Below are 57,671 nucleotides of genomic sequence, written 5' to 3' on the forward strand. Positions count from 1 at the left end.
CGAATAGTTGACGAACGTGATCACCCCCTCCCGATCGAGGGTGAGCAGGCCCGAGGTGATCGAAGCGATCACGTTCTCGTTGAGCGCACGAAGTCGCGCGAGGTCGGCGCGTCTCGCATTGAGCTCGGCGGCAGCGCGCCTCAGCTGCTCGGACAGCCACGAGGTGAGAAGGGCGGCTGCGTAAAAGCCGCCGAAGACGGTCGCGAGGTTGACGTACATCCGGGCTGGAGACCATTGAACGGGGGTGAAGAGGCCGGCGCTTGGAAGCGGGAGAAAGCCGAGATACATCAGATCGACCAGCCCCCCATAGAAGATGACGCTGGCCGATGCGACGAGCAGCGCTCCCCGTCTGAAGAGCATCGTTGCAGCAGTGACGATCGAGATCAGATAGAGGAAGGAAAACGGAGAGTCGAGTCCGCCGGTGAAATAGACGATCATCGTCTCGAGAACCAGATCCCCGAGCATCTGCAGCAGGATGTGCAGTTCGCGGGAGCGGACGACTCGGGCGAGCAACACCCAGACGATCGTGAGGGCGTAGGTGAGCCCCGTCACGAAGTAGAGGTAGTTGATCGGAAGGATGATGTCGGTCGTCGACTGAATGATCAGAGCCGCCAGCAGTAGAGAGCTGATGGCGACGATCCGGATGACGAGAAGCATCCGGACGTCCTGGCGGTCGATGACCCCACCCACCTGCTCGCGACCCCTGTCGAGGGGCACCCGCGCTCCTTCCGTCAGCCGATCTGGCCGATCAGGGCGAACATCGGCATGTACATCGCGATGACGATGAAACCGATCGAGACTCCGAGAAATGCGATCAGAACGGGCTCGAGAAGTTTCATGAGACCGGCGACGGCCGTGTCGACCTCGTCCTCGTAGAAGTCCGCGATTTTCGAGAGCATCGAATCGAGAGCTCCCGTCTGTTCACCGACGGCGATCATCTGAACGACCATCGAGGGAAAGACGCCGGTGTCCGCGAGAGGTTCCGAAATCGTCTTCCCTTCCTCCACCTGTTTCTTGACGCTCATGATTGCGTCCTCGAGTACCGCGTTTCCGGAGGTCTTGGCCGTGATCTCGAGTCCGTCGAGAATGGGGACGCCGGAAGCGGTCAACGTTGCCAGCGTCCTGCAGAAACGGGCCACGGCGATCTTCCTCAGCAGCATGCCGAGAATGGGCGTCTTGAGAAGCAGTCCGTCGAGGACGCGTCGCCCCTTGTAAGTCTTGTAGTAGCGCCGGAGAAAGAAGACGAATGCCGCGATCAGGAGTCCGACGAGCCACCACCATTGAGCGATGAAATCCGACATCGCAATGACTACCTTCGTGGGCAACGGAAGCTCGGCACCGAGCGAGGCGAAAAGGGAGGCGAAGACCGGAATGACCTTCCAGAGGATGACGATGATGACGATGACCGCGATTCCGATGACGGCGACCGGGTAGATCATCGCGGACTTGACCTGCGCGTTCAGTTTCACGGATTTCTCGATGTAAACCGCCAGACGCTGAAGAATCGTGTCGAGAATACCGCCGGCCTCTCCCGCGGCGATCATGTTGGTGAACAGATCATTGAAGGTCCTGGGATGCCTGCGCATCGCATCCGCCAGATTCGAGCCGGTCTCGACGTCCTGCCGGACCTGGGTGAGGACGCGCTGGAAGCCCTTGTGGTCCTGTTGATTTGCAAGGATCTCGAGACACTGGACCAGCGGCAGTCCGGCATCGATCATCACGGAGAACTGACGGGTGAAGATCGCGATGTTTTTTGCTGGAACCTTTCCGCCGATCTTGGGAAGCGCGACTTCCTTCCCCTTTTCCTTGACGATCGAGGGGACGATCTGCTGCCGGCGAAGAATGGCTTCGGCTGCTTTCTTCGAGTCCGCGACCAGAACTCCGGCCCTGTCCTCTCCTCCCCTTGCTCTCCCCTTCCACTCGAAATTCGGCATTTGCTACCTCCAGAAAGTCAAAAACAGCGATCAGGCCCGTCTCATTGCCGCCGCACCGCCCGGAGGCTGCTGGATGGTTCCGGCGCCGCGGGAGATCATCTCCTGCAGCTCGTCCGGGTTGGACGAACGGCTCAGGGCGACCTGAAGCGAGATTTGACGCTTGAAGTACAGCGTCGCGAGCGACTGATTGAAGGTCTGCATCCCGTACTTCGCCTGGCCCGTCTGCATCATCGAATAGATCTGATGAACCTTGTCCTCGCGGATGAGGTTCCGGATGGCCGAATTGGGAACGAGAATCTCCATCGCCATCACCCGGCCCTTGCCGTTGGCGCGCGGCAGCAGCGTCTGACAGAGAATGCCTTCGAGAACGAAAGAGAGCTGGGCGCGGATCTGAGGCTGCTGGTGAGCGGGGAAGACATCGACGATCCGGTTGATCGTCTGAGCCGCCGAGTTCGTGTGGAGCGTTCCGAAGGTCAGGTGACCCGTTTCCGCGATTCTCAAAGCCGACTCGATCGTCTCGAGATCGCGCATCTCACCGATGAGAACCACGTCGGGATCCTGACGCAGAGCCGACTTCAGCGCGGCCGTGAATGAGTGCGTGTCGGCGTGCAGCTCCCGCTGATTGACGACGCAGGACTTGTGCGAGTGGAGAAATTCGACCGGATCCTCGATCGTGATGATGTGCTCGTGCCGCTCCCGATTGATCTTGTCGATCATCGCGGCGAGAGTGGTCGACTTGCCCGAGCCCGTCGGTCCGGTGACGAGGACGAGGCCGCGCGGCTTCGCGCAGATCTCCTCGACCACGGTCGGGAGGCCCAGATCCCGGAAGCCCTTGATCTCGTAGGGAATCTGTCGGTATACGGCGGCGACCGCTCCTCGCTGATTGAAGATGTTTCCGCGGAAGCGCGCGAGTCCCTTGATGCCGAACGAAAGATCGAGCTCGAGCGATTCTTCGAACCGATGTTTCTGGGCGTCGGTCAGGACCGAGTAGGCGAGAGTCTTGGTCTCGGGCGCCGTCAATGGAGGAAGATCCAGGGCGGTCAGCTTGCCGTCCACACGAATCTGCGGCGCCGAGTTGGTCGTGACGTGAAGATCGGAACCTCCACGTTCGACCATGGTCTTGAGAAGCTGGTGAAGCGTGACTTGAGTCATGTCGATCCCTTCGCGATCAGAGAACCGTTTCCCGGACGACTTCCTCGACGGTCGTGACGCCGCTCATGATTTTAACCAATCCGGAGCGCCGTAGTGAAATCATTCCAGTTTCGATGGCCGTCCGCTTCAGCTCGATGGCGGTCGCCCCCGAGAGAATCATGTCCCGGAGCTCCTCCCCGATGGCCATCACTTCGATCAGGCCTACACGGCCCTTGTAGCCGGTGTTGTTGCACCTCTCGCAGCCTCGTCCTTTGAAGACGGTGAACGTCCCGACCTCCTCCTTCTTGAAGCCGAGCTTGAGGAGCCCCGCCTCCGGGATCTCGACCTCTTCCTTGCAATTGCTGCAGATCCGGCGAACGAGCCGCTGGGCGGCGATCAGATGAACCGAGGTCGCGACCAGGAACGGTTCGATCCCCATGTTCATCAGCCGGTTCACGGTCGAGGGGGCGTCGTTGGTGTGGAGCGTGGAGAGGACGAGGTGGCCCGTCAGCGCGGCCTTGATCGCGATCTCCGCCGTTTCGAAGTCCCGGATCTCGCCGACCAGAACGATGTTCGGATCCTGGCGGAGGAACGATCTGAGGGTGGCCGCGAAGTTCAGGCCGATCTGTTCCTTCATCTGAACCTGGTTGATCCCCGGGAGGTTGAACTCCACCGGATCTTCCGCGGTCATGATGTTGACCTCGGGGGCGTTGATCTTCGAGAGCGCCGAATAGAGCGTGTTCGTCTTGCCGGACCCCGTCGGGCCCGTGACCAGCACCATTCCCCAAGGCTTGAAGATCGCCTCTTCGAACTGTGCCAGCGACTCCGGCTCGAAGCCGAGCTTGGCGAGGTCGAGCATCAGATTGTCTTTATCGAGAAGACGAAGAACGACCTTCTCCCCGAAGAGAGTCGGCAGCACCGAGACGCGGAAGTCGAGCTCCTTGTTCTTCTCGTTGAGCTTCATCTTCAGCTTGATCCGGCCGTCCTGCGGAAGCCGCTTTTCGGAGATGTCGAGTTTGGCGAGAATCTTGACCCGGGACGTGATCGCGTCCCTCAGCTTCAAGGGCGGATTCATGATCTCGTAGAGGATTCCGTCGATCCGGAACCGGACCCGGTACTCCTTCTCGTACGGCTCGATGTGAATGTCGGAAGCTCCTCGCTTGATCGCGTCGGTGAGGATGAGGTTGACCAGCTTGACCACCGGCGCCTCTTCCGATTCCGCCGCGAGCGAGTCGACGTCGAGATCCTCTTCCTCCTCGAGCACCTCCAGATCGCTTGCTTCCTCGGTCTCGAGATCGTCCATGACGCGCTTGAGCTCGATCGCGTGCGTCGCGCCGTAGTACTTCTCGACGGCTCTCTTAATCCCGAGCTCCGACGCGACCACCGGCTCGACGTTGTATCCGGTCATGAACTTGATGTCGTCCATCGCGAAAACGTTGGTGGGATCCGCCATGGCGATCGTGACCGTCGCGCCGGTCTTGTTGACGGGAATGATGTTGTACTTGCGGGCGACTTCCGACGGAATCAGCTTGATCACGGCATCGTCGATGTCGAAATGGTCGAGGCTGATCGAAGGAACACCGAACTGCTGCGACAGACACTCGGTGATGTCCTCCTCTGAGACATACCCGAGATTGATGATCGTTTCACCGAGCTTCGCGCCGGTCTCGCGCTGCCGGTCGAGAGACTCCTTCAGCTGGTCCTGAGTCATCAGGCCAGCTTTGACGAGTAGCTCTCCGAGTCTAATGCTCATAACTTGCCTTTCTCGGGCGCCAGGCGCCGAGTCTTCAGACGACCATCGGACTACGAAACATAACACGGCGCCGCCGGGCGACAAATGCTTTCCTCGTTGATCTTAAGTCGAAAAGCCGGAAAGGAGTCGATCGATCGACTCGATGACCGAACTGGTTGAAATCGAGCCCATCGCCCGGTCCGCGCCCCAGGTGCTGACGACCGCCACCTTCCGGCCCCACGGGCCGTTGCGGCCGGGATCGGTCGGGCCGTACAACCCGACGACCGGCCTTCCCATCGCGGCGGCCATGTGCAGCGGTCCCGTGTCGCCCCCGACCACCAGGAGCGCCGCGGCGAGCAGGCCGCCGAGCTCCCGAAGGTCCGTCGGCGGCGCCAACCGGGCGCCGGAACCCTCCGCCACCTCTCCGGCGAGCTCCTCCTCGCCCCGCCCCCACACGACGAGCACGTCCGCTCCTCGGGAGATCAGGTGCCGGCCGAGCTGCGCGAAACTCTCCGGACTCCAGTTCTTCTCCGCTCTCCCGGTTCCCGGTATCAGAACGATCGGCCCCGTCGTCTCCGGCTTCCGGACACCGAGGAAGCGGGAGAAGTCGAGCTCCGGAATCGGAAGGGGAGCTCCGGCGATCGCAGAAGCGAGCGCCATGTTCTGCTCGATGACGTGGAGCGACGGATCGACCTCGATCCTCCGATTGATCAGCAGCAGAGCAGCCTTTTCCCGTATCGAGCTCGCGCCGAAGCCCCATCGGGTGCCTGCTCCGGCGACGAGTCCCCAGATCGCGCTCTTTAGAAGGCCCTGGAAGTCGACCGCACACTCGCCCCGGGCGAAGTCCCGCACGGCGCTGCGGGCCGCGCGAAACTGCCGGATGGCCTCAGGCGAGAACGGAGCGTGTCCCCACCGCTTCATCGTCACCGGAATCACTTCGACGTTCGAGATCTCCCGCGCGAGCTCCTGATACGCCCCTTCGACTGCCCAGGCCATCTTCGAACCGGCGAGTGCACGCGAGAGCGCGACCACCGCCGGAGCGGTATGGAGGACGTCACCCAAGGCGGAGAGGCGGATGACGAGCAGCCTGCTGCAATCCGGCCCGGGCGATTCGGAGCTCATCTGCCGGTTCGACCGAGGATCTCGGTCGTCGAATGGTCCTTCGGATCCCCGACGATCGCGACCCGCCCGCCATAGCTTCGCACCAGCGCCCCCTCCGGGACCGATGACTCCGTGTAATCAGTTCCTTTGCACTGGACGTCCGGACGCAGCCTCTCGATCAGGCCCGCGGGGGAGGAATCGTCGAAAATGACGACGTAGTCGGGCCAGAGGGTCGATGCGATCATCTCGGCGCGCTCCTCCGCAGGCATCACCGGCCGCCCGGAACCTTTGATCTCCCGGACCGAACGGTCTCCATTGACCGCGACGACGAGAATGTCCGCCTCCCGGGAGGCCCCCTCGAGATAGCGGAGATGACCGACGTGAAGGATGTCGAAACAACCGTTGGCCAGAGCGACGGTTCGACCCTCCTGGCGCCGGACCTTCAATTCGCGCTCGAGCTCGTCCGTATCGAGAATCGGTGCGGGACTCCGTCTCATCGCTTCAGCATCGGGATGTCGACGCCCCTCTCCCCGGCCACGTCGATCGCCCTCTCATATCCGGCATCCACGTGGCGCATGACGCCGGTGCCGGGGTCGGTCGTGAGAACGCGCTCGATCCGGGTCGCTGCCGCCTCGGTGCCGTCGGCGACCACGACCATACCTGCATGGAGCGAGTAGCCGATTCCGACTCCGCCGCCGTGATGGAACGATACCCATGTGGCGCCGGCCACGGCATTGAGGAGCACGTTGAGAATCGGCCAGTCCGCGATTGCATCGGAACCGTCTTTCATCCCCTCGGTTTCCCTGTTCGGAGATGCGACCGACCCGGAGTCGAGGTGGTCGCGCCCGATGACGATCGGCGCCCGGACTGCTCCCGAACGGACGAGCTCGTTGAACGCCAGTCCGGCCCGGTCCCGCTCCCCGTAACCGAGCCAGCAGATTCTCGCTGGAAGGCCCTGAAATTCGACCCGCTCCTGCGCCATACGGATCCAGCGGTGGAGCGCGACGTCGTCGGGAAAGAGCTCGAGTATCTTTTCGTCGGTCACCCGGATGTCCTCGGGATCTCCGGAGAGAGCCGCCCACCGGAACGGTCCCTTCCCCTCGCAGAATAGCGGCCGGATGAAGAGGGGGACGAACCCTTCGATCGCGAACGGATTCTCGACGCCCGCTTTGAGGGCCTGGCCGCGAAGATTGTTGCCGTAGTCGAACGTCACCGCGCCGGCGTCCTGGAGCGCGATCATGGCGCGGACGTGGCGAGCCATCGATTCGTATGAGCGTCGGACGTATTCGTCGGGATCGCGACGGCGGAGCTCGAGCGCCGCATCGAAGCTCAGGCCCGTCGGGACGTAGCCGTTCAACTCGTCGTGCGCGGAGGTCTGGTCGGTCAGGACATCGGGGATGATCGAGCGCTCGAGGAGGCGCTCGAGAAGATCGACGGCGTTGGCGACGACTCCGATCGAGACGGCCTCTCCGGCGTTTTTCGCCTCGAGAGATCGATCGATCGCCTGATCGAGATCATCGATTCGTTCGTCGAGGTATCGCTTTTCGAGTCGTCGCTCGATTCTGCTCGGGTCGATCTCCGCGATCAGACAGGTCGCTTCGTTCATCGTTGCGGCGAGTGGCTGGGCTCCTCCCATCCCTCCGAGCCCGCCGCTCACGACGAGCCGCTTCCGGAGCGAGTCTCCGAAATGCCGGCGTGCGACGGCGGCGAAACACTCGAAGGTCCCCTGGAGGATCCCCTGGGTTCCGATGTAGATCCACGATCCCGCGGTCATCTGTCCATACATGGTCAAACCGAGGTCTTCGAGTCGCCGGAACTCCTCGGAGGTTGCCCAGTGGGGAACCAGGTTGGAGTTCGCGATCAGGACGCGGGGTGCGTCGGCATGTGTGCGGAAAACGCCGACCGGCTTGCCCGACTGGACCAGAAGGGTCTCGTCGTTCTCGAGGCGTCGCAGCGCGCTGACGATCGCATGGAACGCCTCTTCGTTTCGTGCTGCCTTGCCACGCCCCCCGTAGACGATGAGGTCTTCGGGGCGCTCGGCGACCTCCGGGTCGAGATTGTTCATCAGCATCCGGAGCGCCGCCTCCTGCTGCCATCCTCGGCAGCTCAGCGTCGATCCGCGTGGTGCTCGAATTGTCTTCATATCGTTTCGAAGAACTATTCTATGCGGCCCACGAGTGGAAGAAGAGTGAAGAGTGAAGAGTGAAGAGTGAAAGAAGAGAAGCCGCGAAGGTAACCACTCGATACACTCACCCTTCGTTCACGAGCCTGCCGCCAGATTCTTCGCCCGCGCTCCGCCGGGCTCAGAATGACGAGTGTTGTGTTTGTGCGACGTGACGATCATGCACGAATGTTTGTTCTCGCGAAAACCCTCCCCTCGTCATCCTGAGCAATTGACCGGCGCGTTTGCGACGGTGAAGCGGAAATGACCCTGTGGAGTGCAGAAACAACCGCACTCGCATACTCAAACCGACGTCGTCCCGAGCGGGCGGTCGGGCGGGCAAGCGAGGGACCTTGTAGGGTCGGACATCAGGCCAAGCGAAGCGCTGCAAAAGGTCGAAGTCCACGCAATTTCGTGGTCGTTTCATTAGAGCCGCCGAAGGACGGCGAAGGATCTGGGCGCGGGATCGTGAGCCAACGTTGCACCTCCAACCTCCAACCGAACACCGCGTTGGATAGAATTCGCCCGTGCCGGTCGAAGAATCGATGCGGGATCGGAGTCGAAAGATCTACAGACGGCTCGTCCGGATGTATCCGGATGCCGAGTGCAGTCTCGACTTCGAGAACGCCTGGCAGCTGCTCGTCGCGACGATTCTCTCCGCCCAGAGCACCGATGCGAACGTCAACGAGGTGACGCCGCGGCTCTTCGAGCGCTTTGCCGGTCCGGAAGATCTGGCGAATGCGAAGCGGAACGAGATCGAAGAACTGATTCACTCGACCGGTTTTTTCCGTCAGAAGGCGAAGGCGATCCAGACGACGGCGCTGGCGGTCGTCAGGGAGCACGGTGGTGTGGTGCCCGACACGATGGAAGAGCTGGTCGAGCTCCAGGGTGTCGGGCGGAAGACGGCGAACGTCGTGCTCGGAAACGCGATGGGACGGCCGGCTGGCGTGGTCGTCGACACTCACGTCCGTCGGGTCTCGTCGAGGCTCGGCTTCACCGCGCACGACGATCCGGTGAAGATCGAGCGCGATCTGATGGAGCTTTTCTCGAAGAGAACGTGGGTTCGCCTGAGCCACCTCCTGATCGCGCACGGCCGGGCGATCTGTCAGGCGCGTAGACCGCTTTGCGAACAGTGCCGGCTTTCGGATCTCTGCCCCTCGTCCCGAGTGTGAGAGGATGAGTGCCCGAAGCAGGACCTCGCACGGCTCTTGCTGCGGGATGACCCGTGGACCGTTCCCTCGGAGAGATCATCAAGGGGCTGATGGCCGACATCTCGACCCTGATCCGGAGCGAGATCGCGCTCGCCAAGCTGGAAGTCCGCCATTCCGTCACGAAGCTCGGCGTCGGAGGAATCTTCTTCCTCGTTGCGGGCATCTTCGCCCTGACGGGAGTCATTCTCCTGATCGTCATGCTGATCCTCATCCTGGCGATCTGGCTCCAGACCTGGGCAGCCACGCTGATCGTTGCACTGCTGCTGTTCGCGCTGGCTTTCGTGGCCGTGATCATGGGTAAGAAGAAGCTCTCGAGCCTCGAGATCGTTCCGAAGGCGAGCGTCGAGAGTGTTCGAACCGACATCAATGCGATCAGAAACAGGGGGACTCAGTGAGCGACCGGGAACATGAGCGCGCGCATATCGAGCTGGCGATCGAGAGGGCACGGGATCGTGTCGGAACTTCGATCGATGAGCTGGATGAACGGGTCAAGAGCAAAATCGATTTCGGTCGAATGGCCAGAGAACACACCCCTCAGTTGCTTGCGGTCGGAGGAGTGATCGGACTCGTCATGGGTCTCGGAATCCCGAAGGCGTTCATCCGGATGGTCCAGATCGGCATCCCCGTCGGGATCGCTCTCGAGATCGCACGGCGCTCCCGGCCGAGCGACGAGAACCAGGAGCAGGCGGAGTCGGAAGCGAAGATCTTCAGCTGATCCGAACGTAGGCGGCGCCCGGAAGCGCTTTGACGAGTCCTCGGGTTTCGAGCTCGAAAAGCGCGGTGCCCAGCCGGCTGACCGGCGTCCTGCTCCGCTCGGCGATCGCATCGACGTGCAGGGGCTCATCCGGCTTCAGCGTCTTCAGGATCGTCGCCAGACCCTCCGGAAGATCGGGTTCGGCTTCGCGAGCGAGCTCCGGACCGACATCGATCCCGATCTCTTCGAGAATGTCGGAAACGTCGTGCACCAGCTTGGCTCCGTACTGGATCAGCCGGTGCGGCCCCTCGGTTCCCTCGTGAAAGATCGAGCCCGGAACGGCGAAGACTTCACGGTTCTGCTCGGCAGCCAGGCGGGCGGTGATCAGGGAGCCGCTTCTCGCCGAAGCCTCGACGATCACCGCGCCGGCCGACAGACCGGAGATGATCCGGTTCCGGACCGGGAAATTCGACTTGTGAGGCGGCCGTCCGGGCGGCAGCTCCGTGATGAGCGTGCCGCCGGTAGCGACGATTCGCTCGGCGAGCTTCTCGTGCGAGCGGGGGTAAATCACGTCGATACCCGTCGCCATGACGGCAATCGTCGTTCCTCCGGCCGTGACGGCGGCTTCGTGAGCCGCCGAGTCGATCCCTCGTGCGAGACCGGAGACCACGACGACCCCGTGTCTGGCGAGCTCGCGAGCGAGACGGGTCGCGGCTGCGAGGCCGTAGTGCGTGGCCTTTCTGCTCCCGACGACGGCGACCGATCGCCGCGAGAGAGCATCCCGGCTTCCCCGCACCCAGAGCGCCGAAGGGGGATCGTGAATCTCGGCGAGAAGCGGGGGATAGCCGGGGTCGAGAAGGGTGATCACATGGTCGCGCCAGCGTTCGACCTGATTTGCAAATTCAGGCAGTTGTAACGGATCTCTGACCAGCCGGGCGCGCGGTTCGGATAGATTCAGAAGCGACGCGAGCGCCCGAACCGGAGTCTGGGCGACCTCGGTCAATGGATCGAACGTCTGCCGGAGCACGCGCATGCGTGCGGGGTTGAGAAAATGGATGAAAGAATACGCGAGATGAAGATCGCGGAGTTTGTCAGATGGCATCGTGGGGTACCGATGCCGGGCGGAGATGCGGGTAAGCCTCTCGAGCGGGACGCGGAGATTATAATCGGAAACTCTCCGGCTGTCGCCGGTCCGGGCTCACGATGAAACGCCTCCTGCCCATTTTCCTCACCACATTGGTTGCCGTACCGATCGGATGCCGGAGCCACGACCTGTCCACCGAGCAGGGGCAGGCGCGCTTCGGGGTCGAGGCTGCCGAGATGAATCTGTGGAGAGAGGCGAGGTTCCGTTTCGAGAAGACCGTGCAGATGAATCCCGACGACGCCCGGAACTGGAGCAACCTGGCCGTCGCTTACGAGGGTACCGGAGAGTACGACCTCGCTCGGGACGCCTATCTCCGCGCGCTTCAGCTCGATCGGGCCAACGAGTTCGTCCAGAGGAACTACTCCCGGTTTCTCGAGCACTACGGAACACCCGAGGCGGAAGACGCGAAGGAAGAGTCGCCGGAAGAAGCGGAAAAGCCGACTGAGGATGCGGAAGCGTCGCCGGAAGAATCGGACGAGACAACGGAAGAAGTGGAAGAGTCGGAGGATGCCGAAGAGTCGGAGGAGACCGAAGAGTCGGAAGATCCGAACGAGGATCTCCCGGATGGCTCGGTGCCGCCCGCAGCGCCGATCGATCCGGACCCGGGAGACTCCGAGATGCCCGAGGACGAGAGTGAGGACTCAAATTGAAAAGAAGCTGGCTCATGGCAGCTCTTCTACTCGGTTCATGGGGCGCTGGCTCGATCGACGCCAAGGTCGTCGAAGCGAAGCTCACGCTTCCGGTCGAGCCGAAGCTCGCATTGGCGAGGGACGATCGGGTCGCCATCGCTCCTTTCGTGATCGCGACCTCGGCTGAAGAGGATCAACCGAATCGCCGGGAAGCACGGGTGGACGTGCTGCGCGAGTTTCAACGCTACCTCGCCAAGAACATCGCGAGAGAAGCGCGCGCGGAAGTCACGATCATCGATGACGTCCAGCTCACCGGGGGAAGCGTCAACGAACTGGTGGCGGATCAGGGCTTCTGGCGCGGCATCGGTCGTCGCTACGGAGCCGACATCGTCATCTCGGGGATCATCGACTTCGACATCGAGGACAAGGTCGGTTATCGATCCGAGGAGTACGTCTCTCCGCTCGATGGCCGGACGTACTACCGGCAGGTTCTGGTCGAGACGACGGGATTCGTTTTCGACATCGTCGTGCTGATCTTCGATGGCGAAACGGGAGAGAAGCTCGTGGAGGAAAACTTCCGCGATTTCAAGGAACTGCGAGGAAGGAACTTCGATGAAGTTCTGGGACTGTTCCAGAACCTTCGAGCACTGGAAACGAAAATCATCGGGCTTTTCGTGAAGCAGGAGGTTGCTTCGACCCGTTACCTCTTCACCCGGTAACCATGGAGGGAGCACAGTGAAACGTATTGCAGCGGCAGTTTCGACGATCCTGCTAGTTTCGGCGTTCGCCCAGGAGGCTTCCGGCTTCGGCAAGAACAAGATCACGTATGACGAGTTCGACTGGAAGATCTACACGTCGACCCACTTCGACGTTTATTTCTATGAAGAGGAGAGGGAGTCGCTGCAGAAGATCGTCAACTATGCAGAGAGTGCATACGACGAGCTTTCGAGAAGATTCGATCATCAGATCGAGAAGCGGATCCCGCTGATCTACTACGCCACGCACTCGGCGTTCGAGCAGAACAACATCATCCTGAACTTCATACCGGAGGGGGTGGGTGCGTTCGCGGAGCCGGTCCGGAATCGGATGGTTCTGCCGATCGACATGCCGGACGAGGCGGTCTACGCCCTGATCAAGCATGAGCTCACGCACGTCTTCGAGTACGAGATTTTCTTTCAGGGGAGGCTGGGGCGGCGAATCAGGGCGAATCCTCCGACATGGCTGATGGAAGGCCTCGCTTCCTACATGGCCCAGGACGAGGACACGGCGGATCGAATGGTCCTCCGGGACGCGGTCGTCAACGACAACCTTCCATCGATCTCCCAACCCGTCGGCGGTTTTTTCGGATACCGGTTCGGTCACGCCGTTTTCGAGTTCATGGAAACGAACTGGGGAATCGAAGGCTTGCGGGACTTCATCTACGAGTACCGCAACGCGCTCGGTTCGGACGTGGAGCGGCCGATCCGTCGCGCATTCGACCTTTCGATCAATGAGTTCGACTCGATGTTTCGGACCTGGCTCCGGAAGCGCTACCTCCCCGCGCTCATCTCGAAGGGGGAGCCGCTCGAGTATGGCGAGCCGTTCCGGCTCGGCGAGAACGTCTACAGCCAGGAGACGTCACCGGTTCCGGCGCCATCGGGCGATCTGATGGCCGCGATCGCGACCTATAAACAGGACGTCGACGTGGCGCTTTTCACCGTCCCCGATCGGAAACTCTTCAAGAATATCTCGCGCGGCTTTCCGGACCACTACGAGTATGTGATCGCCCAGTTTCTGACGACGGCCCCCGCGATGGGGAGAGACATCGGCTTTTCGCCCGATGGCGACCGGATCGCGATGTTCGTGAAAAAGGAGCGTGGCCGCCAGCTGATGATCGTCAATGCACTTTACGGGAACATCGAGAGAATCATCCCGATGCCGGACGTCGAGCAGCAGCTCAGCCCTTCCTGGTCGCCCGACGGCAACCGGATCGTTTTTCACGGATTCAGCGGAAACAGAGCCGACATTTTCGAGTACGACCTTCGCGCCGACACGGTTCGCAACCTGACCGACGACGCTCATTACGACGCCGCGCCCGTCTATTCGCCAGACGGGGAGAGCGTCATCTACTCGTCGGTGATGGATCAGTATGCGAAGCTCGTCAGGATCGACCTCCGAAACACCTCGGACCGCTATGTGCTCACCACCGGTGAGTGGAACGATCGCGATGCCTGGTTCAGCCCGGATGGTGGCCGGATCTTTTTCGCTTCGGATCGCCCGACCGCGCGCGACAAGGCCGTGCTCGAATCCGAGCTGCTCGAGATCGCAGCGACGTGGGCCGGTGATGATGCCGCCGCTCCGACACCCGACGCGGCGAGCTTCTCCGCCTTCAACATCTATTCGCTCGACCTCTCCACTGGCGAGGTCCTCCAATACACCGACGTGATCGGCGGCAGCTTCACCCCGGTCGTCTTCGAGGGTAAAGATTCCGAGGAGAAATTCGTCTTCGCCAGCTACTACAAGGGAGCCTGGACGCTTTTCGTCGGGAACACCGCCGATCACATCGGAGTGGCCGAGAACATCGATATCCCGGTCGATCCGATGATCGAGGAAGAACGTCCGCAGTTTCTCGCCCCCGTCGAGGTCAACCTCGATCCCGACCAGGAACAGGACGAAGGACGTTTTCGCCTCTTCATCGAAGACGTCCAGGTCAATGCCGGTGTGACGTCGGATCAGACGTTCGTATCCCGTTCGGTCCTCTACATGAGCGACATGCTCGGAGGACGAAGATTCATCGCCGCGTTCGATTCGGTATCCACATTCTCGAATTTCGACTTCATCTACCTCGACATGCGCCGCCGATGGAACTGGGGAGCCCGGATCTTCGATGATCGAACCTACTATCTGCAGGATCAGCTCGGCGAGGACGTCAGACTCGAACGAGAGGAGCTCTACCGGGAGACCGGCGCGCTCGGATTCATCAGCTATCCCTTCGATCGCTATCGGCGGCTCGATCTCGGGATCGGATACCTCTTCCGGGAGATCACGCTTCCGACTTTCGTGGCGGAACAGCTCGGTACGTCCAGCTTCGAGGACGACTTCCCCTACGTGAGCGCGACCCTCACGGGCGACAGCGCGGTCTTCCGATCGTTCGGCCCCATCTCCGGCCGCCGCTACGAACTCACGCTCCAGCACCAGACCGATCTCGACGAGGGAGGAGCGCTCAGCAACAACGTCGTCCTCGACTTCCGCCAGTACTTCCAGATGACCGCCAGGACGCTTCTCGCGGCGAGGGTGTTCGCCGGCTATTCCGAAGGCTCCCGCCCCGGCTTCTATTACTTTGGCGGTCTGAACACCCTGCGCGGATACCGGTTCCGCTCGATCGTCGGAAATCGCGCCTTTTACGGGAACTTCGAGGTGCGCTTTCCGCTGGTGGACGTCATTGCGACTCCGGTCATGACGTTTCGCGAGATACGAGGCTCGCTGTTCTTCGACGTCGGCGCCGCATGGTTCAACGGGCAGGATTACACCTTCTACGAGGATGGTGCGCTCCAGGACGGGCTTGCTTCGGTGGGCTACGGAATCTCGTTCAATTTATTCGGCCTCCAGCTCAACTGGGACTTCGCGAAACGTACGGATCTGGACTCGTTCGATGGTGATCTGGAAACCTCGTTCTGGATCGGCCCGACGTTCTAGAGGGGAGGGTGCGGGACCCCCATGAAGGCGGTTCCGGCTCCGGGCCGGGGGCATCACGCCCGGCGGGCCGTCATGTTTCGAAATGTCCCGACGACCCGATTAGTGCGACATCCGGCCGCCGAGCTCCATCTCCGGGCGAGCTGGACAAAATACCGGAAGTAACTGACGACGAACACCTTGAACCACGAACTCCGTCGTTGCTGCTCCGCTGCTACTGGACAAAACTCGTCCGCTTTGCCCGTTTTCATTAGGTCCACTAATATGGAGTTAGGCGGCTTCGACGCGAGCGGTTCCGCCGATAAAGGACAACAGAACGTGCCGAACGGTAAAGCCGGCGATAACCCTTTGAGCGATCTCACGATCCATGGCGCTCATTGCTTCGCGCCTGAGGTTGAGGAAATGCTGTTGGAGATCGATCGCGTGGGGCGACGAGCCGGACGATGGCCGCTTGGAGAAAACTGGCCATTCTCGCCGCGTGAGTTCGATTGGGCGCAAGGCAAAGATCTCGATACTGCACGCAGGCTTCTGACACACCTGCTGACAATGCTGAAAGCGGGGCGTGGAGACGAGGTTCTGGTCGATCCGAGCACGGGTAAGCCCTTCATTCATAAATAACTCTAACCAGCAGGTTCGCCGCCTAACTTGCGCTTGCAGCCGACGCGGCCCGCTCGCTGCTACATCTATAACTTGATAGACTTCCGCGTCGCGGGCCGCGCGGCTGAAGCGACGGTCCGTTAGCCGGCGGATCGCATTGCGATGGATCTTGACCCCGAGCTGATTGAGGCGATGTTCGCGAAGCATGGTGTGTCCGGGCCATGGGAGTCCCTGACTTCGACAGGTGTCGCGAACCGCATCTTTGGGACCGAAGATGTCGTGCTCCGCGTGGCCACCGATCATCCAGACGGCCTGGTCGATGCGCGGACGGAATCGGTGGCAGCACCGGTCGCTCGCGCGGCAGGGGTCCTGACACCGCGTTTGCTCGCGTTCGATGACACGCGAACGCTGGTGAACAGGCCCTTCCCGCTCTGGGAGCGCGTGCACGGGGAAACCCTCGGGTCGACGCGCCTGCCGCCCAGTTCGTTAGCCCGTGTGTGGCAGGGCGTAGGGCGGGAGCTCGCCAAGCTTCACGTACGGGTCAGCGACTGTGCCGATCCGCAACGATATCTCGACGACCCTGCGCGCGACCAGGATGTGAACGCAGCCATCAGACGCCTGGTGGAGGCGAAGCGGCTCGATACCCTCGCCGCAGACCAGCTGCGACGCCTCGTTGAAGAACTCCGCCCGCACATCGCGACGGGTATCCAGACGCGCTTCATCCATGACGACATCCATCCGATGAATGTCATGTGCTCGTCCGAAGGTGAAGTCCTGGCCATCATCGATTGGGGTGACGCGGGCTGGGGCGATCCGACACTCGACTTCGTCGCCATGCCGGATGCCGCGATCCGTCCGGCGCTGGAGGGGTACGAAGCGGTAGCACCTGGATCGCTGGGGGAGTTCCCGAGAGCCCGGATCGCCTGGAACAGGCTGATTGACGCCTTGGAGGATTGTTGGGAGACGCCGGGGCAATCCGTGGATCTGGCGGCCACCCGAGCCTTCTTGCGATCCGCACTGATCCAGATTCGAAGCGCGGGCTAACTCGGCGTTGCACCAGACGCGGCCAGCAGGCTTCATTCCTGTAGAATCGTGAAGTTGGGGTCGCACCTTGAAACATAACTTACCGGACGCGGCGCTCCGAGGTACGATCAAGCTCCACTCGGTCACCGGGCAACGATTTGGCCTTCATCCGGCGCTCGCTTGTCCCGCCGAGCCCGCAGTCTTGAGATGACCCAGAAGTGCGCTCGAGCGGAGCTACCGTAGGTTCCGCCGGTCGATCGAGGCGATCCGGTCCGCGTTAAGTTGAGATTCGAGGTTTGACCCCAACTTAAGATGACTGGGCCACCGGGACGTGAAAACGACCATGATTTACACCCATGTGGCAGTTCCGGCTCCGGGCAGAGGGATCACGAGCCCGGCCGATCGTCTCGGGAGCGTGACGGAATGTCCGGGGGACCGAATTCGTGCGACATCCGGGGGCCGAGGTCCCTCCAAGGGCAATCGGGACAAAGCAATGGAAAACAACTGATGCCGAAGATGTTGAAGCCGGAATCCGGATGTCCCCGCTTCGCCGTTACTAGACAAAACTCGTCCGCTTTGGCCGTTTTCGTTAGGTCCTGTAATATAGAGTTGGACGGCGGAGGATCACGCCCTTGTCGACTTTGGTGGTCCTAAATGGTACATCGAGCTCTGGAAAGACCACTATCGCTCGTGCATTTCAAGACGCTGCTCCTACGATCTATCTCAACTTTTCAGTCGACAGCATTCTGTCTGGCCTTCCTCCCTCCGTCTTGGCGCGAATGATCGGCGGCTTACCAGTCACGGGTCTACGGTTAGCGGAGTTGATCCGTTCGTTCTACGCCTGCACACGTGAACTCCTGCGGACGGGGCATGATCTTGTGATCGACCACGCAGTCACCGCCCGCTACCATGCCGAGGAATTGCTCGCTGCCTGCGAAGGACACGAGACGCTCATCGTCGGAATTGAATGCCCCGTTCCGGTTACGCGTGAGCGTGAGGCGGCTCGAGGAGACCGCCGCGTCGGGCTCGCTGGTCAGCAGTTCGCTAGCATTCACGTATGGCTCGAGTACGATTTGGTGGTCGACACCTCGAAGCAGTCACCATCTGAGGCGGCTGCATCAATCCTCGCTGCTCTCGCATCAGGCGGTGGAGAAGCGATCGGAAGGACACGTCGGAAACTGCAACACGCCTGAGGCCGCCGTCCAACTCTGCGCTGCACCGGACGTTGAACTGCGCCGCGTTAGCTCCCAGTGCGTTACCCTGTTGCGTGCGGTTCAACGCCGGTGAGCGCTGATCCGTTAGACCGCCTGAAGGAGAGGACCACAAATGCGCCTGCTCATGATTACGTTGTGCGTTGGTCTCGTCGGTTGCACGACCACCGGAAGTCAACGAACGGCTCAATCCACGCCTCCCGGGGCTGGCGCTGGATCGAGGGTGGTGGGATTCGTCCTACAGCCCCAGCAAGGCAAGAAGCTCTTTTTCTGTGACGCGCCAGGACTCAACGCTACCGTCAAGTCCAACAGCGCGCAGATGGGTGGCATCGGTGTAGCGGTCGGAACCGCCGAGATCACGCACGGGTCAAACTTCGGCGTTCACAAGGACGAAGACGAGATCGTATTTATCCACAGTGGTAAGGGAAACGTCGTTCTGGGCGACAAAACAATAGCAGCTGCGCCGGGAACGATCATGTACGTGCCTCGTGGAGTTAGGCATGGATTCGTCAATACAGGAGAGGCGCCGTTCACTTTTTTCTGGGTTGTCGCGCCTCCTGGGCTGGCAGATCGCTTTTTGGAAGCTGGTACAGCGTCGTTGACCGATTGTCCGGCACAATAAGCAGCAGCTACCCGGGCGGCGGTCTAACTAGCGCATGCAGCCGACGCGACTCGCAGCATCATTCTCTCAGTTGAGTTACGATCTCCCGTGCGGGTCGCGCGGCTGATGCGCGGTTTGTTATGCGCCTTCTTCTATCACTACTAATTCTGTCCGGGATCGGGTGCCAAGAGCGTACCCACGAGTGGCAGACAATAGGGCCGGATCCAGGCCCGGGCAGGTGACCGCCGATGAAGTTGGGGTCGCACCTTGAAACATAACTTACCGGACGCGGCGCTCCGAGGTACGATCGAGCTCCACTCGGTCACCGGGCAACGATTTGGCCTTCATCCGGCGCTCGCTTGTCCCGCCGAGCCCGCAGTCTTGAGATGACCCAGAAGTGCGCTCGAGCGGAGCTACCGTAGGTTCCGCCGGTCGATCGAGGCGATCCGGTCCGCGTTAAGTTGAGATTCGAGGTTTGACCCCAACTTAACCTACTGGTATCAAGCTGACGACGTGATTTACATGCTGCTCGCGTATTCGAAAGGCGAGCGTGATGATCTCTCGGCGAAGGAGAAGCGCGCTCTTTGCCAGTTGGTCGAGGAGGAGTTCCGATGAAGAAAGAGATGTTCGATGAGCTCACCGCGAGCGTGAAGGAGGCGGGAAAGATCCATCGTGGAAAGGCAAAGGCCTCACGTGAGTTTGTCTTCGATCCCGAAGATGTTCGAACGATCCGGGCGAAACTCAAGAAGTCGCAGGCAGAGTTTGCCCGCATGATCGGCGTGAGCGTCGCAACTCTTCAGAACTGGGAGCAGGGCCGCCGTCAACCAGAAGGGCCCGCGCGCGCTCTGCTCGTCGTTGCATCCCATGCGCCGAAGGTTGTCGAGAAGGCGCTGGCATCAGCCGTTCGCCGCGGCGCATGACAAACGCGCTCGATCGGACTGCCGGCTCGCGTTCTGCTACGCTACAATTGATGTCGAGAATCCAGTGGATCATAGCGATCGCCATTCTTTCTGCCGCAGCGGTAGTCGAGGCGGAAACTCGTGGTCGCGGCGTGTCCAGACCACCTCAGCCAGAGGCGCTCGAGCGGGTCCTGATGCCGTTCGTAGGAGAGGCGCAGGTCGGCGGGCAGTACTGGACGAGCCAGTTTCGAGCGAGGAATGGCAGCGACGGCCCAATCACGATGTTTTTCCCCTTCCCTTGTCAGATCGGGACCGGTTGACCGCCGAATCAGCCCTTCACACTCGAACCGGGTCAGCTCCTGGTCAATCCCACCTACGCCGGAAGCCGCGGCGTATTTCTTCACGTCGAAAAAAACGGACTGCGGAAACTCCACTACACACTGCGGGTCGAAGATATCGCGGGCATGATCGTCGTTGGTAGAGTCTTTCTGGGAACCGAACTGCCTCTGGTGAAAGAAGAACAGTTCTCGACCGAAGTGACTCTGCTCAACGTTCCTGCGAGAGGCTGGGAGGAAACATTCTTACGCATTTACGCCTCCAGCAGCGCAGCGACTCCGGTGACCATTGAGATCTATTCATCAGTATTCGAAAAGGAACTGCTATTGATGACAGAGCAGGTCATTCTCGAAGCTGGTGAGAAAATAGATGGTTTTGAAGCGCATCCAGCATTTGCGATGGTTGACCTCACGAGCGTCCTGGCTTCGATTGCAGATCAGGCCGAACAGGGCAGATTGAGCGTCAAGGTAATCTCTGACTCAGATGCGGAGCTATGGGCATTCCTTGCCGTGACGGAACGGGGAGATCGATCGTTTACCGCAATCACCCCTGGACGCTGATGGGCCCAACCTACGGGTCGAAGAAGACCAGCGCACGCTCGACCATTACTCAAGCTTGCAACGCGGCAGGTGACCGCCGGACCGTTATGCGACTTTCGATACCCGAGGTAAGATCTCACTGATGGAAACCGCAAAGGAACAGGTGAAGCGGATCCTCGATACTCTGCCTGACGATGCGAGCTACGAGGATATCCAGTACCACATCTACGTTCGGCAGCGGATCGAACAGGGTCTTGCTGACGTGGAGGCCGGCAGAGTGATCCCGCACGAGGAAGTGGTCCGCCGACTCGCGAAATGGCGAGACGCATAGTCTGGGCAGAGTCCGCCGTTACCGCGCTGATCGAAGCCGCCGAATACATCGCTCAGGATTCAGTTGTGTACGCAGCGGCTTTGGTGAACGGCGCAGAGAAGGCAGCGGAGTCGCTGGTCTCGTTCCCACTCAGGGGCCGGGTCGTTCCGGAGTTTGGCGATCCCGAGCTACGGGACCTTTTCGTCGGCAGCTATCGACTGATGTTTCGTGTAACGGACGAGAGTTCGCATCGTCTCCTTCGTTCACGGCGCTCGAAATCTTGCTGACCTGTCTCCCGATTGATGACGAGTCGCATAACCCGGCGTTGCAGCGGTGCACCTCACCCATCTCTTCGGTAGAATGCCGGGCGGTGAACGAGGACGAGGAAAGGGAGCTCATCGTTGCAGCGCGTGAGGGGCGGGACTACGCGATCGCGCCCTACTCCGGCTTCCGGGTCGGTGCGGCGCTCCGCAGCTCCGGCGGCGAGACCTTTCGCGGCTGCAACGTGGAGAACGCGAGCTACGGTCTGACGATGTGCGCCGAGCGGGTGGCGCTCTACAGCGCTCTCGCGAAGGGCGTTCGCGATTTCGACGCGGTTGCCGTAGTCACCGAGGCCGACCCACCATCGAGCCCCTGCGGACCGTGCCGCCAGCTCCTGTGGGAGTATTGCGGCGACATCGAGGTCGTCATGGCGAGCGTCCAAAGCAAAGAGACCGTTCGCCAGCGACTCTCCGAGCTTCTGCCGAATCCATTCGAACTAAAGGGGGAGGAGACTTCATGAAGTTCACTTCGATCGCCATGCCGCTCATCCTGCTGTTGTCGGGGTGTGCGAGCGCGCCGGGCCCCGCCGTTTCCGACGATCGGGCCCGGGCCGACATTCTCATCCTCGACGGAACGATCGTCCCGGTGACCTCCGAGCCGTTCGTCGGGTCGCTGGCGATCGACGATGGCGTGATCGTGGCGCTCGGTCCGACCTCCGGAATTGTCGATCGATACTCGGCGGATGAGACGATCGACGCGAGCGGTGCAGCGGTCCTCCCAGGATTCGTCAACGCGCATACGCATGCGCCGATGACCCTTTTCCGCGGTATCGCGGACGACCTGCCGCTGATGGAGTGGCTGACCGGTTTCATCTTCCCGGCCGAAGCCGAAAACGTCGACCGGGACTTCGTCCGGGCCGGTACGCGGCTGGCCGCGGCGGAGATGATCCGATCGGGAACCACGACGTTCGCCGACATGTACTACTACGAGTCGGACATCGCCGAGGAGACTCGCCGTACCGGGCTTCGCGCGGTCCTCGGAGAGACGATGATCGACTTTCCCGCGCCGGACAACCCGACCTGGGACGCTGCTGTGGCCTACGTCCGCCGGTTCGTTGCGAGATGGAAGGGCGACGAGCTGATCACGCCCGCGATCGCTCCGCACGCCCCCTTCACCGTTTCCCCCGAGCATCTTCAGGAGGTTCGCGCGCTCGCAACCGAGCTCGGTGTTCCGATCCTGATCCACCTCGCCGAGACCACCGACGAGGTTTCGCAGATCGAGACCCGTCATCAGACGAGCCCGACCCGGTTGCTCGCGAACCTCGGGTTTCTGGCCGATGACGTCGTCGGTGCTCACGGCATCCATCTCGACGACGAAGACATCCGGCTCCTCCGGCGTTACGAGACCGGGATCGTCCACTGCCCGGAGAGCAACATGATGCTCGCGAGCGGGGTGGCACGGGTAGGGGACCTCCTCGCCGCGGGAGTCGAGCTCGGTCTCGGAACCGATGGTCCGGCGGGATCGAACAACAATCTCGACATGATCGAGGAGATGGCGAGCGCGGCCCGGCTTCAGAAGATCCACTCGATGGATTCCTCCGCGATCTCGTCGCGCGTGGTTCTGGAGATGGCGACCATGGGGGGCGCCAGGGTGCTCGGTCTCGACGATCTCATCGGCTCGCTCGAAGTCGGCAAGCGGGCGGACGTGATCGTCATCGATCTCGAGGATCCGGGAATCCAGCCCGTTTACTCGGTCGAGTCCGCGATCGTCTACGCGGCCAACGGTGCGGACGTCGAGGCGACCATCGTCGACGGAAAGATGCTGATGAGGAATCGACGTCTGCTGACCCTCGATGAGGATGAGGTCATGCGGGATGCTCAGGTGATCCGCGACCGCGTCGTCGCGAGTCTCGCCGCGGAATGAGAAGGCGCCTCCTGGCGCGTCGTAGCCACGCCGATCGGTTGATGCTGACCGGGAATCAAAATCGGGCATCATTCCGGAAAGCGTTTCGAGACCGTAGCCGGAACCGGAGGCTACGCCGAGCGATCTGTTTTTTTGTTGCAGATTTCCGGCTGAGATCGGAGTACCATCTGAGGCGTTTTCGGAGGAGGAGAAAATCATGGCTGATCAGAACGACAACGGATTGATTGACAAAGCGAAGGATGCGGGAGAGAGAGTCGTCGACGCTCTCGAGAGGGCGGGACACATCGCTGCTTCCGGAGCGAAGTCCGCATATGAAACCGTCGAGAGCACCGCTCGCACCGTGAAGGATAAGGTCACGGGCGAAGGGAGCTCGAGCAAAAAACCCGCGCGAAGAAAATCGAAGAAATCGACGCGCAAGAGCCCGGCGAAGAGATCTGCTAAAAAGTCGACAAGAAAGAGCCCGGCGCGTAAGTCCGCGACGAAGTCAGCGGCCCGCAAATCCGCGAAGAAGTCCGCCGCCCGCAAGTCCGCGAAGAAGTCAGGCGCCCGCAAGTCCGCGAAGAAGTCAGGCGCCCGCAAGTCCGCGAAGAAGAAGTCGGCCCGGAAACCGGCGAAGAAGTCCGCCGCCAGGAAGTCCGCGAAGAAGTCCTCGAAAAAGAGCGCGCGGCAACCAGCGAAGAAATCCGGCAGAAAATCAGCGACCCGGAAAGCGACCAAAAAGCGATCGACGAAAAAGACCGCACGGAAGAGTCCGGCGCGCAAGTCCGCAAAGAGCACTCGCGCTCGAAGAAGGTGAGAGGGTTGCAGGTTTGAGGTCGGAGGTTGGAGGGGCGCTGCGCAGTCGCCGCCGATGCAGGCTGCCCTGAGCGGCACCGGTGACTCACGAGCCCCCGCCCAGATTCTTCGCCCGCGCTTCGCCGGGCTCAGAATGACGAATGTTGTGTTTGTGAAGCGACGATCCTCGACGAACGTTTGCTCTCGCGAAACCCACCCCGCCTCGTCATCCTGAGCCGCCGAAGGACGGCGAAGGATCTGGCGGCAGGCTCGTGACTGAATGACGCGGAAGTCATCACGTCGATTCACGACCACCCCGCCCGGATTCTTCGCCCGCGCTTCGCCTCAGAATGACGAGTGGTGTGTGTTGCGCGATCTGAGCGGCGATGCCGAATCCGTTTGCAGAAAGTTAACAATTCGGAGGCTTGACATTTTCCGGAATTGATCCTAGCTTAGAGCTGACATCGACAGCTGCACAAAAAGCCGGGGGCGTAAGCCCCTTTTTTTGTCTGGCTGGAGCGCAAAAAGGCGGACCTCGGCGTACCGCCTTTTTTGTTATCAGGACGATCTTTGGAATTCGAGGCGGGGGATGTCGTGGTCGCCCACGTTAGTGGTCGATGACACGACCTTCCAGGCCTCGAAGCTCATCGTGGTGCAGTAGGGTTGGGTGGAGAACGGGGGTGGCGGCGCATTCCGGGTGAGGGGCGCCGCCACCGCTCGTTGTTTTTTCAGTTTCGATGGGAAGCGATCTCCTGCAGCGGGCGGAGCGTGAGTCGTTTCGCCTGTTTTTCCCGAATCCCCTCGACGCATGCGATCGCTGCCGAAAGGGTGGTGATGCACGGGATCGACCTCTGAAGCGCGATCTTCCGAATGTAAGTGTCGTCGTAGTGAGCGTGACGGCCGAGCGGAGTATTGATGATCAGATCGATCTCTCCATTGATCATCCGGTCGACCACGTTCGGGCGTCCCTCGTGAACCTTCAGGACGAGATCCGCGGCGACTCCGACCGACGCGAGATGGTCGCGGGTTCCTCCTGTGGCGATCAGTTTGAACCCGAGCTCGACGAGATCGGCCGCGACCCGTCCGATCTGCTGCTGGTCGGGATCGTTGACCGAAATGAACGCTCTGCCGCTGGTCGGCAGCTCGGTTCCCGCACCGAGCAACGCTTTCGCGTAGGCCTCTCCGAACGTCGACGACACGCCCATGACCTCGCCGGTCGACTTCATCTCGGGTCCGAGCACGGTGTCTTCGTGAGGAAATTTGGCGAAGGGGAAAACCGGCGCCTTGACGAAGTAGTCGTCGAGCGCGACCTCCGAGGTGAGCCCCAGCTCCTCGAGCGTCTCTCCGGCCATCACCCGGGCGGCGAGCCGCGCGAATGACACGCCGGTCGCCTTCGATACGTACGGGATCGTCCGGGAAGCACGTGGATTGACCTCGAGCACGTAGATCTCGCCCGCGTGAATTGCGAACTGAACGTTGACCAGCCCGACGACGTCGAGTCGTTTCGCGAGCTCGACGGTGTGGCGTCTGATTCGTTCCTGGTCTTCGGGGCTCAGTTTCCAGGGGGGAATGACCGTGGTCGAGTCACCGGAGTGAATCCCCGCTTCCTCGATGTGCTGCATGATGCCGGCGAGCACGACGGTCTTGCCGTCGGAGATGGCGTCGACGTCGACCTCGATCGCATTCTCGAGAAAGCGATCAATGAGCACTGGCCGGTCGGGGGATGCCTCGACCGCTTCGGCCATGTATTGCTCGAGGGTTTCGTCGTCGTAGACGATCGCCATCGCCCGCCCTCCGAGAACGTAAGAGGGGCGGACGAGAACGGGATATCCGATCTCATGAGCAACTGTGCGGGCCTGCTCGATGTCGGTGGCGATCCCGTACTTCGGAACCGGAATGCCGGCTTCGTCGACGAGCCTGCCGAAACGCTCACGGTCTTCTGCGAGATCGATCGAATCCGTGGGCGTTCCCCACAGTGTCACCCCCGCCTTTTCGAGACCCGCGGCGAGCCCGAGAGGAGTCTGTCCCCCGAGCTGCACGATGACCCCATCCGGCTTTTCGCGGTGAACGATCTCGAGGACGTCCTCGAGCGTGAGGGGCTCGAAGTAGAGTCGATCCGATGTGTCATAGTCGGTCGACACCGTTTCGGGATTGCAATTGACCATGATGGTCTCGACGCCGGCCTCGCGCAGAGCGAGCGCGGCCTGGACGCAGCAGCAGTCGAACTCGATTCCCTGGCCGATCCGGTTCGGCCCCGACCCGAGGATCATGACCTTTCTCCGGTCGGTCGGATCGGACTCGTCGAACTGCTCGTAGGTCGAGTACATGTAGGGGGTCGATGCTTCGAATTCGCCGGCGCAGGTGTCGACTCTTTTGTAGACCGGCCGGACGCCGAGCTCGTGGCGCAGAGCGCGGACGTCGGACTCCTCCTCGTCCCGGAGGCGCGCGATTCGCTTGTCCGAAAAGCCGAACCGTTTCCACCGCCGCAGCTCGGCAGCAGCGGGCCTGCTCGAAGCCGACCGCTCGATTTCCGATTCGACCTCGATGATGCTCGCGAGCTGTCGAAGAAACCAGCGGTCGATCTTCGAGGACTCGTAGATCTTCTCGAGATCGATCTTCTGACGAATTGCGTCCCCGACGGCGTAGATCCGCCAGGGAGTGGCTACGCCGACCTTTTTGAGGAGCTCCTCTTCGGTCAGGTCCTGAAACCGGTATCGAGGGTCGAGCCCGGCCGACTTCGTTTCCAGCGACCGCAGGCCTTTCTGTAGTGCCTCGGGGAACGTCCTGCCGATCGCCATCACCTCACCGACCGACTGCATCGAGAGCCCGAGGCGCGGCTGGGTGTGGCGGAACTTCTCGAACGCAAACCTGGGAATCTTCACGACGACGTAGTCGAGCGCGGGCTCGAAACAGGCGGGCGTCTTCTCCGTGATGTCGTTCGGGATCTCGGCGAGCGTGTAACCGACGGCAAGTCGGGCGGCGATCTTCGCGATCGGGAAACCGGTCGCTTTGGATGCGAGAGCCGAGGAGCGGGATACGCGGGGATTCATTTCGATGACGACCCGGCGCCCGGTTTCGGGATCGACGGCGAACTGAATGTTCGAGCCTCCGGTCTCGACTCCGATCGCGCGAATCACCTGAATTGCCTCGTCCCGCATCGCCTGGTATTCGAGATCGGAGAGAGTCATCTGTGGCGCCACGGTGATCGAGTCGCCCGTATGGACCCCCATCGGATCGAGGTTTTCGATCGAGCAGACGATGATGACGTCATCGTTTGCGTCGCGCATCAGCTCGAGCTCGAACTCCTTCCATCCGAGCACCGACTCTTCGATGAGGACCTTGTGTACGGGAGAGAGTCGGAGGCCCCGCTCGACGATCTCGCGAAGCTCTTCGACGTTGTACGCGATGCCACCACCGCTGCCTCCGAGCGTGAACGAGGGGCGGACGACGAGCGGATAGCCGATCTCGACCGCGAGCGTCACCGCTTCGTCGATCGATCCGACGTGCCCGGAGCGGGGCACCGCAATCCCCTCAGCCTCCATCGTCTCCTTGAACAGCTGCCGGTCTTCGGCGCGTCGAATCGTGTCGTAGCTGGCTCCGATCAGCTCGGCTCCGGTCTCCTCGAGTACGCCCATCTCATGGAGCGCGATCGCGAGGTTCATCCCGGTCTGTCCACCCACCGTCGGAAGGATCGCGTCGGGCCTTTCCATCCGGACGATCTCGGCGACGACCTCGGGCGTCAGCGGCTCGATGTAGGTCCGGTCGGCGAGACGCGGGTCGGTCATGATCGTCGCAGGGTTGGAGTTGACCAGAATCACGCGGTAGCCTTCTTCGCGAAGAGCCTTGCATGCCTGCGTGCCGCTGTAGTCGAACTCGCACGCCTGACCGATCACGATGGGTCCACTTCCAAGGATCAGGATCGATTCAATGTCGTTTCGTCTCGGCATCTCGGCGCGGGGATCATAGCAGGGTGCCCCGGGAGCCATTCTTGCTTCGGAGCAGACGCGTGACCGACAGGCTCGTCAACTGGGAAGCGCTGGAGCTCACCGTCGACGGAGCGAAGCTCGAGCGGATCGCCCAGCGGCGGATCAAAGCCTCCGGAGCGCCCATCGAAAAGCTGCGACTCACCTTCGCCGATTCCCTGTTGCGGGTCAACGGTTCGTACCGGAAAGTGATCGCGATTCCCTTCGAGGTCCGGATCGAGCGGCTCGAGACCAGAGGAAAGGAGCTGGTCGTCCCGATCGGTTCGATTTCCGCGGGAGGTCTTCCGGTACCGAAGATCCTTTCCTCGTTGATCGAGGCAGCGGTTGCCGATGGCGCAATCCGATACGATGGGAAGAGGGTGGTGATCCGACTGGACCGATTCTTGCCAGATTTCGTAGATGTCGAGATCGCCGAGGCTCGGATCATCAGAAGCGGTCTGTTCATTCGGACAGCGAGTGGTGGAGCCGACCCGCCGGAACCCGGAGGAATGAATGTCTGACGACCCTGAAATCATCGAGCCGGAAGTAGAGACGTCGATTCGTGCCGACCTGGACGAAAGCCGTGCGAACCGCTTCTACGATCGGATCAGAAAGAGGATCCTCCGCACGGTCGAAATGCGCGGCACGAAGCTCGGCCGGAAGGGTGATTTTCTTCTGCTCGCCCCCGATGTTTTCATCCTTCTTTTCCGACTGTTCAACGACGATCGCGTCTCGGCAAAGAACAAGGCACTCCTCGGTTCGGGTCTCGCCTACTTCATCTTTCCGCTCGACGTCGTTCCGGAGGCCATCTTTGGTCCCATCGGCTTTCTCGATGATCTCGTTTTCGGCGTCTACATTCTGAACAAGATGCTCACCGACACCGACGAGGAGATTCTCAGACAGCACTGGAGTGGCGACGTCGACCTGCTGGCGATGATCCGGAAGGTGCTGATGTCGGCCGAGAAACTGGTCAGCCGGCAGTTCGTCGATCGGATCAGGAAAATCGTCGGCTGATCATCCCCGGAGACGAAGCGCCAGAGTCGCGAGGCCGAGAAACGAGAAGAAGCCAGCCACGTCGGTCAGCGTCAAAACGAAGATCGACGAAGAGACCGCCGGATCGAAGTCGAAGCGCTCCAGGATCAGCGGGATCAGACTCCCGAGCGTGCTCGCGATCGTCATTGCAGCCGTCATCGCGATCATGATCAGGCCCGCGAGCAACGGGTCCCTCGTCCAGATCAGAACGATCACCGCCGCGAGCAGACCGTTCGCCAGCCCGTTCATCAGTCCGACCAGCAGTTCCTTCCACACCACCCCCAGCCCGGTCCTCCACTGAACCTCCCCGAGTGCGAGCGCCCGGACGAACACCGTGAGGCTCTGCATTCCGGCATTGCCGCCGAGACCGCCCACGATCGGCATCAGCGCTGCCAGGATCGCCCAGCGCCCGATGGTACCTTCGAATAGAGAGATGACGGCCGCGGTAAGGAATGTCATGACGAGATTCACGACGAGCCACGGGAAGCGCGAACGGAAAGCGGATCGCGCGTTGCTCGTGATCCGTTCGCTCACGGCGACGCCGCTCAGATGGAGCAGGTCTTCCTCGGCCTGTTCCTGAATGACGTCGATGATGTCATCGACCGTGACGACACCGAGCAGCCGGTTCTGCGAGTCGACGACCGGGATCGAGAGGAGGTCGTACTTGGCAACCAGACGTGCGACCTCTTCCTCCGACGCGTCCACCGATGCGCGTACGACACTTTGCAGCCGTACCTCGGAGAGCGTCGTTTCGGGATCCGCCAGGATGAGGGTTCGCAGCGACAGAACGCCGTTCAGATGATTCTCCGCGTCGACGGTGTACGCGTAAAAGAAAGTGTCCTTTCTCGGATAGGAACGAAGCTGGTCGATTGCCTGCCCGACGGTCATCCCTTCGTCGAGGGCCAGGAAGTCGGTCGTCATCAGCGAACCGGCAGTGTCCTTTTCGCCGGCGAGAAGTGCCTCGAGACTCGCGCCTCGTGATGTTCCGAGACGCTCGAGGATCGCCGCGAGCCGTTCCTCGTCGAGCAGGTCGAGCAGGTCGGCAGCATCGTCGGGCGCGGAGGTGCCACAGACCGAGGCGAGCGTTGCGTCACTCATCTCGCCGAGCAGCTCGGTCAGATTCGTCTGGTCGACCTCGAGAAGCACCGCCCCCGCCTTGCCCGCGTCGATCAGAAGATTGATGAACCGGTCGCGATCCTGAGGGAGCAGCATCGGAAGAATGGGCGAGAGATCGGCGGGGAGTGTCTTGTCGATCACCTTCCGCAACTGCGGCGTCGCGTTGTGACGCAGAAGGCGCGAAATCAGCTGGTGATAAGACCGGGACGAGTGAGTCACCGGCTGACGAGGCGAGCGTTCCATCCGCGGGTCACGGTAATTGAAACGCAGTACCGGCGCAACGGGCCGGAGCCCCTGGATGCCCCATGCTTCCAGCCGTGCGACTGTGCTGCTCAGGTGACGGCGATGGACCCTTTCGCCGAAGCAACCGCACGTTTCCCGGCATCGAAGACCTGGACCGAATAGTCGAACTTCGATCCGGCCGCCGAGCTGCGGATCTGCCCGGTGAAATGCCGATGCGGCCTGTAGCCCCTCGGTACTTTCGACGAAAACTTCGATTTCGCGACAGGCTTCTTTCTGCCGAACTCGATCAGCACGTTCTTGACGATGACGTCGGTTCCGTGGTGGTAACGGAAGTCCCATTCCACCCCGTCGTCGACCGCGACCTCGAGCTGCGGCGGGCGGACCAGGAGCCGAATCTCGCCGTCGTCGCTGAGGACTTCGATCCGGATCGTGTGTGTCCTGATCTCGAGCGAAGGATGAACCGACTCTTCGTGCTCGCGATCAGCCGATGCCGGGGGCGCGGCGGATCCGTCGGCGTGGGCCGCCCGTTCCGGCACCGGCATGAATGAGGTCGGCCGGGGACGTTCTCCTCCGGTCGAGATCCATCGCGCGAGCTTGGGAGCGGGCTTCGGCGTCGGTACTCGCGTGCTCTCCGGCAGCGACTCGGATGAGACGGTTGCCGCGGTCCTGTCGGATCCCTTTGCGCCGGTCGCTGCCGGCGGTGTGCCCTTTCGATTCGATGCTCTCGGTCGAGGCGCTTTCGAGCCTGGCCGGCGGCCGGGCTTTCTCTTCGCTGCCGATTTCTTCGCGGCTTTTCGGGAAGCCGGCTTCGCCTTCTTCGCGGCGGAGGGCCGCGACTTCGTTCGCGACTTTTTCGCGACTCCCTTCTTCTTTGTTGCTTTCCTCGCGACTTTCGTTTTCCGGGCGGCGGCCTTCTTCGAAACGGCCTTCCGGGCTTTCGACCGGGCTGGTTTCTTCCGAGCAGGCGCCTTGCGGGCCGGCTTCTTCCGCCCGGGCGCCTTCCTGGCCGGCTTCTTCCGAGCAGGCTTTTTCGGGGCGGGCTTCTTCCGAGCGGGAGCCTTCCGAGCCGGCTTCTTTTTGGCCGGGGCCCGCTTCTTTGCCGGCTTTTTCCTCGTGGCCGGTTTTCGCTTTCGTGAAGTGGCGCCGCTGGATCTCGTCGTGGCTCGTCTACCGCTCGACTTGCGCCCTTGCGCCTTTGAGGGTGTCTTTCGAGCCGATCTGCGGGTGGTTTTCGCCGACGAACTGGTTTTCCGAGACTTTTTCGCGGTTCTGGACCGTGTCCCGCCGGAGCTGCGAGTCTTACCCTTTTTGGTTGCCATTGAACTCCCGGCTCCCGTGCGCCGACCTCTGGGCTCGGGCCTCGGGGCGTTTTGAAGTGCCCGAAATATAGCACGGCCGGAGAGGGAACCGAAAGCGGGTCGAGTGGCGGGAAGCCCGTATTGTGGACGATGGTGGACTTTTGTGGACTGTCGTGGTAATTTGGCCGTCATTCGGGTCGGTTCGGGACTCGATCGGTGAAACGGTGGAACTGAGCGAGCTCATGGGGCATGCCCCGGCCAAAGTCGATGCGAAGGGGAGGATCAAGATTCCCACGGCATTTCGCTCGATCATCGAGGAGAGATACGGAAACGAGTGTTTCATCACCTCCTTCGAAGGCGACAAGGCCCTCCTCTACCCGATTCCGGTCTGGCGCGAGTTCAATGCCCGTCTGGCAAAGGTGCCGAGCACATCCCCTTCGAAGCGCAAGCTGATGGAGCGGGTGCACTACTACGGCCAGACCTCCACGATCGACGGACAGGGAAGGGTGCTCCTGCCGGCAGTTCTCCGCGATCGCGCGGGACTCGACGGGGAAGTCGTCGTGCTCGGAAGCAGTGATCATCTGATCGTGTGGAGTCAGGCGGCGATCGATCAGCGGATGAGCGAAGACCCGCTGACGGATGAAGACTACAGGGAGCTCGAGCTTCACGGGGTGTGATTCCCCATGACGCACGAGCCGGTTCTTTTAAAAGAGGTTGTCGAGCTGGTCAGACCGGTGGCCCCGGCCGGAGTCATCGTCGATGCGACGGTGGGCCTGGGTGGGCACAGCGAAGCGCTGCTGGAGCGCTGGCCGGAAGCGGAACTGATCGGCATCGACAGGGATCCGATGGCGCTGGAAGCGTCGGCGGATCGACTCGGGCGGTTTGGAGATCGGGTGAGGTTGATCGAAGGACGGCACGAGCTGCTCATTGAGATTCTGAAGTCTGCAGGAGTGAAGCGGATCGACGCGCTGGTCGCGGATCTCGGGGTGTCGTCGATGCAGTTCGACACGGCGGAGCGCGGCTTTTCGTTTCGCCAGGACGCGCCTCTCGACATGAGGATGGGTCGTGAAGGGCGGACGGCCGCGGATCTGGTCAACGAGCTGCCGGAGCAGGAGCTGGCCGGGATTCTCCGGAAGTACGGGGAGGAGCCGAAGGCGCGGGCGATCGCCGCCGCGATCGTGCGAGCGCGTCGATCGGAGCCGATCAGGACGACCGCGGCTCTCGCGGCGATCATCCGGGAAGTCAGCCGCCCGGCGCGCAACAGGATCGATCCAGCCACGCTGACGTTTCAGGCGCTTCGCATCGCGGTGAACGAGGAGATCGAGGGGCTGGCCGGGTTCGTCCGGGACGGAGTCGAAGTCCTGGCGGCCGGGGGTCGCATCGGGATCATCTCCTTTCATTCGCTGGAGGATCGCGCGGTGAAGCAGACGCTGCGGGAGCTCACGGGGGAATGTCGATGTCCTCCGAGGCTGCCTGAATGCGTTTGCGACCCGGTGGAGCGCGTGAGTCTGGTGGAGCGGAAGGCGATCAAGGCCTCGGCCGAGGAAGTGGATCGCAATCCGAGGTCACGGAGCGCACGGCTTCGGGTTGCCGAGCGACTGCAGATCGAGGAAGCGTGAAGTTGCAGAGAGTGAGTGTGACCGCACGAGAGTCAGGGTGCGGTGCTTCAGGGAGCCGGCAGTTTGCGGAGCCATGAAGCAAGGGTGAAGGTCCGGGAAGGGTTGGGTGTGATCACGATCGGATCGAGCTCGGGAGGGGTGGAGCGTGTGTGGGTGGGTGTGTGTGGATAGCTCGGACGGGCGTGTGCGTGAAGGCAGGCCTTCATCCTTGTTTCATGGTTCGGCCAGGGGAACGGGATGTACGCACAACAGAAGGCAATTGACAATGTTCACATCGTACGGGAGCGAGACCGGCAGAGGTTTCGCGAGCTGCTCGCGGTGTGCTCGCTCGCGATTCCGATCGGAATCTTTCTGCTTCTTTTCTCGTGGCAGAACATTGAGGTAATCCGGCTCGCACGCGAGGCGACGGTTCTCCAGGAGATGCGCTCGGAGCTGGAGCGGGTGAATCGCAGGCTCGCTCTCGAGATGGAGACGCGTACGGCACTGAGTGACATCAGCCGGCGGGCCGGGGATCTCGATCTTCAACCGGCGGACTCGGTCGTCGTCGTCAGGATCGAGTCCGGAGCGGACACACGATGAGTCTGCAGCGGAAGCGGATGATCGTTCTGTTCGCGCTTCTGACCGTTTGGGCCGGTGGCGTCGTGGCGCGCCTCGCCTGGATTCAGCTCGCGCGGCACGACCACTACGTCGCCAAGGCGGCGCGACAGCACGAGCGGACGATTCAGCTGACACCGCTGCGAGGCTCGATCTACGACGCGCGCAGCCGTCTTCTCGCGGAGAGCGCGGCAGCCCCCTCCATCTACGTCGATCCCCAGGCCATTCGGAATGTCGATCTCGACGCGGCCGCATTGTCGCGGATTGGAGGGATCGGACTCTCCGAGGAAGCGCTGAGAGACCGCCTGAGCGGGTCGAATGAATTCGCGTGGGTTGCACGACAGGTGGACACGGGCACGTGGGACCAGGTACGGGCGCTGTCGATTCCGGGGGTCCACTCCGTCGAGGAGCATCGCCGCGTCTATCCGAATCGCAGTCTGCTCGCCAATGTTCTGGGGATCGTCGGCGTCGATGGAGGAGGGTTGGGCGGACTCGAACATTCTCTCGATCGATTCGTGCGCGGCGAATCCGGTGTGATGACCGTGATTCGCGACGCTCGTCGCGGGATGTATCTGCTCGACGCGGACACGAAGGGGGCGGTCGACGGCTACGATCTGAGGCTGACCGTGGACGAGGTCATCCAGCACTTCACCGAGTCGGCCCTCGAACAGGGCGTGCGGAGCTCGGGCGCAAAGGCCGGCGTGGCAATCGTGATGGAACCGCACAGCGGTGCGATCCTCGCCATGGCCTCGGAGCCTTCCTTCGATCCGAATGATTACGGGCGATATCCGCAGTCGTCGTGGCGTAACCGCGCGGTTCAGGACATCTATGAACCCGGCTCGACGTTCAAGATCGTGACTGCCGCGGCGGCGGTCGAGGAAGGGGTCGTGACCCCGTCGCAGCTGGTCGATTGTGGCGAGGGAAGAATCGATGTGGCGGGAGTGACGATCCGTGACCACGGTGGCCATCAATACGGAATCATTTCTTTCGAGGATGTTCTCGTGAAGTCCTCGAACGTAGGGACAATCCAGGTGGCGATGGCACTCGGACCGAGGCGATTGCACGATTACGCGAGAGCGTTCGGCTTCGGAGAGCAGACGGGGCTCGAGTTGCCGGGCGAAGCCGCGGGGATTCTGAGACCTGTCGATCGCTGGTCGGGTGTTTCCACGGCTTCGATCGCGATTGGACAGGAGATAGCGGCAACCCCCCTGCAGATGCTGATCGGAACCTGTGTCATCGCGAACGGAGGTCTGCGAGTGGTCCCACGGATCGTCGACCGCGTGAGCGATGAAAATGGCCAGACCGTCTATGAGCCCGAGCCGATCGAGCCCGTTCGAGTCATCTCGGAACGGACGGCCGCGCTCATGAACGAGATGCTCAAGGCGGTCGTCGATCGTGGGACGGGAGCAAAAGCTTCGCTGTCGAACCACAAAGTCGCGGGAAAGACGGGCACTGCGCAGAAAGCTGTCGGAGGCCGTTACTCGGACACCCTGTCGGTCGCGTCGTTCACCGGCTATGTGCCGGCAGATCGTCCGCGGATCGCAATTGTCGTGCTTCTCGATGAGCCTCAGTCGTCCCAGTACGGAGGGGAAGTCGCCGGCCCGGTCTTCCGAGCCATTGCGGAGCAGACTCTTCGCTACCTCGAGGTGGACTCGGCGCAGCCGGGCGAACGAAGGATGCGGATCGAACGTCCGATTCGAATCGCGGCCACCGTCGAGGCGCCTGCCGGTCGAACGACGCTCGCGCGGGGAGACGGTGGGGTCTCGCGATGAAGTTGTCGGCCGTACTCGCCGCGATCGAAGCCGAACATCTCTCGGGTCCGGCTGACGTCGAGATCTCTTCGGTCGAGTCCGACTCGCGCCGGTGCTCGAAAGGGAGCCTGTTCGTCGCAATCCGTGGATTCGAGCAGGATGGCTCGCAGTTCGTCCCCGCAGCCGCCGAGCGGGGCGCGGTCGCCGCGCTCGTAGAGACGGAGATCGGCCCCGTCGATGGCGTTTCGATCTGGAAGATGCCGAACGGCAGGATTGCGCTCGCTCGAGCGGCCGCGGCGCTGTTCGATCACCCGGCGGAGAAGCTCCGGATCATCGGCGTGACGGGAACATCCGGCAAGACGACGATCACGAGAATGATCGAAGCGATTCTCGACAAGACCGGTGATCCGGTCGGCCTGATCGGAACGATCGAGTATCGCGCGGGAAAAGTTCGCGAGGTGGCGGATCGCACGACCCCGGATGCGGCGGTGCTCCAGGAATGGTTCGCGCGCATGGTCGACGAAGGGGTCGATCGCGCGGTGATGGAGGTCTCTTCGCACGCGCTCGCTCTTCACCGGACGCTCGGGGTGACGTTCGCCGCCGCGGTTTTCACGAATCTGTCGCGGGACCATTTCGACTTTCATGCGGACTTCGAGGATTACTACGCCGCGAAGAGACGGCTCTTCGATCAGATTCCGGAGCAGGGCCGCCTGGCAGTCGTCAATCTCGACGATTCGTACGGCCGGCGCCTGATCGATGAGATCGGAATGGATCGCTGTCTGACGTTCGGCACCGGCCGGGAAGCCGCCATCCGGCCCGCCGGCGATCTGACGATCTCGACCGACGGGATCCGCGGCCATCTCGAAACGCCCCGGGGCCGGGTCGCCATCGAGTCTCCCATCCTCGGAATGCCGAACCTCTACAACTGGATGGCGGCGGTCGGGGCAGCTCTCACGGTGGATGTCGAGATACCGGTGATCGAGCGCGGGATCGCCTCTCTCGAGACGATTCCCGGACGGTTCGAGCGGGTAGGCTCGGGCTCGCCCGAAGCACCGGCAGTCATCGTCGACTATGCCCATAAGCCGGATGCGCTCGAAAAGCTGATCCACGCCGTCCGGGAGCTCGCGGAGGGGCGGCATGTCTGGGTCGTTTTCGGCTGCGGCGGCGATCGCGACAAGGGGAAGCGCCCGCTCATGGGAGAGGTCGCGTCGCGGCTCGCCGACCGCGTCGTGATTACGAGCGACAATCCGCGCCGGGAAGATCCGCGCGCGATCATCGACGAGATCGTGCGCGGCTGCGGAGCTCGCGACAAGATCGAGATCATCGTCGAGAGGCGTGAAGCGATTGCACGCACGATCCATGAAGCGCCCTCCGACGTGGTCATTGTGATCGCGGGGAAAGGACACGAGGACTATCAGGTCGTCGGTGATCGAATCGAGCATTTCGACGATCGTGAAGAAGCAGAAGAGGCATTGGCCGGAAGAAAGAATTCTGTTAATAGATAATGAAAATTGTGATAAAAAGTCGTAAGATATCGTGTATCCGGTCTCGCGATCTTCCGGCTCCGTCGTCGGATGGGTGGGCGAGAGCAGGTGCGGCGATCGTCAGGCAGTCCCGAGGGAAGGGGACGATCGTGGCGCACGGACGGCGGGGCCGGGAGATGGCGCGACTCGCGCAGTGGGGTCAGCCATGGCCAGCCTGACCTTTGCCCGCATAGCGGAGCTGACGGGTGGGATCGTCGACGCGGGCGGCGAGGTCGAGACCACCCGAGTCGTGATCGACAGCCGGGAGACCGACGAGAGCTCGGTCTTCTTCGCCATACGAGGGGAGCGCCATGACGGACATACCTTTCTCGACTCGGCGCTCGAGCGGGCGGTAGGAGCAGTCGTCGACCGGCCCGTCACGGCACCGCCTGGAAAGGGAATCGTCCGGGTCTCCGACACGACGACGGCACTGCAGGCGCTCGCGACCGGGATTCGTCGGGCGATCGATCCTCAGGTTGCCGGGGTGACGGGCTCGGCCGGGAAGACCACGACCAAGGAGATGCTGGCGACGCTGGTCGAGACGGAGCGCCGCACCTGGCGAACCGCCGGTAATTTCAACAATCACATCGGATTGCCCCTCAGTCTCGCCAACTCGCCGGACGACACCGAAGCGATCATCGCGGAGATGGGGATGAGCGGTCCCGGCGAGATCGCCCTGCTGGCTCGGATCGCGGAGCCGGATCTCGGCGTTTACACGACGATTCAGCCGGTGCACATCGAGTTCTTCGATTCGATCGACGGGATCGCGGCTGCGAAGCGCGAACTGCTCGAGAACATGCGTCAGGACGGCACGGTCGTCATCAACGCGAACGATCGCCGAGTCGTTGCGATTGCGGAGGGCTTTCCGGGACGGATCGTTTCCTATGGAGTCGAAGTCGAAGCCGACTACCTGGCCGAAAACCTGCAGCTCCGCGGACTGCTCGGGTCGACTTTCGATCTCGTGTCGGAAGGGGAGACGCGTCCGATCGAGCTGAGCCAGCCCGGCCGGTTCAATCTCGAGAATTTGCTCGCTGCGATTGCCGGAGCGCGATCGCTCGGCATCAGCTGGGACGGGGTGATGAAAGGTATCGGGCGAGTCCGGCCCGCCAGTCACCGGGGAGAGCTCGTCGAGATCGATGGCTACACCTTGTACGACGATACCTACAACTCGAATCCGCACGCCCTCAGCAGTGCGCTGGAGTTGCTGGCGAAAGCCGACGCGAAGGGGCGCCGGATCGCCGTGATCGGCGACATGCTGGAGCTGGGGCGGAACGAGAAGAAGTTCCATTACGACGCCGGCAATCTGGCGCCTGCGTCGATCGATGCGATCGTGGCAGTGGGGGAGCGGTCGAGGTCGGTGCTCGAGGGTGCGATCGATGCGGGGTTCGAGCGAGCGAATCTGTTCCATTTCACCGACGCGGTGAGTGCGGCGGAGTTCCTGAAGACATTTCTCGGCGAGGATGATCTGGTTCTTCTGAAGGCGTCACGTGGAATCGGACTCGATCGCGTGATCGAGATTCTTCGAGGGAACGGCTGATGCTTTATTACCTTCTCTTTCCTCTTCGAGAGTTCATCTCCGGGTTCAATGTCTTCCGCTACATCACGTTTCGAACAGCGTGGGCGGCGCTGACGGCGCTGGCCATCTGTTTCGTGATCGGGCCATACCTGATCCGCCAGCTCGCCCGGATCAAGGCGGGGCAGTTCATCCGGGAAGAGGGGCCGAAGTCGCACCAGACCAAGTCGGGAACACCGACGATGGGCGGCATCCTGATCGTGCTCGCGATTCTGGTCCCGACGATTCTCTGGGCCGACATCATGAATCCGTTCATCTGGATCATTCTGTTCGTCACGGTCAGCTATGCCGCGATCGGCTTCTATGACGATTTCCAGAAGATCGCGAAACGGCAGAATCTCGGGTTGACGACGAAGCAGAAGTTTTCGCTTCAGATTCTCGTCGCCCTGATCGCGGCGCTGATGATGGCGTATCTGCCCCAGCTTCGGGAGCAATACAATCCCAACCTGACGCTTCCTTTCTTCGCCGATCTGGTGATCCCGCTCGGGGTCTTCTACATACCGTTCGTCGTTCTGGTTCTCGTAGGTGCGTCGAACGCGGTGAATCTCACCGACGGCCTCGACGGGCTCGCGATCGGATCGGTTCTCGTCGCTGCGGGGACGTATGCGGTGCTCAGCTACGCGGCGGGCAACTTCACGGTCTCCACCTATCTCCGGATCGCCTCGGTTCAGAATGCCGGTGAGCTGGCGGTGTTCTGCGGGGCCATGGTCGGGGCTTCGCTCGGGTTTCTCTGGTTCAATGCGCATCCGGCGAAGGTATTCATGGGCGACGTCGGCTCGCTCGCGCTCGGCGGTGCAATTGGTTGTATCGCACTGATGATCAAGCAGGAGATCCTGCTGGTGCTCGTCGGCGGTCTCTTCGTCCTGGAGGCACTTTCAGTGATCATTCAGGTGATCGCCTTCAAACTGACCGGGCGACGGGTCTTTCGAATGTCGCCACTGCATCACCATTTCGAATTGTCGGGCTGGAACGAGACGCAGGTCGTCGTCCGATTCTGGATCATCGCGATCATTTTCGCGTTGTTCAGCCTGTCTACGCTGAAGTTGAGATAAGGCTTCGTTCGAGGGAGGGGAGGGAAGAGTGAGCACGGAGCGAGTTACGGTATTCGGGGCAGCGCGGTCGGGTGTCGCGGCTGCGAATCTCCTCGTGAGGAGGGGCGCATCCGTGACCGTGACCGACCGGGAGGAAGCCTCCGCTCTGCCGCTGCTCGACAAGCTGCTTCCCGAGGCCGGTCGCGTGCTCGGTGGACATCCCGAGTCAGTTCTCGAGAATGTCGACTACGTCGTCCTCAGCCCGGGAATCCCGGCAACCATCGAACCGCTCCGCACCGCCCGAGAGAAAGGAATCCCCGTGATCTCGGAGATCGAGCTGGCCTTTCGGGCGCTACGAGGGGAAGTCATTGCCGTGACGGGCTCGAATGGCAAGTCGACGACCACGGCTCTGATCGGAGAGATTCTCGATGCCGCGGGGCTCGACCCGATCGTCGCCGGAAACATCGGAGCTCCGCTGAGCGAACAGGTCGACCTCCACCGGGACCGTCACTATGTGATCGAGCTCTCCTCGTTCCAGCTGGAAACCCTCGATACGTTCCGCGCCGACGTCGCGATTCTTCTCAACATCACGCCCGACCATCTCGACCGCTACGATTCGATCGAGCAGTACGCCGAAGCGAAGTACCGGATTTTCGACCGCCAGCGCCGCGATGACGTCGCGATTCTCAACGCGGAGAACCGTTACTGTCTGCGTGCCGCGAGCGCGGCGAAGCGATGGTGCTTCTCGTCGAAGCGCGAGGTCGTACCCGGAGCCTGGGCCACCCGTGATTCTCTCTTCGTCAATATCGGCCGGGGGGGGCAGGCGATCCCTCGATCGACGCTGAAGCTGGTTGGATCGGCCAATGTCGAGAACGCCCTCGCGGCATGGCTCGCCGCTCGGGCGGTGAATGTGTCCGATGAGATCGTGGCGCGGGCGTTCGAGACGTTCCGGGGTCTGCCTCACCGGATGGAAACGGTGAGCGAGAGGGATCAGATCCGATGGATCAACGACTCGAAGGGGACGAACGTCGATGCGACGATTGCGTCTCTCGAAGGCCTTCCGTCCGGAAAGGTCATCCTGATTCTCGGAGGACGGGACAAGGGAGGCGACTTCCGCTCGATGTCGGAAATCGTCAGCCGGAAGGCGAAAGTCGTGCTGACGATCGGTGAGGGGGCGCCGAAGATCGAGGAGGCACTCCAGGATGCGGTCGAAGTGGTCTCGGCCGGCGATCTCGACAAGGCGGTCGAAATTGCGGCCAGCCGCGCGCGTGCGGGAGACGTCGTGCTGCTCTCGCCCGCATGTGCGAGCTTCGACCAGTACCGCGATTTCGAAGAGCGAGGCGAACATTTCAGGCGGCTGGCGACCGGCGCGAAGGAGGTCGCCTCATGAGCCGGAAGCTGACCTACGACCGTACACTCTTCGGCGCCGCGCTCATGATCCTGCTGATCGGGCTCGCGATGATCTACAGCGCCTCGGCGATCATCGCGGCGCAGAAGACCGGGATCTCGAGTCCCTACCACTTCTTCCTCAGACAGTGTGTTTTCCTCGCGATCGGATCGTTCGTGATGTTCGCCGCCATGCATCTCGATCTCGCGAAACTGAGGGACTGGAAGTTCGTTCTGCTCACGATGACGATCACTGTCGGTGCGCTGGTCGCCGTGCTGTTCCAGCCAGCCATCAACGGCTCCCGGCGATGGTTCTCGCTGGGTGCGTTCCAGGCGCAACCGGCGGAAGTCGCAAAGCTGGCGGTCGTGATCTTTCTCGCTACGCAGCTCGCAAAGAGGGAGGATCGGATCAACGAGCTCGGCTCGACGCTTCTCCCGCTCGCCGGCATCCTGGCGATTCCGCTCGGTCTGATTCTCCTCGAGCCCGATTTCGGTACGGCGGCCGTCCTCGGGACGGTCGTCATGACGATGCTCTTCGTCGCCGGCGTGACCTGGAGGAAAATCCTCCTCTTCTCTCTCGGAGGTATCCCCCTGGTCACGGCGCTGGTTCTCGGCGCCGAGTACCGGCGTTCCCGGATCATGGCCTTTCTTCATCCGGAGTCCGATCCATTCGGGTCTGGCTTCCAGGTTATGCAGAGCCTGATCGCATTCGGTACCGGTGGGCTGACCGGTGTCGGAATCGGAAGCGGAAGGCAGAAGCTCTTCTATCTTCCCGAGCCCCACACCGACTTCATCTTTGCGATCGTCGGGGAGGAGCTCGGTTTCATCGGATCGGTCATTCTCATCCTCCTGTTCGCGGTTGTCGTATGGAGAGGGGCGCGAATCGCCTGGTCGTCTTCGGATGCCTTCATTCGCTACGCCGCAGTCGGCCTGACCGTGATGATCGCGGTTCAGGCGCTCGTGAACATGAGTGTCGCGCTCGCGCTGCTTCCGACCAAAGGCATTCCTCTTCCACTCGTCAGCTACGGCGGATCCTCTTTGATCGTGACGATGGCAGCGGCGGGTCTTCTCCTCAACATGTCGCAACACACGGGGCGGGTATGAGCGCTTCGAAGACCCTGATGATCGCGGGCGGTGGGACCGGAGGGCACATCTATCCGGCGATTGCCATCGCCCGGGAGTGGATGGCCCGGGATCCCGACCGGAAGGTCGTCTTCGTCGGAACACGCTACGGACTCGAGAAGGAGATCGTCCCGCGCGAGGGATTTCCTCTGGAATTCGTCGAAGTCCGGGGACTGAAAGGGAAGTCTGCCCTGGAAACCGTCAAAAACCTTTTCCGGATACCGATGGCCTTTCCGCGCGCGTGGAGGCTCATCTCGAGACACGATCCCGATGCTCTGCTCGGCGTGGGAGGCTACGCCTCGGGGCCGGTGCTGCTGATCGGAGCGCTTCGCAGGAGGCCGACGATCGTCCAGGAACAGAACGCCTATCCCGGGATCACCAACCGGATCCTGGCAAAGGTCGCTACCCGGATTGCCGTGGCGTTTCCCAGGGCCCTCGAGATCTTTGGACGGGAGGGAACCGTAACGGGCAATCCGGTAAGGAGCGAGTTCTTCGAGCTAGCGCGGACGATTGCGCCGGGCGATGTCCGGCCGACGCTTCTGGTATTTGGTGGCAGCCAGGGCTCCCATGTCCTGAACGAAACGATGCTCGGTGCCCTGCCGGGCCTGGCACCGCTCTCCGGGCAACTCACCATTCTGCATCAGACGGGGAAGGCGGACTACGAACGGGTCCGCCGCGCCTACGAGGAGTCGGCGTTCCCCGCCTCAGGGGTGACTCCGTACATCGACGACATGGCGGCGCGGATGGCGTCGGCCGATCTGGTTCTCTGCCGCGCGGGCGCGATCACGATCAGCGAGCTGGCGGCGGTCGGAAGGGCATCGATCCTGGTGCCCTTCGCCCACGCCTCCGACAATCATCAGGAATTCAACGCCCGTCAGGTCGAGAGTGCGGGGGGTGCCGGGGTGATCACGGAGGCGGAACTGAGCCCCGAGCGACTGGCGGCAACGATTCGCGAGCTGATCGGTGATCCGAGAAGACTGCAACTGATGGGGGAGTCGTCGAGGAAGCTCGCGACGGAGAATTCGGCGAGTGCCATCGTCGACCTGATCGAGGGGACGATCCCGGGAGATTGAACTGCGCGTGAATAGAAATTACAATAAACATTATCAGACGAATATCTGATGAAATTCGGTCGAATAAAGAATATCCATTTCGTCGGCATCGGCGGGATCGGCATGAGCGGGATCGCTGAGATCCTCTCGAACTACGAGTTGAGCCTTTCCGGGTGTGACGCGAAACTGTCTCCGGAAACGAAGCGCCTGGCAGCCCGAGGCATCCCGATCCAGAAGGGACACGATCCGGCACACGTGGAGGGAGCCGATCTCCTGGTGATCTCGTCTGCGATACCCGCGAGCAACGAGGAAGTCGCGACCGCCCGGTCACGCCGCGTACCGGTCATCCGGCGTGCGGAGATGCTGGGTGAGCTGACGCGACTGAAGCGGGGGATCGCAATCGGTGGAACTCACGGGAAGACGACCACCTCAGCGATGACCGCGAAGGTACTTTCACATGGGGGCCTCGACCCTACCCTGATCGTGGGTGGAGTGCTGCGGGATTTCAGCTCGAACGCAAAACTCGGGACTGGAGACATCCTCGTGGTCGAGGCGGACGAGTACGATCGCTCACTTCTGACGTTGCATCCCGAGATCGCGGTGATCACCAATATCGAGGTCGATCATCTCGACATTTACGAAGATCTGGACGACATCCGCTCGACGTTTGGCCAGTTCGTCGGGCGAGTTCCGTTTTACGGTCTGGCCATCGGATGCGTCGACGATCCGCGGGTTTCGGCGCTCCTCGACAGCTCGTCGAAGCGGTTTGTCGGGTACGGGCTCGGGGAGAGCGCGACGCTGCGCGCGCTGGAGCTCGAGCACGTTGGAGGAGGATGCCGCTTCACGGTAAGCCTGGACGGCAAAGAGCTCGGGAGAGTATCGCTGTCGGTGCCGGGGGAGCACAACGTCCGGAATGCGCTCGCCGCGATCGCGGTGGGACTGGAGCTCGAGGTGCCCTTCGAGAAGATCGCCGAGGCGCTCGCCGAGTTTCAGGGAGTCGAGCGGCGCTTCCAGCACATGGGTCAGTTTCGCGGCGCCCTGGTCGTGGACGACTACGGTCATCACCCGACCGAGGTCGAGGCGACGATCATGGCGGCGCGGAACAGCTACCGCGAGCGTCGTCTCTTCGTGATCTTTCAGCCTCATCTCTATTCGAGAACGAGAGACTTCTTCGCGGAGTTCGCACAGGTATTGTCGATGGCCGATCTCGCCTGGGTGATTCCGGTTTACGGCGCGCGTGAAGAACCGATCGACGGAGTGTCGTCGGCCCTGATCACCGAGGCATCGGCCAGGCGAGGAGCCGAGCAGGTGCAGCTGGTCGACGGTACTCACGCTCAGATTCTCGAGCGACTCAGCGAAGTTGCCGGGCCGAACGATGTGATCATCACCATGGGAGCCGGCGACGTACACGAGATTGCAGAGCAACTGGTTTCGAAAGGCCCGGCATGAGCGAATTCTTTCGCCCGGCCGACGTCGTCACCAGAACGCGAAACCGGCGCCGGCAACGGGTCCGTGCGATCGCCGGATTGCTGGCGAATGTCCTCGTCGTCGGCTCGCTCGTGGGAGGCGGCTGGCTGGTGTGGACCAACGCGCGATCGGACGAGCGATTTTCGATCAACCGAGTCGAGCTCGACCCTTCGCCTCGCTCGGATGATCCGGAAGTCCTCCGGATCATCGAGGGCCTCAAGGGACGGAATCTGTTCTCGACGGATCTGGACTCGATCCGGGCCGAGCTCGGGGGGATCGATGGCATCCGTGAGGCGACCGTCGAAAAGGTCGTTCCCGACGGACTCCGGATCGCGATCTCCGAGCGCAGACCGGTCGCGATCTGGCGAGCCACTCACGGCGACGTCTTCGTCGATGAAACCGGACGGGAGTTCAGGACCTGGTCGGGCGCCGAGGAAGCCGTCAGTCTTCCGTCGATCGTGAACGCCGAGTCACGGAGGATCGCGCCGGCGGTTCGATTCATCGCGGAGCTGCGGCAGACGGATCCGGAGCTCGCCGGGGCTCTCGTATCGCTCGAGCCCCTTGAGCACGACCAATGGGCGATTGTGGATTCGAGACTCGGTACGACGATCAAAGTCGCCGAGAAGGACGTCATCGACAAGTGGCGCCTGCTTTATGCGATTGCACTGCGAGAGCAATGGGAGCCGCAGTCGGTGGCGTATGCCGACCTGAGATTCGAGCGTCAGATCGTCGTCAACCACGACATCCGACGACCAACTGGGGGGAGTGATCATGGCGAAAAATGAAAAGCACGTCGTAGCGATCGACATCGGGACATCGAAGGTCTGCGTACTCGTCGGTGAAGCGAACCAGCACGGGGTCGTCGAGGTGACGGGCAAGGGGACCGCGTCGATGCGAGGCACCCGTCGCGGCAACATCATCAATCTCGACCAGGCAATCGAAGCCCTCCGGAAGGCGGTCGATGAAGCCGAAGTGATGGCCGGAGTTCAGATCGAGTCCGCATGGGTCGGCGTTTCCGGCGACCACATCCGATCGCTAAATTCCCGGGGCGTCGTTTCCGTGATGGGCCGCGGGAAGGAAGTCTCCCGCGAAGACATCGACCGCGTGATCGAGGCCTCCCGATCGATCAACGTCCCTGCGGAGCTCGAGCTCCTCCACGTCATACCGCGGGAGTTCGTCCTCGACGGACAGAACGGAATCCGGGATCCGCTCGGCATGACCGGGTCGAGGCTCGAAGCGAATGTCCACATCGTGACCGGCGCCCGGACTCACGACCAGAACATTCAGACGTGCGTGAATCGGGCAGGCATCGTGGTCGAGGAGCTCGTTGCGGAACCGCTCGCGGCGGCTGAAGCCGTGCTGACCCCCGACGAGCGGGAGATGGGCGTGCTCCTGATGGACATCGGATCGGGCACGACCGACTACGCCGTGTTCGTCGAGGACAACGTGGTGTGGACGAATGTGCTGCCCGTCGGAGCCGGCCACTTCACCTCGGATATCTCGGTCGTGCTGCGGACGCCGATGGAGGATGCGGAGCGGATCAAGAAGCGGTACGGGCGGGCGCTGCACACGGTCGAGCAGGATGACGAGCCGATCGAAGTCCCAGCGGTCGGCGGCCGCTCGCCGCGTATCCTGCCGCGATACGAGCTGACCAACATTCTCGAGCCGCGAGCCGCGGAGCTCGCCAAGCTCGTATCGGATGATCTTCGCAATGCGGGACTCGACCAGGAGCTGCGAGCGGGAGTCGTCGTGGTCGGCGGAGGAGCCGAGCTCGAGGGGATGGCCGAAATGATCGAACAGATCTTCGATCAGCAGGTCCGTCGAGGAATCCCGAGAGACATCGGCGGACTGGTCGACACCGTTCGCGGCCCTCAATGGGCGGCAGCGACGGGTCTTCTGAAGTGGGGCAATGGAGTGAGGCGGCGCCTCGAAGCGGTGCCGAAGCGCAGCGGATTCTCGAAAGTCGCGGACAGCGTGAGGCAGTGGTTCACCCTGGGATGAACAGATACGAAACCGACGGAGCGGCGACCCCGCTCGATGGGAGGAATTGATGATTACATTCGACGAGTCACCGGCAGAAGGTCGCCTCGGAATCTCGCTCGACGAAGAGCTTCCTGCGAAGATCAAAGTCATCGGAGTTGGTGGCGGCGGCGGGAACGCCGTGAACCGGATGATCCAGAGCGGAATCGCCGGGGTCGAGTTTCTCGTGGCCAACACCGACCAGCAGGCGATGAGCCATTCGCTCGCGCCGACGAGGATTCAGCTCGGGTCCCGGCTGACCAAGGGTCTCGGTGCCGGCGCGAATCCGGAGATCGGCCGCGAAGCGGCGCTCGAGGACACCGACCACATCGTCGACGCGCTCTCCGGCTCCGACATGATCTTCATCACGACCGGAATGGGCGGGGGCACCGGAACGGGGGCGACGCCCGTGATCGCCGCGCTCGCCGCCGAGCTCGGTGCGCTCACGGTCGCCGTCGTCACCAAACCGTTCAATTTCGAGGGGAAGCGCCGGAGAATTCAGGCAGAACACGGCATCCGTGCCCTTCGGGAATCGGTCGACACGCTGATCACGATTCCGAATGAGAGACTCCTCAATTTCGTCGAACGCGCCACGTCTCTTTCGGAAGCCTTTCGCATCGCGGACGACATCCTGCGACAGGCAGTGCAGGGAATCTCGGATCTCATCACGGTGCCGGGAGAGATCAATCTCGATTTCGCCGACGTCCGAACGATCATGCACGGAATGGGGATGGCACTCATGGGCACCGGCGTATCGAGTGGCGAGCATCGGGCCGTCGAGGCCGCCCAGCGCGCAATCTCCTCGCCGCTTCTCGAGGAAGCGTCGATCGAAGGTGCAAAGGGAGTCCTGATCAACATTACCGGCGGAAGCGACATGACTCTGTTCGAGGTCAACGAAGCCGCTTCGATCATTCAGGATGCCGCCGACGACGAGGCGAACATCATCTTCGGAACGGTGATCGATCCGGGGATGAAGGACGAGATGAAGGTCACGGTGATCGCAACCGGGTTCGATGCGGCGACCCGCGGTCTGCTCAATGCACGAGGCGAATCGATGGCGTCGGCGAGAGACTCGCGACGGATCGAAGAGCAGCCGTCTCGCGAGCGCGAACAGCCCGTCTTTGCGCGCGCGTCCCGCGGAAGAGAACCGGAGGAGCCGGCCGCTGAGAAAAAGGAGCAGATCGGCGCGGAGGACGAGATCTACGATCCGCCTTTCTTCCGGAAGCCCTTCCTGAACGGACGAGGAGGAGGGTCGGGATTCGGACCGATGGCGACGAACGACTATGGAAACGATCTCGACATTCCAACCGTGATCAGAAATCTGAGCGACTGACGCCAGGATGACACTCGTGGACATCCTGGCTCAACGAAGAACCAGCCGCGGCGTGGAGCGGTCGAAAGGGGAGCGGATGAGAGGAAGGGTTCGCTATTGTCACTGGCACAAGTTCGTGGTCGGGTTCAGGCTCGGGCACGGATTCTGGCGAAACCTGAAAAGAGTGACGAGCCCCGCGAGGGCTCATCACAAATTGTTCTAGATCAGTTCAGTCCGGGTGGTCTTCGGTGGCGGCCAGGCGCCGTCCGGGTCACGTTTCTGCCACAACCGTGGCGAGACCGCGATCTCTCCCCGGCGCGCAACTAGAATCGCGGGATGCGAGAGACCGCCAATCCCCATCGCCGCCTTTCCCTGATCCTCGTCGGTCTCCTTTTCACAGTCCCGTCGCTGGCGCAGGACCTCGACGAGGCCAATCGTCTGGCCGCAGAAGGTAACGCCGCCGCGGCGATCCCGCTGTACGAGTCGCACCTCGCGCAGAACCCTGATGACGGTGCGACCTGGTACGCGCTCGGTCGCGCGGCTCACTCCCTCGAGCGCCTCGATCTCGCGAAGCGTGCCTTGCGGCGCGCGCTCGAGCTGTCGTTTCAGCCGGCCGGCGCTCAGCTTCGGCTCGGAACGATCGCCCTGGCGGAAGGCGATGAGGCCGCCGCGCGAAACTGGCTTCAGCAGGCATTCGACGGAGGCGTCCCGGTGGCACGGATGATCACGCAGATGCCGGGCTACGGGGATGCTGCGCGGTCGGCCGAGTTCGACGAGTTCGTCAGGACTCTCCATCCCTGTGGTACTCCCGAAAATCGTCAGTTCGACTTCTGGATCGGCGACTGGGAGGTCTTCAATCCCTCCGGCCGGAAGGTTGGAGAGAACCGGATCGAGAAGATCCTCGACGGATGTGTGCTCGCCGAGTTCTGGACCGGTGCAGGCGGTTCCGCCGGGCGAAGTCACAACCGTTATGACTCGGCACGGAAACAGTGGGTACAGCACTGGGTCTCCGACAATGGGTCCGCCATCGACATGTGGGGTGGGCTCGTCGACGGCGCGATGATTCTCGAGACGGTGCCGACGGAGAGCTCGCCGAAGCAGAGGTGGATCTGGACTCTTGAGGAGGACGGCAGCGTCCGGCAGAAGGCCGAGCAGCTCGACCCGGAAACGGGCGAGTGGCAGGTGATCTGGGATTCGTACTACCGGAGGAAATGAAGCAGGTTGCCAGTTGCCGGTTGCCGGTCTTCGAAACTGCGGGCATCCCCGTCATCATTCGTGAATCGCAATCGATTCTGTCGCCCGCTGAAGCGGGCTCGACACTAAATTCGGGAAAGCTCCTGCCCCCCGGCTGAAGCCGGGGGCTAAGATCTGTCGCCCGCGGGCGCGGGCTGACCGGAGAGACGAGCCCCCGCAGTCCTTTTCCACGTTCCCACCGCTCTTGCCGCCACGGAAGATGGTCACAATCAACTTAGACAAGAGTGGCAACCATCAACCTGGTTGCACACTGGCAACCTGCAACCTGCAACCGGCAACCGGCAACTCATTTCATCAACCCGCGTTCCCTCATCGAGACGTAGCGATTGACTCCGATGATGATGTGATCCCGCACGCGGATTCCGAGAGTCTGTCCGGCTTCCTCGAGTTTTCTCGTGAATATCAGATCCTCGGCGGATGGAGCGGGATCACCCGAGGGGTGATTGTGAAAGACGATCACGGAGAGGGCGCCGTCGAGGAGAGCCCACCGAAGGACGTCACGGGTAGAGACGGTGGTGGCGTTGACGGTGCCGACATAGATCTCACGCTCGCGGATGATCCGGTCTCTGGTGTCGAGGTAGACCGCGCCGAGCCGTTCCTGAATGTGATGCGAGTGGGTGGCCACGAGGCGCTTCGCGAGTGTCGCGACATTCCTCAGCGACTCCCGATCCTGCGGAGTGCTGGCTGCCCTGCGACCGAGCTCGAGTGCGGCGGCGAGTCTCGAGCCCTTTGCGGGACCGACGCCGGGAATGCACGCCAGCGAGCTGACTTCCTGCCGGCTCAGCTCGCCGAGCCCGCGGGCGACCAGGTCCTGTGCGAGCGAAAGCGCGCTTCTTCCACGGATGCCGGATCCGAGCAGAATCGCGACCAGTTCCGCGTTCGAAAGCGCGGAGGGTCCGCACCGGGCGAGCCTCTCCCGTGGGCGTTCCTCGACGGCCATGTCGTGGATGGTCAGCTCAGCCATCGGCGGCTCCGAGAATGGTGTCGACGATCGGCGGGACGGCGTTGCTCGCCGTCGAACGAATCGTAAGCTGCGCGTAGCCGGTCAGAGATGTCTCGACCGGGTTGATCTCGATCGTGTAACCGCGGCACATCCACGCGAGACCGGCCGCCGGATACACCGTGGCCGAAGTGCCGATGACGATGAGAAGCTCGGCCCGCTCGACTGCGGCGGAGGCGGCGTTGAGCGTATCGAGGTCGAGAGGCTCACCGAACCAGACGACATCCGGGCGGAGAAGGCTTCCGCAGTCGCAGCGAGGAGGATTTACGTCGAATGCCTCCCTCCGATCGAATGTATTTCCCTCCGAGCAGCATCGGACCCGGAAGATGCTCCCGTGCAGATGGAGCACGTGGTTCGAGCCGGCCCGTTCATGAAGGTCATCGACATTCTGCGTAATGACCGTGAGATCGACTCGCGGGTGACGTCCCAGTCGGCCGAGAGCGTGGTGGGCGGCATTCGGCTCGACTCCGCGAATCTGAGCCCGGCGGGACTCGTACCATTGCCACACCGTATCGGGATTGCGGGCGAAAGCCTCCGGCGTGGCGAGATCCTCCACTTTGAAGGTGTTCCAGAGGCCGCCGGCGGAGCGAAATGTCGGGATACCGCTTTCCGCCGAGATTCCTGCCCCCGTCAGGGCGACGATGCGCTCGGGCTTCTCGCGTGAGAGCCGTTCGAGTAGCTCTTTCATGGGTTCGCTGCCGGGCAGAATGCCGGAGCGGGCAGGTGGACTCGTCGAGGTCTGATGCTACCTCGGTGCGAAAGGGAGTGTCAACAGAAAGGCTTGGAGAAGATGGGTTGCCAGTTGCCGGTTGCCAGTTGCCGGTTTTCGAACCTGCGGCAACCCCGACCTCATTCGTGAATCGCAGTCGATTCTGTCGCTCGCTGGCGCTGGCTGACTTAGAGGCGAGCACGAGCCAGCCTCGTACCCTCTTACACGTTTCCACAGCTCCTGCCGCCACCTCAAGGTGTTAACAATCAACCTAGACATGGGTGGTAACCATCAACCTAGTTGCACACCGGCAACTGGCAACCGGCAACTGGCAACCCATCTTCTCCAACCTGCTTACCTCAGGGCGAAGATTCGTTTCAGCTTCTCGGGATCGTTCGGCAGCAGCTCCGATTCGGGAAGCCTGCGCGCGACTTCGACCCAGTCGGGATTGATCGCGAAGACCTCGCGGAAGATCGGTAATGCTTCCTCTTCCCGACCGGCGGAGAAGAGGGTGACCGCGACCCAGAAGCGAAGCTCTTCGATCTCCGGAGCGAGCGCGGCGCCGGCCGAATACTCCGCCATCGCCTCTTCCCAGCGCTTCTCACCCGCGAGCTCGTCGCCGCGATTCATGTGGTTGTAGGCGCGCCGAAGCCGCACGAGACGCCTGAGGTCGCCGAGCGGCTCGTCGGAATCATCGACGCGGACGTCGAAGACGCGATCGACCCAGGGCTTTCCGGTGGATGTTCCGCTGACGACGAGGAGAGCGGCTGATTGACGGCCTCGAATGTCGCCGCCGGCACTTTCAGCGGCCTCGAGTGCTGCGAGCATCCGATCGGCGAGATCACCGTCGGCCGTACGGAAAGCCTCAGCCATCGCCGGCCAGACTTCGGCGTTTCTCATCAGGTTCGCCTGGACGGAGAAGTTGTTGCCGATGATGTGGCCCGCCGCCGCGATCGCGCTTCCACCGGTGAACGCGGCAACGTCGCCGTCAGCGTCGATCATCGCGACCTGGCGATACGCGGCACCCGGATCGGTGCTTGTGAGCGCTTCGAGTGCCTGCGTCGCGCTCCGTCCCGCCTTCATCAGCTCGAGTCCGAGGGGCCCGTACGCGGGATCGGCGAGCGACTGGGTCGCGACCGCGCCGACTCCCGCCTCCGCCCAGCTCACGACCGTACCGACCGAAAACCAGTGGCTCTGGACGGCCACCCCGAGCTGGCCGGCTGCCGGGTCCCGTGCCACGATCGAATACGTATGGGCGCGAGGCGATTCCGCCGCGGAGAGCGTGGCGGCGGCGATCAGAGAGGCGAGGACGAAGCTGGAGAATCGCATGCCTCGAGTTTAGCGCGGAGAGGAGAGAAGAGTGAAGAGTGGGTCAGGATTCAGGAGCCAGGATTCAGGAGCCAGGGTGGAGCGGAAAGCACTCGTCATCTGAGCCGGCGGAAGATCGTGAATCACCGTTGCCGCTGCATGTCACTTTTTTTCACGAGCCTGCCTCCAGATCCTTCGCCGTCCGATGGCGGCTCAGGATGACGAGTGTTTGAGTGTCGCGAGAACGAGAAACCAAACACTCTTGCGAGGATTGTCCCCATCACCGGGAGGGCGAGGCTCCTGCCGAGCCGCACCGTCACGAGATGGCAGAAGGTTTGTTCAGCGGAAGATCGAAAGCCGGCTGATAGAGGATGGTTTCGTGCGACTTCACAGCGGCGTTCTACCGCTGCCCGACAGGGTGGAAAGCATGTACCTTTACACAGCTGGATACGATCAACCGGTTGCTCGGGCCCCCGGGACGCTCTCCCTCCACGGTTCTTTACGGAAGAAGGCCGGCGTTGACGACGACCAGAGTCTTTTCCCGGAGCTGTGCGAGGTAGTTCTCGAGGTCTCGCTGAAAGGAAGCGTCGCTCTCTTCTGCGCGCAACCGCTCCTTGATCTGGTCGAATGAGGGGATCTCGGAAGCGAGGCGCTCCTCGACGAAGAGGATGTGGTAGCCGAAGCGCGTCTCGATCGGCCCGACGATCGCTCCTGCGTCGGAGCGAAAAACGCCGGAATCGAGTGCGGGATTCAGCTCATTCCGTCCGACGATGCCGAGATCGCCTCCGGACGCCTTGCTCGGAGAGTCGGAGTACTCTTCGACCAACGCGGAAAAGTCCTCACCGCCCGCGGCTCGAACGAACGCTTCTTCGGCCCGAGCGGCGAGCGTGGCGCGATCATCGGGGGTTGCACCCTCCGGAACCAGGACCACGATTTCCCTGAGTCGTGCGCGCTCCGGCAGGCGGTATTGCTCCTTGTCGCGCTCGTAGCGAGCTTTGAGGTCGCGATCGGAGAGCTGGGCGCGGGAGCGGAGCTCCATGCCGAACAGCTTGTTTCCCAGAAGCGTTTCGCGGAGGCGCCTCTCCATCTGGGCCCGGGTCAGTCCCGACTGGCGAAGAGATTCTTCGAACTGCTCGTCGCTCTCGATGCCGTACTGTTGTTTGAGACGATCGATGGCCTCCTGAACCTCGGCATCGGTCACGGTGAGCTCGAGCTGATCTGCCCGATCGCGGACGAGCAACTCGCCGATCATCTCGTCGAGCAGATTCTCTTTCATCGTCTCGAGCCGCTGCTCCCGCTCGGATCCCGTGAAGATCGCCTCGATCTCCCGTCGTGCATTTTCGTAGCGAGCCTGGTACTGGGATCTCGTGATGATGCGGTCCCCGACGCGGGCGACGATTCCTTCGACGATTTCCGCGGCGGAGAGCGGGAAGGCTGCGAAGAGCAGCAGGAGGATGGCTTTTGCTCGAATGTTCATCTGGGCCTCGCTTCAGAAGACGATTGGACGGACCAATCGGTTTCGCTGGGGACGAGCAACGGCGCGCCGGATGGTTTTATTCGGATCGATCGACCGGGAAGCTGCCGGTGTAGTCGAAATCGAGCCGGTTCGGGTAGACGACCACGCGGATCGAACGCTTCGCATCATTGGTCGTTTCTGCCAGCAGGCGGCTGAGCGCCTCGCCCCGTGTCCGCGAGACGATCAACGGCCGAGTCTTTTCGACATCGAGAACCCCGGCCGGAAACTTCTCGATCATCTTGAAAATGTGAAACGTTCCCGAAGTCTCGATGACCTGGCTGACTTCTCCTGGCGAGAGATCGAAGACGGCCGATTCGAGCGTTCGGGGGAGGTCGCCGCGGCTCACCGTCCCGATGTCTCCACCGCGCTCCGCGGTGTGGGCGATGCTGTGCTCGCGAGCGGCGTCCTCGAAGGGCTTCCCGCGAGCAATCTCGGCTCGGATCCGTCTCGCTTCCTCTTCGTCACGAAGCAGAATCTGGCGAACATGAGCCCGTTCCCCCGACGTGAACTCCGCGATGTGGTCGCGGTGGTATTGTTGGATCTCCTCGTCGGACGGGTGAGGGACTCCCGCGGAGAGCTCGTCGATCAGAGCCTCGCGAAGCAGTTCGTCCCGCTTCTCCGTTTTCGAGCTGCCGGGATCGTCGAGCACTGCCGCCTCCACCCGCTCATCGTTGACGGCGAGCCCTCTGGAAGCCGCCACCTGAGAGAGCAGCGCAGTCTCGAGCATCTGATCCAGCATCGCGCTCGAGGCTTCAGGCTCGATGCGGCCGACGTCCTCGCCGATCATTCGCGCGAGATAGTGCTCGAACTCGTAGTAGGTGATGTAGCGATTGCCGACTCTGGCGATCGAGCCCTCCGGAGTCTCTTCCTTCTGACAGGAGGTCGCACCGATTGCCGCGATCAGGGCGAGGACGAGGAGAGCCGGCGTCGAGGGGCTCGATGAGAGGCGGCGGAAGCTCATGACGTTGGAAGACTTTAACCGAGAATCGACCGGAGGATTTCGTGAATCTCCCCGACGAGCTCCACCCCCGAGGCTTTTGGCTGGATTCTGAAGATTCCTGCCGGGGAGAAAGAGGCAGCCTCATTCTGCTGGACTATGTCAAAGAGCTTCTGCGGGTCGATCTTGGCCTCGGGGACGAATCGGATCGCGACGCCGTCTCCGCTTCTGAGTATCGAGGTGACGCCCGCGGTTTTCGCAAGGTTTCGAAGGCGGACGTAGTCAAAGAGGGACCGGACGCTGCGAGGCTCCGGACCGAACCGGTCGGTGACCTCCTGTGACAGCGCCTCGAGGGTTCGCTCGTCGGAGGCCGACGCGATTCGCTTGTAGAAGGTCATACGCAGATTCTCGTCGTCGATGTATTTCTCGGGGATGTAGATGTCGAGCCCGAGATCGATTCTGGTGGAGAATGCTTCCGGAAGCGGCTCGCCTTTGAGCTCCGCAACGGTCTCTTCGAGGAGCCTGACGTACATCTCGAAACCGATCGAGGCGATGTGGCCGGATTGTTCCCCTCCGAGAAGATTGCCTGCTCCGCGGATCTCGAGATCGCGAGCGGCGATGCGAAATCCGGCACCGAGAGCGGAGAACTCCTGAATGGCGGCGAGACGTCGGGTCGCATCTTCCGACAGCACCCGCTGGGAGGGGACGAGGAGGTAGCAGTAGGCGAGGCGATCGCTTCGCCCGACGCGTCCGCGCAGCTGGTAGAGCTGCGCGAGACCGAATCTCTCGGCGTGGTTGATCAGCATCGTATTCGCAGCCGGGATGTCGATCCCGTTCTCGATGATGGTGGTCGCGAGAAGGACGTCGTAATTGCCCTGGATGAACGACATCATCGTGTCTTCCAGCAGGCGCTCATTCATCTGGCCGTGGCCCACCGCGATCCGCACGCCCGGCACGGCGCGCTCGAGATAGTCCTTCATCGCGTCGATCGAGTCGACGCGGTTGTGAACGAAGAAGACCTGACCGCCACGCTCGATCTCGGCCTGGATCGCCTCCCGGATGAAATCCTCATCGAAGGCGGCGACGGCGGTCTGGATCGCGAGCCGGTCCTTCGGAGGAGTTTCGATCAGCGAGATGTCCCGAAGGGAGCTGAACGACATGTTGAGCGTGCGAGGAATCGGCGTAGCCGACATCGCCAGCACGTCGATTGAGGATTTGAGCTTTTTCAGCCGTTCCTTCTGCGCCACGCCGAACCGTTGCTCCTCGTCGACGATGAGGAGGCCGAGGTCCCGGAACTCGATCTGTCGCGAGAGGAGGCGGTGGGTACCGATCAGGATGTCGATCTCGCCCGATGCGGTTTTCTCCGCGATCTCTTTCTGTCTTTTGTTGGATCGCAGGCGTGAGGTGAGCTCGATGAAGACGGGAAAGGAGGCGAATCGTCTGAGGAATGTGCGGTAGTGCTGGTACGCGAGCACGGTCGTCGGCGCGAGGATCGCCACCTGTTTTCCGTCCATGACGGCCTTGAACGCGGCCCTCATCGCGACCTCGGTTTTGCCATATCCCACGTCGCCGCAGAGAAGCCGGTCCATCGGGCGCCGGGACTCCATGTCGCGTTTGATGTCCTCGATCGCGAGGCTCTGGTCGGGGGTCTCGTCGAACTCGAACGCGCTCTCGAATTCGAGCTGCCAGGGGCTGTCGGGGCTGAATGCATGCCCTTCGGCGATGCTCCTTCTCGCGTAGAGCTGGAGCAGCTCCTCGGTCATGTCGCGCATCGCCTTCCGGACGGATGCTTTCGTGCGCGCCCATGCCGTACCGCCGAGCTTGTCGAGCTTCGGAGGAACCTCGCCGCCGGCGCTGTACTTCTGCACCAGATCGAGGCTCTCCATCGGAACGAGAAGCCGGCCGCCGCTGCCGTACTCGAGAACCATCACTTCCCGGTCGCCATCTCCGAACGGGACGCGGTCGAGACCGCCGAACCGGGCCACACCGTGATCGATGTGGACGACGAAGTCGCCCGCCTGCAGATCCCGCAGGTCGCTGGCGAAAGCGCGGCTCTTTCGCTGGGTGCGTCCTCCTTCAGGCGGCTTGTCGTAGAGATCCCATTCGGAGACGACCGCCATCGAAGCGTCGCGAAGCATGAATCCCCGCTCCAGCGGCGAATCCGTCAGGATCAGCTCGACCGAATCGACCGGTGCCGCGAGCTCACCGAGAAGGCGCTCCGTATTCTCGAGTCCGCCGCGTGTGCCGTGAACGATGCCGGTCAGGAAGCCGTCGCTGCTCCACTCTTCGATCGCGGCTCCGAGCTCGGTCAGCCGTGAAGCAAACGATTGCATCGGCGAGGCGTCGATCCGAATTTCTTCGCGGCTGCTCTCCCCTTCGACATGCACCGATGCGAAGCTGATCCCGGCGTCGTCGAGCCGGGCATACGCCGCAGAGGGGCGGATGAGCATGATCTCCGGCGGGTAGACTGCGAGACCCCGTTCGCGGGCGTGCTCCCACTCGGAAGTCAGGAGGGCTTCGTATTTTTCGAGCCCGGAGCGGATCTCCGATGGCTCCGAAACGATCGTGATCCAGCCGTTTCCGAGGTAATCGCCGAAGCCCTGCGTTTTCCACCCGAGCGCCAGATCATGCTCGAAGCCAGGGTACGCGCTTCCGCTCAACAGTCTGTCGATCTTTTCGGACAGGCTCCTGTGGAGCGATGCATCATTGAAGTCTTCCGACATTCGCGATGCGACCCTCCGCCTCCCTTCTTCGGTGTCGGGAAAGGGCGTCATCGGAGTGACGGAAACGACCTCGAGGTCGCCCGAAGAACGCTGCGTGTCGGGATCAAAGCTTCGGATCGAGTCGATCGAGTCTCCGAACAGCTCGATGCGGACGGGGTGGTCGAGGTTGGGTGGAAAAACGTCGAAAATCCCTCCGCGCCACGCGAGATCTCCCGGCTCGTTCACGAGATCGGTTCGGTGG

At 62.1% G+C, this 57,671-nt stretch carries 53 protein-coding genes (2 of these 53 running past the window's edge); 35 read left to right on the forward strand and 18 right to left on the reverse strand.

Going from position 1 to position 57,671, the window contains the following annotated elements:
- From KY459_04955 to hutU, 7 genes are all read right to left on the reverse strand, one after another.
- On the reverse strand, positions 1 to 717 hold the 5' end (the start) of the coding sequence (locus KY459_04955; protein ID MBW3564051.1) for a PAS domain S-box protein. The gene continues 999 nt to the left of window position 1, outside the view; 717 of the gene's 1,716 nt are visible here — the first part of the coding sequence; the start codon lies at positions 715 to 717; the stop codon falls past the left edge of the window.
- A gap of 14 nt (positions 718 to 731) precedes the next feature.
- Positions 732 to 1,934: a type II secretion system F family protein gene (locus KY459_04960; GenBank protein MBW3564052.1), complete on the reverse strand. Its 1,203-nt coding sequence runs from the start codon at positions 1,932 to 1,934 to the stop codon at positions 732 to 734.
- A gap of 30 nt (positions 1,935 to 1,964) precedes the next feature.
- Positions 1,965 to 3,086, reverse strand: a complete 1,122-nt coding sequence (locus KY459_04965; GenBank protein ID MBW3564053.1) for a type IV pilus twitching motility protein PilT — start codon at positions 3,084 to 3,086, stop codon at positions 1,965 to 1,967.
- 16 nt (positions 3,087 to 3,102) lie between these two features.
- Positions 3,103 to 4,818: a type IV-A pilus assembly ATPase PilB gene (gene pilB / locus KY459_04970; GenBank protein ID MBW3564054.1), complete on the reverse strand. Its 1,716-nt coding sequence runs from the start codon at positions 4,816 to 4,818 to the stop codon at positions 3,103 to 3,105.
- A 102-nt stretch (positions 4,819 to 4,920) separates the two neighbouring features.
- On the reverse strand, positions 4,921 to 5,919 hold the full coding sequence (gene waaC / locus KY459_04975; GenBank protein MBW3564055.1) for a lipopolysaccharide heptosyltransferase I: 999 nt from the start codon (positions 5,917 to 5,919) through the stop codon (positions 4,921 to 4,923).
- Positions 5,916 to 6,395 carry an adenylyltransferase/cytidyltransferase family protein gene (locus KY459_04980; protein ID MBW3564056.1) on the reverse strand — a complete coding sequence of 160 codons (480 nt, stop codon included), beginning with the start codon at positions 6,393 to 6,395 and terminating at the stop codon, positions 5,916 to 5,918. Before KY459_04980 ends, waaC begins: the two co-directional genes overlap by 4 nt.
- A complete protein-coding gene (hutU, locus tag KY459_04985) occupies positions 6,392 to 8,041 on the reverse strand; it encodes a urocanate hydratase (protein ID MBW3564057.1) in 1,650 nt (549 codons plus the stop codon). The genes KY459_04980 and hutU overlap by 4 nt, the downstream gene beginning before the upstream one ends.
- Positions 8,042 to 8,604: 563 nt before the next feature.
- On the opposite strand from hutU, the gene nth reads away from it, so the two are divergent.
- From nth to KY459_05000, 3 genes are read left to right on the forward strand one after another with little or no spacing between them, the layout of a single operon-like run.
- Positions 8,605 to 9,231 (forward strand): endonuclease III, encoded by a 627-nt coding sequence (gene nth, locus KY459_04990; GenBank protein MBW3564058.1) that lies wholly within the window; start codon positions 8,605 to 8,607, stop codon positions 9,229 to 9,231.
- 53 nt (positions 9,232 to 9,284) lie between these two features.
- Positions 9,285 to 9,665 (forward strand): phage holin family protein, encoded by a 381-nt coding sequence (locus KY459_04995; GenBank protein ID MBW3564059.1) that lies wholly within the window; start codon positions 9,285 to 9,287, stop codon positions 9,663 to 9,665.
- Entirely contained in the window at positions 9,662 to 9,985 is a 324-nt protein-coding gene (locus tag KY459_05000) for a hypothetical protein (GenBank protein ID MBW3564060.1), read from the forward strand. Before KY459_04995 ends, KY459_05000 begins: the two co-directional genes overlap by 4 nt.
- On the opposite strand, the gene dprA is transcribed toward KY459_05000, so the two are convergent.
- The gene (gene dprA / locus KY459_05005) at positions 9,978 to 11,066 is read right to left on the reverse strand and encodes a DNA-processing protein DprA (protein ID MBW3564061.1); all 1,089 of its coding nucleotides are present in this window, start codon (positions 11,064 to 11,066) and stop codon (positions 9,978 to 9,980) included. The two genes, KY459_05000 and dprA, sit on opposite strands and share 8 nt — an antisense overlap.
- 101 nt (positions 11,067 to 11,167) lie before the next feature.
- Here dprA and KY459_05010 point away from each other — a divergent pair, with 101 nt between their 5' ends.
- The 14 genes from KY459_05010 to KY459_05075 all read left to right on the forward strand — a co-directional run bounded on the left by KY459_05010 (position 11,168) and on the right by KY459_05075 (position 23,109).
- Complete coding sequence (locus KY459_05010; GenBank protein ID MBW3564062.1) at positions 11,168 to 11,758, forward strand: tetratricopeptide repeat protein; 591 nt, start codon at positions 11,168 to 11,170, stop codon at positions 11,756 to 11,758.
- 14 nt (positions 11,759 to 11,772) lie between these two features.
- On the forward strand, positions 11,773 to 12,456 hold the full coding sequence (locus KY459_05015) for a hypothetical protein (GenBank protein ID MBW3564063.1): 684 nt from the start codon (positions 11,773 to 11,775) through the stop codon (positions 12,454 to 12,456).
- Between the two features lie 16 nt (positions 12,457 to 12,472).
- Positions 12,473 to 15,412: a BamA/TamA family outer membrane protein gene (locus tag KY459_05020; GenBank protein MBW3564064.1), complete on the forward strand. Its 2,940-nt coding sequence runs from the start codon at positions 12,473 to 12,475 to the stop codon at positions 15,410 to 15,412.
- A gap of 261 nt (positions 15,413 to 15,673) precedes the next feature.
- Positions 15,674 to 16,027 (forward strand): hypothetical protein, encoded by a 354-nt coding sequence (locus tag KY459_05025; GenBank protein MBW3564065.1) that lies wholly within the window; start codon positions 15,674 to 15,676, stop codon positions 16,025 to 16,027.
- Positions 16,028 to 16,168: 141 nt separating this feature from the next.
- Complete coding sequence (locus tag KY459_05030; protein ID MBW3564066.1) at positions 16,169 to 17,050, forward strand: aminoglycoside phosphotransferase family protein; 882 nt, start codon at positions 16,169 to 16,171, stop codon at positions 17,048 to 17,050.
- 611 nt (positions 17,051 to 17,661) lie between these two features.
- Positions 17,662 to 18,222 (forward strand): chloramphenicol phosphotransferase CPT family protein, encoded by a 561-nt coding sequence (locus KY459_05035; GenBank protein MBW3564067.1) that lies wholly within the window; start codon positions 17,662 to 17,664, stop codon positions 18,220 to 18,222.
- A gap of 133 nt (positions 18,223 to 18,355) precedes the next feature.
- A complete protein-coding gene (locus KY459_05040; protein MBW3564068.1) occupies positions 18,356 to 18,862 on the forward strand; it encodes a cupin domain-containing protein in 507 nt (168 codons plus the stop codon).
- A gap of 590 nt (positions 18,863 to 19,452) precedes the next feature.
- Positions 19,453 to 19,761 carry a helix-turn-helix domain-containing protein gene (locus tag KY459_05045; protein MBW3564069.1) on the forward strand — a complete coding sequence of 103 codons (309 nt, stop codon included), beginning with the start codon at positions 19,453 to 19,455 and terminating at the stop codon, positions 19,759 to 19,761.
- A gap of 50 nt (positions 19,762 to 19,811) precedes the next feature.
- The gene (locus KY459_05050) at positions 19,812 to 20,060 is read left to right on the forward strand and encodes a hypothetical protein (GenBank protein ID MBW3564070.1); all 249 of its coding nucleotides are present in this window, start codon (positions 19,812 to 19,814) and stop codon (positions 20,058 to 20,060) included.
- Positions 20,061 to 20,204: 144 nt separating this feature from the next.
- Entirely contained in the window at positions 20,205 to 20,636 is a 432-nt protein-coding gene (locus KY459_05055) for a hypothetical protein (protein ID MBW3564071.1), read from the forward strand.
- A 121-nt stretch (positions 20,637 to 20,757) separates the two neighbouring features.
- On the forward strand, positions 20,758 to 20,946 hold the full coding sequence (locus tag KY459_05060) for a hypothetical protein (GenBank protein ID MBW3564072.1): 189 nt from the start codon (positions 20,758 to 20,760) through the stop codon (positions 20,944 to 20,946).
- Positions 20,931 to 21,212 carry a type II toxin-antitoxin system RelE/ParE family toxin gene (locus KY459_05065; protein MBW3564073.1) on the forward strand — a complete coding sequence of 94 codons (282 nt, stop codon included), beginning with the start codon at positions 20,931 to 20,933 and terminating at the stop codon, positions 21,210 to 21,212. Before KY459_05060 ends, KY459_05065 begins: the two co-directional genes overlap by 16 nt.
- Before the next feature lie 83 nt (positions 21,213 to 21,295).
- Complete coding sequence (locus tag KY459_05070) at positions 21,296 to 21,706, forward strand: cytidine deaminase (protein MBW3564074.1); 411 nt, start codon at positions 21,296 to 21,298, stop codon at positions 21,704 to 21,706.
- The gene (locus KY459_05075) at positions 21,703 to 23,109 is read left to right on the forward strand and encodes an amidohydrolase (protein MBW3564075.1); all 1,407 of its coding nucleotides are present in this window, start codon (positions 21,703 to 21,705) and stop codon (positions 23,107 to 23,109) included. Before KY459_05070 ends, KY459_05075 begins: the two co-directional genes overlap by 4 nt.
- Before the next feature lie 204 nt (positions 23,110 to 23,313).
- Here the strand turns inward: KY459_05075 and KY459_05080 are convergent, their stop codons facing one another.
- Together KY459_05080 and carB are read right to left on the reverse strand one after the other, a co-directional pair.
- Positions 23,314 to 23,871 carry a hypothetical protein gene (locus tag KY459_05080; GenBank protein MBW3564076.1) on the reverse strand — a complete coding sequence of 186 codons (558 nt, stop codon included), beginning with the start codon at positions 23,869 to 23,871 and terminating at the stop codon, positions 23,314 to 23,316.
- A gap of 740 nt (positions 23,872 to 24,611) precedes the next feature.
- Complete coding sequence (gene carB / locus KY459_05085; GenBank protein ID MBW3564077.1) at positions 24,612 to 27,830, reverse strand: carbamoyl-phosphate synthase large subunit; 3,219 nt, start codon at positions 27,828 to 27,830, stop codon at positions 24,612 to 24,614.
- 59 nt (positions 27,831 to 27,889) lie between these two features.
- On the opposite strand from carB, the gene KY459_05090 reads away from it, so the two are divergent.
- Positions 27,890 to 28,366 carry a hypothetical protein gene (locus tag KY459_05090; protein ID MBW3564078.1) on the forward strand — a complete coding sequence of 159 codons (477 nt, stop codon included), beginning with the start codon at positions 27,890 to 27,892 and terminating at the stop codon, positions 28,364 to 28,366.
- Positions 28,359 to 28,859 carry a DUF1232 domain-containing protein gene (locus KY459_05095; protein MBW3564079.1) on the forward strand — a complete coding sequence of 167 codons (501 nt, stop codon included), beginning with the start codon at positions 28,359 to 28,361 and terminating at the stop codon, positions 28,857 to 28,859. Before KY459_05090 ends, KY459_05095 begins: the two co-directional genes overlap by 8 nt.
- Here the strand turns inward: KY459_05095 and mgtE are convergent, their stop codons facing one another.
- Together mgtE and KY459_05105 are read right to left on the reverse strand one after the other, a co-directional pair.
- Entirely contained in the window at positions 28,860 to 30,236 is a 1,377-nt protein-coding gene (gene mgtE, locus KY459_05100) for a magnesium transporter (GenBank protein ID MBW3564080.1), read from the reverse strand.
- Between the two features lie 89 nt (positions 30,237 to 30,325).
- Positions 30,326 to 30,778, reverse strand: coding sequence for a hypothetical protein (locus KY459_05105; GenBank protein MBW3564081.1), 453 nt, complete (start codon positions 30,776 to 30,778; stop codon positions 30,326 to 30,328).
- Between the two features lie 427 nt (positions 30,779 to 31,205).
- Here KY459_05105 and KY459_05110 point away from each other — a divergent pair, with 427 nt between their 5' ends.
- The 16 genes from KY459_05110 (at position 31,206) to KY459_05185 (ending at position 49,198) form a co-directional block, all read left to right on the forward strand.
- Positions 31,206 to 31,610: a hypothetical protein gene (locus tag KY459_05110; protein MBW3564082.1), complete on the forward strand. Its 405-nt coding sequence runs from the start codon at positions 31,206 to 31,208 to the stop codon at positions 31,608 to 31,610.
- Between the two features lie 148 nt (positions 31,611 to 31,758).
- Positions 31,759 to 32,211 carry a division/cell wall cluster transcriptional repressor MraZ gene (locus KY459_05115; protein ID MBW3564083.1) on the forward strand — a complete coding sequence of 151 codons (453 nt, stop codon included), beginning with the start codon at positions 31,759 to 31,761 and terminating at the stop codon, positions 32,209 to 32,211.
- Positions 32,212 to 32,217: 6 nt separating this feature from the next.
- Positions 32,218 to 33,153 (forward strand): 16S rRNA (cytosine(1402)-N(4))-methyltransferase RsmH, encoded by a 936-nt coding sequence (gene rsmH / locus KY459_05120; protein MBW3564084.1) that lies wholly within the window; start codon positions 32,218 to 32,220, stop codon positions 33,151 to 33,153.
- A gap of 237 nt (positions 33,154 to 33,390) precedes the next feature.
- Positions 33,391 to 33,732: a hypothetical protein gene (locus KY459_05125; GenBank protein MBW3564085.1), complete on the forward strand. Its 342-nt coding sequence runs from the start codon at positions 33,391 to 33,393 to the stop codon at positions 33,730 to 33,732.
- Positions 33,729 to 35,519, forward strand: a complete 1,791-nt coding sequence (locus tag KY459_05130) for a penicillin-binding protein 2 (protein ID MBW3564086.1) — start codon at positions 33,729 to 33,731, stop codon at positions 35,517 to 35,519. The genes KY459_05125 and KY459_05130 overlap by 4 nt, the downstream gene beginning before the upstream one ends.
- The gene (locus tag KY459_05135) at positions 35,516 to 37,003 is read left to right on the forward strand and encodes a UDP-N-acetylmuramoyl-L-alanyl-D-glutamate--2,6-diaminopimelate ligase (protein ID MBW3564087.1); all 1,488 of its coding nucleotides are present in this window, start codon (positions 35,516 to 35,518) and stop codon (positions 37,001 to 37,003) included. The genes KY459_05130 and KY459_05135 overlap by 4 nt, the downstream gene beginning before the upstream one ends.
- Before the next feature lie 184 nt (positions 37,004 to 37,187).
- A complete protein-coding gene (locus KY459_05140) occupies positions 37,188 to 38,558 on the forward strand; it encodes a UDP-N-acetylmuramoyl-tripeptide--D-alanyl-D-alanine ligase (protein ID MBW3564088.1) in 1,371 nt (456 codons plus the stop codon).
- The gene (gene mraY, locus KY459_05145; protein MBW3564089.1) at positions 38,558 to 39,646 is read left to right on the forward strand and encodes a phospho-N-acetylmuramoyl-pentapeptide-transferase; all 1,089 of its coding nucleotides are present in this window, start codon (positions 38,558 to 38,560) and stop codon (positions 39,644 to 39,646) included. The genes KY459_05140 and mraY overlap by 1 nt, the downstream gene beginning before the upstream one ends.
- Before the next feature lie 28 nt (positions 39,647 to 39,674).
- Positions 39,675 to 41,015 (forward strand): UDP-N-acetylmuramoyl-L-alanine--D-glutamate ligase, encoded by a 1,341-nt coding sequence (murD, locus tag KY459_05150; protein MBW3564090.1) that lies wholly within the window; start codon positions 39,675 to 39,677, stop codon positions 41,013 to 41,015.
- The gene (ftsW, locus tag KY459_05155) at positions 41,012 to 42,115 is read left to right on the forward strand and encodes a putative lipid II flippase FtsW (protein ID MBW3564091.1); all 1,104 of its coding nucleotides are present in this window, start codon (positions 41,012 to 41,014) and stop codon (positions 42,113 to 42,115) included. Before murD ends, ftsW begins: the two co-directional genes overlap by 4 nt.
- On the forward strand, positions 42,112 to 43,206 hold the full coding sequence (murG, locus tag KY459_05160) for an undecaprenyldiphospho-muramoylpentapeptide beta-N-acetylglucosaminyltransferase (GenBank protein MBW3564092.1): 1,095 nt from the start codon (positions 42,112 to 42,114) through the stop codon (positions 43,204 to 43,206). Before ftsW ends, murG begins: the two co-directional genes overlap by 4 nt.
- A 48-nt stretch (positions 43,207 to 43,254) precedes the next feature.
- Positions 43,255 to 44,634, forward strand: a complete 1,380-nt coding sequence (murC, locus tag KY459_05165; protein ID MBW3564093.1) for a UDP-N-acetylmuramate--L-alanine ligase — start codon at positions 43,255 to 43,257, stop codon at positions 44,632 to 44,634.
- Positions 44,631 to 45,437 carry an FtsQ-type POTRA domain-containing protein gene (locus KY459_05170; protein MBW3564094.1) on the forward strand — a complete coding sequence of 269 codons (807 nt, stop codon included), beginning with the start codon at positions 44,631 to 44,633 and terminating at the stop codon, positions 45,435 to 45,437. The genes murC and KY459_05170 overlap by 4 nt, the downstream gene beginning before the upstream one ends.
- A complete protein-coding gene (gene ftsA, locus KY459_05175) occupies positions 45,424 to 46,653 on the forward strand; it encodes a cell division protein FtsA (GenBank protein MBW3564095.1) in 1,230 nt (409 codons plus the stop codon). Before KY459_05170 ends, ftsA begins: the two co-directional genes overlap by 14 nt.
- 49 nt (positions 46,654 to 46,702) lie before the next feature.
- Positions 46,703 to 48,004, forward strand: a complete 1,302-nt coding sequence (ftsZ, locus tag KY459_05180) for a cell division protein FtsZ (GenBank protein MBW3564096.1) — start codon at positions 46,703 to 46,705, stop codon at positions 48,002 to 48,004.
- Between the two features lie 315 nt (positions 48,005 to 48,319).
- The gene (locus KY459_05185) at positions 48,320 to 49,198 is read left to right on the forward strand and encodes a tetratricopeptide repeat protein (GenBank protein ID MBW3564097.1); all 879 of its coding nucleotides are present in this window, start codon (positions 48,320 to 48,322) and stop codon (positions 49,196 to 49,198) included.
- A gap of 325 nt (positions 49,199 to 49,523) precedes the next feature.
- Here the strand turns inward: KY459_05185 and radC are convergent, their stop codons facing one another.
- From radC to mfd, 6 genes are all read right to left on the reverse strand, one after another.
- The gene (gene radC / locus KY459_05190; GenBank protein MBW3564098.1) at positions 49,524 to 50,201 is read right to left on the reverse strand and encodes a DNA repair protein RadC; all 678 of its coding nucleotides are present in this window, start codon (positions 50,199 to 50,201) and stop codon (positions 49,524 to 49,526) included.
- A complete protein-coding gene (locus tag KY459_05195) occupies positions 50,194 to 50,925 on the reverse strand; it encodes an NAD-dependent deacylase (protein MBW3564099.1) in 732 nt (243 codons plus the stop codon). The genes radC and KY459_05195 overlap by 8 nt, the downstream gene beginning before the upstream one ends.
- A gap of 375 nt (positions 50,926 to 51,300) precedes the next feature.
- Positions 51,301 to 52,275: a DUF1028 domain-containing protein gene (locus tag KY459_05200; protein MBW3564100.1), complete on the reverse strand. Its 975-nt coding sequence runs from the start codon at positions 52,273 to 52,275 to the stop codon at positions 51,301 to 51,303.
- A gap of 478 nt (positions 52,276 to 52,753) precedes the next feature.
- Positions 52,754 to 53,731 (reverse strand): SurA N-terminal domain-containing protein, encoded by a 978-nt coding sequence (locus KY459_05205; GenBank protein MBW3564101.1) that lies wholly within the window; start codon positions 53,729 to 53,731, stop codon positions 52,754 to 52,756.
- Between the two features lie 76 nt (positions 53,732 to 53,807).
- A complete protein-coding gene (locus KY459_05210) occupies positions 53,808 to 54,731 on the reverse strand; it encodes a peptidyl-prolyl cis-trans isomerase (GenBank protein ID MBW3564102.1) in 924 nt (307 codons plus the stop codon).
- 14 nt (positions 54,732 to 54,745) lie between these two features.
- On the reverse strand, positions 54,746 to 57,671 hold the 3' portion of the coding sequence (gene mfd, locus KY459_05215; GenBank protein MBW3564103.1) for a transcription-repair coupling factor. The gene runs 527 nt beyond the window's last position; 2,926 of the gene's 3,453 nt are visible here — the last part of the coding sequence; its start codon lies off the right edge, out of view; its stop codon occupies positions 54,746 to 54,748.

The sequence above is a fragment of the Acidobacteriota bacterium genome (genome assembly GCA_019347945.1).
GTDB lineage: Bacteria > Acidobacteriota > Thermoanaerobaculia > Gp7-AA8 > JAHWKK01 > JAHWKK01.

Coding starts and splice junctions, on each gene's coding strand:
- KY459_05025 (MBW3564065.1), top strand. CDS start 15,674: ATGGAGTTAGGCGGCTTCGACGCGAGCGGTTCCGCCGATAAAGGACAA.
- KY459_05170 (MBW3564094.1), top strand. CDS start 44,631: ATGAGCGAATTCTTTCGCCCGGCCGACGTCGTCACCAGAACGCGAAAC.
- KY459_05185 (MBW3564097.1), top strand. CDS start 48,320: ATGCGAGAGACCGCCAATCCCCATCGCCGCCTTTCCCTGATCCTCGTC.
- radC (MBW3564098.1), bottom strand. CDS start 50,201: ATGGCTGAGCTGACCATCCACGACATGGCCGTCGAGGAACGCCCACGG.
- waaC (MBW3564055.1), bottom strand. CDS start 5,919: ATGAGCTCCGAATCGCCCGGGCCGGATTGCAGCAGGCTGCTCGTCATC.
- carB (MBW3564077.1), bottom strand. CDS start 27,830: ATGCCGAGACGAAACGACATTGAATCGATCCTGATCCTTGGAAGTGGA.
- mraY (MBW3564089.1), top strand. CDS start 38,558: ATGCTTTATTACCTTCTCTTTCCTCTTCGAGAGTTCATCTCCGGGTTC.
- KY459_05200 (MBW3564100.1), bottom strand. CDS start 52,275: ATGCGATTCTCCAGCTTCGTCCTCGCCTCTCTGATCGCCGCCGCCACG.
- KY459_05195 (MBW3564099.1), bottom strand. CDS start 50,925: ATGAAAGAGCTACTCGAACGGCTCTCACGCGAGAAGCCCGAGCGCATC.
- KY459_05060 (MBW3564072.1), top strand. CDS start 20,758: ATGGAAACCGCAAAGGAACAGGTGAAGCGGATCCTCGATACTCTGCCT.
- KY459_05075 (MBW3564075.1), top strand. CDS start 21,703: ATGAAGTTCACTTCGATCGCCATGCCGCTCATCCTGCTGTTGTCGGGG.
- ftsA (MBW3564095.1), top strand. CDS start 45,424: ATGGCGAAAAATGAAAAGCACGTCGTAGCGATCGACATCGGGACATCG.
- KY459_05010 (MBW3564062.1), top strand. CDS start 11,168: ATGAAACGCCTCCTGCCCATTTTCCTCACCACATTGGTTGCCGTACCG.
- KY459_05210 (MBW3564102.1), bottom strand. CDS start 54,731: ATGAGCTTCCGCCGCCTCTCATCGAGCCCCTCGACGCCGGCTCTCCTC.
- pilB (MBW3564054.1), bottom strand. CDS start 4,818: ATGAGCATTAGACTCGGAGAGCTACTCGTCAAAGCTGGCCTGATGACT.
- KY459_04960 (MBW3564052.1), bottom strand. CDS start 1,934: ATGCCGAATTTCGAGTGGAAGGGGAGAGCAAGGGGAGGAGAGGACAGG.
- murG (MBW3564092.1), top strand. CDS start 42,112: ATGAGCGCTTCGAAGACCCTGATGATCGCGGGCGGTGGGACCGGAGGG.
- KY459_05130 (MBW3564086.1), top strand. CDS start 33,729: ATGAGTCTGCAGCGGAAGCGGATGATCGTTCTGTTCGCGCTTCTGACC.
- KY459_05050 (MBW3564070.1), top strand. CDS start 19,812: ATGTCGAGAATCCAGTGGATCATAGCGATCGCCATTCTTTCTGCCGCA.
- KY459_05095 (MBW3564079.1), top strand. CDS start 28,359: ATGTCTGACGACCCTGAAATCATCGAGCCGGAAGTAGAGACGTCGATT.
- ftsW (MBW3564091.1), top strand. CDS start 41,012: ATGAGCCGGAAGCTGACCTACGACCGTACACTCTTCGGCGCCGCGCTC.
- KY459_05040 (MBW3564068.1), top strand. CDS start 18,356: ATGCGCCTGCTCATGATTACGTTGTGCGTTGGTCTCGTCGGTTGCACG.
- dprA (MBW3564061.1), bottom strand. CDS start 11,066: ATGCCATCTGACAAACTCCGCGATCTTCATCTCGCGTATTCTTTCATC.
- KY459_05105 (MBW3564081.1), bottom strand. CDS start 30,778: ATGCCGGTGCCGGAACGGGCGGCCCACGCCGACGGATCCGCCGCGCCC.
- rsmH (MBW3564084.1), top strand. CDS start 32,218: ATGACGCACGAGCCGGTTCTTTTAAAAGAGGTTGTCGAGCTGGTCAGA.
- KY459_05015 (MBW3564063.1), top strand. CDS start 11,773: ATGGCAGCTCTTCTACTCGGTTCATGGGGCGCTGGCTCGATCGACGCC.
- KY459_05030 (MBW3564066.1), top strand. CDS start 16,169: ATGGATCTTGACCCCGAGCTGATTGAGGCGATGTTCGCGAAGCATGGT.
- KY459_05065 (MBW3564073.1), top strand. CDS start 20,931: ATGGCGAGACGCATAGTCTGGGCAGAGTCCGCCGTTACCGCGCTGATC.
- nth (MBW3564058.1), top strand. CDS start 8,605: ATGCGGGATCGGAGTCGAAAGATCTACAGACGGCTCGTCCGGATGTAT.
- KY459_04965 (MBW3564053.1), bottom strand. CDS start 3,086: ATGACTCAAGTCACGCTTCACCAGCTTCTCAAGACCATGGTCGAACGT.
- KY459_05140 (MBW3564088.1), top strand. CDS start 37,188: ATGGCCAGCCTGACCTTTGCCCGCATAGCGGAGCTGACGGGTGGGATC.
- KY459_05205 (MBW3564101.1), bottom strand. CDS start 53,731: ATGAACATTCGAGCAAAAGCCATCCTCCTGCTGCTCTTCGCAGCCTTC.
- ftsZ (MBW3564096.1), top strand. CDS start 46,703: ATGATTACATTCGACGAGTCACCGGCAGAAGGTCGCCTCGGAATCTCG.
- KY459_05135 (MBW3564087.1), top strand. CDS start 35,516: ATGAAGTTGTCGGCCGTACTCGCCGCGATCGAAGCCGAACATCTCTCG.
- KY459_04980 (MBW3564056.1), bottom strand. CDS start 6,395: ATGAGACGGAGTCCCGCACCGATTCTCGATACGGACGAGCTCGAGCGC.
- hutU (MBW3564057.1), bottom strand. CDS start 8,041: ATGAAGACAATTCGAGCACCACGCGGATCGACGCTGAGCTGCCGAGGA.
- murC (MBW3564093.1), top strand. CDS start 43,255: ATGAAATTCGGTCGAATAAAGAATATCCATTTCGTCGGCATCGGCGGG.
- KY459_05125 (MBW3564085.1), top strand. CDS start 33,391: ATGTACGCACAACAGAAGGCAATTGACAATGTTCACATCGTACGGGAG.
- KY459_05045 (MBW3564069.1), top strand. CDS start 19,453: ATGAAGAAAGAGATGTTCGATGAGCTCACCGCGAGCGTGAAGGAGGCG.
- mgtE (MBW3564080.1), bottom strand. CDS start 30,236: ATGGAACGCTCGCCTCGTCAGCCGGTGACTCACTCGTCCCGGTCTTAT.
- KY459_05055 (MBW3564071.1), top strand. CDS start 20,205: ATGATCGTCGTTGGTAGAGTCTTTCTGGGAACCGAACTGCCTCTGGTG.